Source organism: Pseudomonas sp. GW821-FHT04D07 (assembly GCF_059420225.1).
In genome coordinates, this window is the sequence record NZ_JBWKTH010000020.1 from 55480 (window position 1) to 111770 (window position 56291).

A 56291-nucleotide genomic window follows, 5' to 3' on the forward strand; every position below is an offset into this window, starting at 1 on the left:
CGGCCGTGCGCTTTGTCGCCCCCAGTGCCACCTGCGATCTCGCCGCCGGCGATGTCAACCGCGCCATTACCTTGAATAACGTGCGCGTCAGTGATTTCACCAACGCAAACTCGGCGGGCGCCCGCGACTTCGAGTTGACGGCCAATTGCAGCGATGCCTCCAGCGTCACCTTCGCCTTTTCCGGTACGCCCGCTCCCGGGAGCAGCTATCGCTTCGCCAACACCGGCACGGCCAGCGGTATCGGCCTGCAGCTCTATTCACGCATCGGCGGAGTCGCCCAGACCATCCGTGCCGACGGTACCGACAGCCGGCGCACCGTGGCGGTGTCCGGCAACCGCGCGGTGCTACCGCTGGGAGCCTCGTACTGGAAGATCGGCACGGTCGGCAAGGGTACGCTCGCCAGTACCGCCACCGTCTCTATTACCTATAACTGAAACCGCATGAGGACTACCCGATGAACCTTCGAGCCTTGCCTTTGCTGTTGGCGATCAGCGTCAGTATTACCGCCAGCGTGGCCCACGCCGCCACTACCGGCATCCTGCGTTTCAGCGGTCGGATCGACGGTGGTACCTGTAACCTGGCGCTCAGTGATGTGAACCGCCCGATCACGCTGCCCACCGTCAAGGTTCCGGATTTTGAGGGCGTCGCGCATGCTGGAAGCTACAACTTCCAGATCAGCGCCAACTGCGATACGGACATCCGCAATGTGACCTTCCTGTTTGCTGGCACGCCTGCCGCCGGGGATGGCGCGCGCTTTGCCAATACCGGGACCGCGAGCGGTATCGGCCTGTGGCTGGCGCAGCGGCCGGCAGGTGGCGGGACCTCGACCATTCCCGCCAATGGCACGGTTGCCCAGCGCAGTCGCACTGTGGCGACGACCGGTAGCCTGGCGGTCCTGCCGTTGCTCGGGGCCTACCACAAGACCGCTGGCGCGCTCGGCCAGGGGACCCTGGCCACCAACGTGACCATCTCGATCACTTACGATTGATTCCCGGGGCGTCACGGCTGCCGATGGTGTATCAGAGGAAATCCGCCGGTGTTTCATGCCGGGTCGGCGCCTGTTCTTCGTGATAGTGGGGCCTGCCCGTTTCGGAGTTCATCAGGTCATGATTGGCCAGGATGGTTTCCGTCAACAGGCTGTCCTCACCCTCCTTGAACCAGCAGGCGAGGGCTGAGTTTCGATTGCCGTGCATATCGACGATCTTCAGGCGCTTTTGCTCCGGGGACGCGCCGGACAGCGGGGCATCGGGAAAGGTCTTGGGGGGCAGTACCAGCGCGTCCCCGGGGCGCAGCCACAGGTCGGCGAGAAAGATCTCGTCCACGAAGGGCCGCCAGCGCGCCACGCTGATGACCAGTGGCAGCCGGCCATAGCGGGAAAAAAACGCGTGGGGAAAGGCGTGGTATTCCAGGTCGGTCGGATTGTAGGTCAGCAACTCGCGCTGGCGCGCCACAGCGAGGTAGGGCGATTGGTGCCCGGCCCATTTGCCGTAGGTGTACTGGCCCAGGATCAGTTGCTCATAGTCGAAGCGGATGCATTCACCGCTGCGCAGCAAGGTCATGCCAAAGGCCTGCGCCGTTTCTTCCGTGGCCCACATCGGTTCATAGCGCACTTCGCGGGCATGAAAGTCGAACGACTTGATCGTGTAGGAACCGCTGCTGGTGGGGATTTCCTTGGGCTTCCAGGTGATGCCTTCATAGCGGGCCCCCCGTTCAAGCTCGGGGTTGTCCGGCGCCAAGTGGATCAACCGACCCTCTTCATGAGCCTTGAGGCGTGCCAGGCCATGGTCGTTGTATAGATAAGGGAACTGGCGGGTGTCGAGATCGACCTCATCGCCATCGCCGATAAAAGGTACGCAGTTGAAGACTTGCATCGTGGTCGGACCGCCAAGGTAAGAGTGAGGCTGCAAAGGCCGCAGTGTTCCGCTGCCTGTTCAAGACTGGTCGCCCCGGCGTACGGGCCGGGACGACGAGCGTTATCCGCCAGGCGTCATGCCGTCAATTGAACGGCACATGCGCCTCGCGAAACCAGTCCATGCCATGGGGCTCGCGCCAGGGGCGTACCGCCGCGCGCTTTTCGACCTGAGTCAGATTCAGATGGTGGTGATGGTAGTACACCATCAGCAGGTGAAAGACATGGTCGCCACGCCGGTCCCAGATCACGTCGTCCTGCTGCCGGCCAGGGCCCATGGGGGTCAGACGGCAGTCGCCCTGGTCGAGCATGCCTTGCAGGCAAGTCCCCGTCTGGTAGTTGATCAGCAGAATCGGGTGGTTGATTTCAGGGTAGGGCTTTTCCAGTTCGGGCATGTACCAGAATTGCCCAGGGTTTTGCGTATCGGGTGTCTGCATCGCCACCCGGTCCTGGTGTTGCGGATCCATGGCCAGCGCCGGGTTGGCGCCGGTGTTGTTGCGCACGATATACAGCACGGTTTTCGGGTCTTCGAGGGTCTTGCCCGTCTGGACCACTTTCACCCGGCCGAACGAGTCATGGGCAAGGCGTGCCACAACCTTCACCGTCGGGTTGAGGTCTTTTCCTGGCTGACCGAAACCGGCGATCAGGCCATCGACCCCTGGAAATTCGAAGTCATTGCCGGCCAGCACATAGGTCAGGCCGGCGATCGGGTTGGCTTGGCTTTTCTGGGTCAGGCTTTCCCAGCGTTGCAGCGATCGCTCGCTGGCGCCGTTCTGGCGCAGCGCCTCACGCATGGACGGGCTCGGGTAGTGTTTTTTATCCCGTGGCCAGCGTTCGGTCGCCATCAGCAACTTATAGCCGGTCTTTTGCTTGAGCAGCAGGGCCAGGGCGTCCCAAAACTGATCGAAAGCTTCCTGGGAGGCATCCGCCTGTGGGGGATAGTGAAAGCTTTCGCTGGTGCCTTTGCTGTTGCTGTCGACGAACACCATGCGCAAGGCCGGGCCTTTTGCCGCGGCGTTGACGGTGGTCGGCAGGCTGGAGCGGCCGACGATAATCACCGACTCCTTCCAGTTCGCTTCGATTTCCGTCTTGTAGCTGGTGTACCACTGGTAGGCCGCTTCCAGCGCGGTGCGGGTGTCGCCCTCTTTGACGAAGAGGTAGATCGGCACCAGTTTCAGCTCCACGACCTTGGGGTCATCGGGCAGGGATTCGCGCCAGGCCATGAAGTCCGCGTTGCAGTTGGTGGGGGCGCCGGCATTGAAGTTGATGGAGTGCGTGCCGCCCTGGGTGGTCAGGCTGACGCTGCGGTGGGCCAGGTGTTTCTTGATCTCCTCCGAGATTTCGGTGCTGGCTTTCGCGCTGATGAACGTGCCGTACTCGGCCTTGACCATGGCATCGAGGGTATTTTTCTCGCTGAGATAGGTCTTGAGAGCCGTCATCGCATAGTTCAGTGCGCCGCCGACGACTACCTCGTTGACGATATCGGCACCGAAGTCGACAAAGAAGTTGAAGAAGGCTTTGGGATGCGCCGGATCAAAGCTCGTCGGCAGTCCCTTGACCCTATCCTTGAATGCTTCGGTACTGTTCGCCGGGTTAACCTCGAACGTCAGTTTCCACAGCCGCACGGTGTGGTTGTAGATCGCCGCTTCACGTTCTTCGAGCTTTTTGATATCGGTGCCGAAGGTGGCTTTGAAACCGCCGGAAAACGCACCGTAGCTGCCCGAGACTTCGACGCTGGACTGGGTGTGCTTCTCGTATTCGTCCCGTGAGAGAAACGTCTCGGTGAAATAGTTTTCCTTGGTCACCGTGGTCACGGTGACGTGTTTGCCCACGTTGTACACGGTGTCCTTGTAGGGCACGGGCCGCTTGGCGGCCTCGGTGTCGCCTACTTTCTGGCATTCCTTGCTCTCTTCGGCCCAGTCCAGTCGGTTCAAGCCTCGTCCCAACAACTGCGAACCGCCGATATCCCGTGGCGTCTTGTCCGAGCTGCCCACGCTGTCCTTCATCTCGTCGCTCATTGCTTTCTCCCATCATCCTGGTGTGATCAATTGGGCTCAATTGATGGGGCCCAGTATCGGAAGCACGGTGTCGACGAGACAGTCCAGAGCAGTGTCAGTGCAGTATCAGTTCGGTATCAGATGTGGAGTACACTCGTGCGGCTGCCAGGCGTCGCCCCGGGACTTAACGACATGGACTCCAAACAGAGCGCATTTTCTGCTGTGCCCAAGCGGGCCCCTGCGGTTTCCGATGGGCGCGTGCTACTGGATGCCGGCTTGTTGAAGGGGCTGCGCAAACAGCACGGCCTGAGCCAGGAAACCCTGGCCGAGGCGTGCCTGAACCGCCACCTGTGTGTGTCGATTGCCTCCATCAAGCGTGCCGAGACCGGCAAGCCGGTGCTTTATCGGACGGCTCGTCACCTGGCGACGGCTTTCGAGGTCGACGTCGGGGCACTGCTGGGGCATTCGGTCACCAGCGCTCTGGTAGAAATCGAGCAGTCGATTGCCGATCTGCACCAGACGGTCCTGGCGACACAGATGTCTCGGCCGATCGACGATGATGTGATCCGCTATGTGCTGGAACTGAGCTTTGAAACCGATGTGCTGGGGGCCGCCATCAGCCCTGAGCGACGTGCGCCGTTGCTGGCGGAGATCGAGCGCCTGATCCGTCAGTTCGGCGGGGTGCGGGTAGAGCGCCGCGGCGATGTCATCGTGGCACAGTTCGGTGCCCCGCAGGCCTATCGCAGCGACAGCGAACGCGGCCTGTTATGCGCCCTGGCGTTGAGCCGTGAACCGTTCGCCAGGCCCGGCCACGGGATCGTGCTGCGGCTGGTTCGTCAGGGCGCGGATGCTTCGGCGGACGACGAGGAACTGTTCCGGCTACTCGGCCACAATCGCCGTGACCCGCATGGCCATGCCCCGGTTCATGTCGCCCGGGGGTTGCTGGAGCAGCTTCGCGCCCGCTTCGAGTTTTCTACGCTCGAGGATGGTTTTCCTGCTTATCGCCAATGCCTGCGTCTGCGTCACCTGGACGAAAGCGCCTCGCGCCCGCTGGTGGGCCGGGCCATCGAAGTGCTGCAGTTCAAAGGCGTGATCGAGGCCACCCAGGCGTATCAGGACGGGCATGTGGTTTACGTGCGCGGCATGGCGGGCATCGGCAAGACCCGCTTGGTCACCGAGTTCTGCGAGATGGCGCGGCAAGGTGGTTTCTCCTGGCATCGCAGCGACGTGCTGGATTTCGGCATGGACAACGCCTTATGGCCCTTGGGGCAGTTGGTGCGAAGCCTGCTCGGCTTGGGCACGCGGCCCCGGGTCGGAGCGGCGGAGTTGGAAGGCGCGTTGCTGCGCTTGAAACTGGCGGACGAGCACTCGATGTTCCTGCGGGTGCTGATGGGGGAGCATCGGGCCGACGAGCCCCTCAAGCATTATGCGGCGATGAGCAACGAGGTACGGACCCAGGGCTTGTTCATGGCTCTCTTGCAGTTGTTGCTGCGGGTGGCGGTGCTACAACCGTTGTTGATCTGTATCGAGGATTTGCACTGGGCGGATGTCGTGCTGTGCACCTTGCTGGGCAAGCTGCTCGATGCCACCGACGAGGCGCCGGTGGTTTGGCTGTTGACCTCGCGGCATGAGGGCGATCCGCTGGAAAGCGCGCTGCGCCCGTATTGCACCAATCCCATGAGCCTGCTCGATATCGCCCCGATACGGGCGCGCGACGCCAGCCTGTTGGCGGATCAGTTCAGCGAGGTCGATCCGGACTATCGGGCCGACTGCGTCAAGCGTGCTCAGGGTAATCCGCTGTACCTGACGCAACTGCTGTCGAGTCGTGAGGGTGTTTTCCCCGACAGCCTGCGTCATCTGATCCAGACGCGTTTCGACCGGCTGCTGCCCGAGCAGCGCCGTGCCCTGCGTTACGCCGCGATCTTCGGCAACCGCTGTGAGTTGGCGCTCTGGCGCGAGGCCCTGGGGCAGCCCGACTATCTTCCGAGCGCGGACATGCGCCAGGGCCTGCTGCGGGAAACCGAGCCAGGCCGCTACCTGTTCGTCCATGACCTGGTCATGCACTGCCTTTACGACACGATGCCGGATGCCGTGCGCGAGCAGTTGCACCGTGAGGTCGCGGGTCTGTACCGCGAGCGTGATCGAGCCCTGTATGCCCAACATCTGTTACGGGCCAGGGATCCGGCGGCCTTCGATGCGCTGCTGGTCGCCATGGAGGAAAAACTGCAGGCCTGCCAGTACGACAGCGTGCTCGCGCTGGCGCAGCAGGGAGAGGGTTTTGTCGAGCGCGCCGCTGGCAGTTTTACCTTGGCTCTGCGCTGTGGTCAGGCCCATGCGGGCTTGGGGCAAACGGCCCAGGCGCGGGATTGTTTCCAACGCGCACTGGTGTTGGCCGGGCCTGCACAGGAGCGGATCGAGGCGGCCCTGGGGCTGGCTCCGGTCCTCAATACGCTCGATTGCCTGGAGGATGAGGAGCAACTGATCGAGGAGATACTGCCCATCGCCCGTGCCCTGCAGGCGAACACAGCGCTGGCTTGCCTGTATCAGCTACACGGCAATATCTATTTTCCACGGGGTGACTACGCCGAATGCCGACGCCTGCATGAGGCATCGTTGTCCTTTTCGCGTCTCGCGGCGAACCTCGAAACCGAAGCCAAGGCCCTGAGTGGCATTGGTGATTCCTACTATGCCCAGGGGCGGATGCAGACCGCCTATGAGGTCTTCGACCAGTGTGTGCGCTTGTGCGAGCGGCACGGGTTGGCGCATGTCGAGGCGGGCAGCCGTAGTGCCCGTGGCTCGACGCATTTTTACCTGGGCCAGCCGGCGCTGGCATTGCGTGACGCCATGGACGCGGTTGTTTGCAGTCGCCAGATCGGTAACCGGCGCGCGGAGGTCTTTTCCCGCCTGACCGCTGCCTGGGTGCTGGTGGCGACGGGGCAGGACGAGCAGGCCGGGCAGGAACTGGCGGATGCCCTGGCATTGGCCCGTGGCATAGGCGCCAGTCGTTTCGAGGCGATCCTGCTGGAGGGCTTGGCCCGTGTCGCCTTGCGCCGGAATGAACGCGACCTGGCGCAGGCACTGATCCAGGAGTCCGTCGGGTTGGTGGAGCGTTTCGCGTTGCAGCGTTACATCGGCCCCTGGGTCTACGGCAGCCTGGCCTTGATCGTCGACGACGCGCAACTGAGCCGCCAGGCGTTGCTGCGTGGCGAAGCCTTGCTCACTCAAGACGGCCTGGCGCACAACGCCCTGCGCTTCAGGGTGGCGGCGGCTGAAACCTGCCTGCTCCAGGATGACTTCGCGCAAGCGAGCCGACAGGCTCAGGCCCTGGCGGCTATCGCCCAGGCGGCGCCTTGCGCCTGGGTCAACCATCACGTGCGTTTGATCGAGGTGGCCGGGCAATGGTTGCCGCGTTGCGATGGCTCAAATATGGAGGCCTTGAAGGTATTGCTGCGCGAATCGGAGCGGTTGGGATTTGTGGCGACGATGCCGCGTTTGATGCAAAGGCTGAATCTTCCAAGCTAGGGGTTGCCTGTTGATCCTGGGGATTTTCAGGCGCTCCAGCGCTGGCGATATTCCAGCAAAAAATCGACAAACGCCTTCAACCGCAACGGTACATGTCGCCCATGCGGATAGAGCAGGGTGAAGGGCCGCGAGCGGCCGGCGAAGGGTTTGAGCACTTCCACCAGCGAACCGTCGGCCAGTTCGTTCTCGACAATAAAGCGATAAGTCTGGAACAACCCGGCACCGTTCTTCGCCAGTGTCACTCCGCCCAGTACATCGTCGGAGCAGCAGTAGCTGCTCTCGGTCTGCAACTCCCGCTCCTTACCCTCGGCATCCTTGAACAACCAGGCAATCCGGCGCCCGCTGCTGGGCAGTTCGAACTGGATGCACTCGTGCTGTTGCAGGTCTTCCAGCGCCAGCGGTGTACCGGCCTGTAGCAGGTATTCAGGGGTGGCGATCAGCACCAGCGCGGCGTCTTCCAGGTGCCGGGCAATCAGCCCCGAATCGGGCAGCACCCGCACCCGGATCGCCAGGTCGTAGCCTTCTTCGACGAAGTCGATATTGCGGTTGCTGATATGCACTTCGACCTTCACCGCCGGATAGCGTGCGCGAAAGGCCGGCAGCAGCGGCAGGATGCGGTGGTGGGCGTAGGTGGTGGGGATGCTGATGCGCAAGGTGCCGGCCGGTTCCTGCTGTTTGCCCATGACTTCCCGCTGCGCTTCGGTCAGCTGGGTCAGGGCCTGGCGGCATTGCTCGAAGTAGCTGCGCCCGCCCTCGGTCAGACGCACGCTGCGGGTGGTGCGGGTGAACAGGCGTACGCCGAGGCGCTCTTCCATGCGGGAGATCGAGCGACTCACCGCGGCCGGCGTAACCCCGGCCACCTGCGCGGCGGCGGTGAAACTGCCGGCCTCGGCGGCCAGGCAAAACAGCTCGATGCTGCCGAGCATGAGGTCGTCGAACTGTCGTCGCATGATTGATTACACTGGGGGATCAAATGAGGTACGAGTACTCGTATTTATCAAATGAGTGTGGGGCAATAGAGTCAGTTCCACCAGCGTATCGGTAAACCTTCTTTCAACCACTGGAGCACAGCATGCCTTTTGTCAGCGTTCGTATTACTCGTGAGGGCGTGACCCGCGAGCAGAAAGCCCAGGTCATTGCCGAAATCACCGAGACCCTGCAACGGGTCCTCGGCAAACCGCCGGAGTTGACCCATATCGTGATCGAGGAAGTGGATACCGATAACTGGGGGCATACCGGCCTGACCGTTACGGAGCACCGCAAGCCCAAGGCATGAACACGGTCCCCTTGCAGGAGCCAGCTTGCTGGCGATTCGATCTGATGGCCGACATCGCCGTCGCCTGAGAAAACGCTATCGCCAGCAAGCTGGCTCCTACAGGGATCGTGTTTCACGGTGGGTCTTGTGGTGTCAGGGCTGGCCTCAGTGGCCTGCCACCACCCGTGCCGAACCTTCGGCAGGCTCCGCATATCCCGACCCTAGTCGATCCAAGCGACCGCTCCAGGCGGTCAGCGCCAGGGCCACCAGCACCACCAACCCGCCAATCCAGGTGGTGTGGATCAGCCCCAGGTTGGCGACGATCAAGCCGCCGATCCAGGCCCCGCCGGCAATGCCGAGGTTGAAGGCGGCGATGTTCAGGCCCGAAGCCACATCCACCGCATGGGGGGTGTGATGCTCGGCCTGGCGCACCACATAGATCTGCAGGCCCGGCACGTTGCCGAAGGCTACAGCGCCCCAGGCCAATACGGTCAACAGGACCAACCATGGATTGCCGGCGGTGAAGCTCAGCACGAACAGCACGACCGCCAGCAGCAGGAAGATCAGCTTCAGCGCACCGATGGGGCCGCGCTTGTCCGCCAGTTTCCCGCCCCAGATATTACCCACCGCCACCGAGACGCCGTAGACCAGCAGCACCAGGCTGACGGTGCCGGGCTGAAAGCCGGAGATGTCCTGAAGGATCGGCGCCAGGAAGGTGAACGCGATAAAGGTGCCGCCATAACCGGCCGCGGTCATTGCATACACCAGCAGCAGACGCGGTTGCTTCAGCACTTGCAGTTGCTGGATCAGCGAGGCCGGCTTGTTGTGCGCGATGTTCTTCGGCACATAGATCAGGCTGCCGATAAAGGCGATCACGCCCAGGGCGGATACGGCGAGAAAGGTTTCGCGCCAGCCGAAGTGCTGGCCGATAAAGGTCCCCAGCGGTACGCCCGTGACCAGGGCCACGGTCAGGCCGGTGAACATGATGGCAATCGCGCTGGCGGCCTTTTCCTTCGGCACCAGGCTGGTGGCGATGGTCGAGCCGATGGAGAAGAACACCCCGTGGGCCAGGCCGGTGACAATGCGCGCGAGGATCAGCGATTCGTAGCTCGGTGCTTGCCAGGCCAGCAGGTTGCCAAGGGTGAACAGCACCATCAGCGACAGCAGCAGGAGCTTGCGCGGGACCTTGCCGGTGAGGGCGGTCAGCACCGGGGCGCCGATGGCGACACCCAGGGCATAGAGGCTGACCAGCAGGCCGGCGGAAGGCAGATCGACACCCAGGTCGGCGCCGATGGTGGGTAACAGGCCAACGATGACGAACTCGGTCGTCCCGATGGCAAAGGCGCTGAGGGTCAGCGCCAATAAGGCAATAGGCATGGCTGCAACTCCGGTAGGTTTGATCAGGAGCGCAGTGTCGGGGTTTCACTTGTGCGGAAAAAGACAGGTAATGGCACAACATATTTGACTTGAAGGCAAAGATCCGTTGTTTCACGAAACCTTGAGAACGCCGCATACGCTGTTTGGGGCCCGGACACGAAACCATTTCTGTGGTCGAACACCGACCTGTGGCAGCCGGCTGGCCAGCGATGGCGGCCGGACCGTCGGTGCAAGGTTTGCGGGCCTCATCGCCGGCAAGCCGGCTCCTATAGGTTTTGTGGCGGTTTCAGAGGCGGTATTGGGTCAGTTTTTTGCGGACTTCGGCGGCGGCGGCCTGATCCAGCTCGAGCCAATACCATTGCTGGCCGGCAATCTCCGCCGCCGCCGGAACGCCATCGCGATACACCAGGCGATTCCCCGCCAACGCCGGGACCTTGTCACCGGGCAACAAGGTCCCCGCCAGGTTCAGCGGATCGGCGCCGCATACCGAGACCAGGCTGCCGTCCGTCGGACGCCGACGCACTTCGCGCAATAACGGAATCGCCTCCGGCAAGGCAAACTGCTCACCCGCCAGACCGCTGATAAAACGCCCGCCACGAATCTCGCCGCGAGCCTCCAGCCGATGAAAGGTGCGCAACAATTCCCGCCAGCTCGGCAACCAGTCCGCCTCGCGCTCCAGCAAGCGCCAGAACACCACGCCGTAACGCCGCAATAAGGTCATGGCGATATGTTCCAGGGTTTCGGCCGGCACCTGGCCCGCCGCCGGTGCGACCAGCGCCGAGCGCCGCAGCAAGGCCCAGCGCCCGGCATCGTCCATCCCGCCGACAAAGGCCCCGCGCCCACGTCGGGCACTGCGCGCCTGGCGTTTGCTGGCCGGGGTGATCAGCGCCCGCAGGCCGGCAAAGCTGTCGGCATTCACCCAGCCGGCACCGACCAACTCCTGCAAGGCGCTTTCCAGTTCCGTCGGCAACAGGTGGGCTTCGTGCAGCAGTTCGTCGAAAAACAGTGCGCCCTGTTGCGTCAGCGCGGCATAAACCTTTTGCGTGCGCGGCGACAACTCTTGCACCGCTGTCTGTTCGGCCAGACTGCTCCATAGCGCGACCTGGCCCCGGGGCAGCAACACCACCGGCGTACCGCGCGAGGCCGCGCTGGCGCTTTTGCCACGGGCACTGAGGCGCGCCCAGACCAGCCTGCCCGAGCGACACAATTCATCAAGCCAGGTCGGCGAATACTCTTTGAGCCGCGCGGCCAGTACATCGCTGTCCCAGGCCCCGGCGGCGACCGGATAGCCTTCGAACTGGCTGACGATCATCGCCAGGGCGGCGCTGCCCTGACCCTGGCAAGCGGGGGACAGGTGTTGCCAGTCGAACAGGAAGCGCATGAAGTCCTGCACCGCCACCGGCTCGATTTCCCGACGCAGGCGTTTGACCGTGTAGCGGTGGATACGCGCCAGCAGGTGACGCTCGCACCACTGTTCTTGAGGTGCCCCAGGACTGAACTGACCGCGCAGCACATAACCTTCGCTTTCCAGCTTGGCCAGGGCCCGGGCCAGTGTGGCGCAGGAGAGTGCCAGCGGTTCGGCGATCTCGGACAGCGTCAGCGGGGCAAAACCACTGAGGCGGGCGCGGACTACTTCGACGGCGGCTTCGTCGGCTTCCCAGGGTTGATCGAAACCCGCTGGCACTTGCAAGGAGGAGGGCAGCGCGGCCTGTGGATAAAGGGCTTGCAGGCAGGTCAGACGTTCCAGGGCCGTCCATAACGCGTGCGTCGTGTTGATTTGCAAACGCAGGGCACGCCCCTGTGTCGCGAGCGCCAGAAGCCAGGCTGCCCACGAAGGATTGGCCTCGGCTTCAGCGTCGGTGATCACCGCCAGGCTCATCAACGCCTCATGCATTTCATCCTCGCCATTGGGTGCGGGCCAGGCTTCCTCGGCCACGGCCTGGATGGCCTCGGCATCCAGCGCGCCGAGGTCGTCGGTGCTGCTCGGATCGGTCCAGCGCCGGTTCAGCACCGCCTGGGTACGACGCTCTTCCAGCGGAGCATCGTCGAGAAAGGTGTATGGCCGGGCGCTGAGAATTTCCGCCGCCAGGGGCGAGGGCGCCGGCAGGTCGCGGGCGATCAGTCGGATTTCGCCGGCCTCCATGCGCCGCAACAAGGCCAGCCAGCCTTCGCAGTCCATGGCCTCGTGCAGGCAGTCGTCGAGGGTCTGTTCCACCAGCGGGTGGTCGGGAATCTCGCGCTCGCCGGCGAGGTTTTCCAGGCAGGCGATCTGGTCCGGGAATACGCAGGCGGTCAGGTCTTCGCTTTTCATCCGCTGGATCTGCGGCGCCACCTTGCGCCCACCGACAAAGCGCGGCAGCGCCAGCGCGACCCCGGCATTCCAGCGCCAGCGCACGCCGAAGAGCGGGGCGTCGAGCACGGCCTGGATCAGGATGTGTTCGGCCGTGCGGCTGTTGAGGTAACGCCAGACCTCGTCCAGGGCAAAGCTGTGACTGCTGGACAGCGATAGCACGATGGCGTCTTCGCTGGCGGCGGCCTGCAATTCGAAGTTGAAGGTGCGGCAGAAGCGCTTGCGCAAGGCCAGGCCCCAGGCGCGGTTGATCCGGCTGCCGAACGGCGTGTGGATCACCAGTTGGGTCCCGCCGGACTCGTCGAAGAAGCGCTCCATGATCAGGCTGTCCTGCGAGGGCAGGGCGCCGAGGCTCTGGCGGGCGCGGGCCAGGTACTCGACGATCTGTTCGGCGCTGGCCGGGTCCAGGCCAAGGGTCTGGCGCAGCCAGTCGAGGCTCGCTTGCAAGTCTCCCGGCGTGGCACCCAGCAATGCATCCAGGTGGGCATGCAAGCGCGCCACGGCAAAGGACAGCTCGGCACTGCGCCCCGGTGCCTCGCCGAGCCAGAACGGAATGCTCGGCGGCTGGCCGTGGGCATCCTCGACCCGTACCTTGCCGGTCTCGACCCGCAGGATACGATAGGAACTGTTGCCCAGTTGGAACACATCGCCGGCGATGCTTTCCACCGCGAAGTCTTCATGCACCGTGCCGATGTTCAGCGCCTGGGGTTCGAGCAGCACGCTGTAGTCGGCGTTGTCCGGGATGGTCCCGCCGCTGGTGAGGGCGGTCAGTTGGCTGCCACGGCGTCCGCGCAGGCTCCGGCTCAGGGCGTCACGGTGAATATAGGCGCTGCGCAGGCCCTGACGACTGTTGAAACCTTCGGCGAGCATCCGCAGCAACGCCTGGTAGTGGGGCTCGTCCAGCCCGGCATAGGGCGCGGCGCCGCGGATCAGTTCCAGCAGCGGCTGCTCCCGCCATTCCTGGCAACTGACCTCGGCGACGATCTGCTGGGCCAGCACATCCAGCGGCGCGCGGGGAATCAGCAAGGTATCCAGTTCGCCCCGGCGCACGCAGTCGAGCAGGGCGGCGCATTCGATCAACTCGTCCCGCGAAGTGGCGAACAGCCGACCCTTTGGCGTGCCGCCGACCTGGTGACCGGAGCGTCCGACCCGTTGCAGGAACGCGGCGATGGAGCGCGGCGAGCCGATCTGGCAGACCAGTTCCACCTCGCCGATATCGATGCCCAGTTCCAGCGAAGCGGTGGCGATCAGCACCTGCAACTCGCCGCGCTTGAGCCGTTGTTCGGCATCCAGGCGCTGTTCCTTGGCGAGGCTGCCATGGTGGGCGGCCACCGCCTCTTTACCGAGGCGCTCGCTCAAGTGCCGGGCCAGGCGTTCGGCCAGGCGTCGGGTGTTGACGAAAATCAGCGTGGTGCGGTGCTGCCGGGCCAGTTCGGCAAGGCGTTCGTAGACCAGCTCCCAGACATCGTTGGCCATTACCGCCGTCAGCGGCACGGGCGGTACCTCGATGCCCAGGTCGCGGGGGCGGGCGTGGCCGATATCGATGATTTCGCAGGCGCGCCCGGTACCCACCAGAAAACGCGACACCGCCTCAATGGGCTTTTGCGTGGCCGACAGGCCGATGCGTAGCAACGACTCGCCACACAATGCCTGCAAACGCTCCAGGCTCAGGGCCAGGTGGCTGCCGCGCTTGCTGGCGGCGATGGCGTGGATCTCGTCGACGATGACCGTACGAACAGTGCCCAGCATGCGTCGGCCGGAGTCGGAGCCGAGCAGCACATAGAGCGATTCGGGCGTGGTCACCAGAATATGCGGCGCGGTCTTGCGCAGGCGCGTGCGTTCGTTCTGCGGGGTGTCACCAGTGCGCACCGCGGTGCTGATCGACAGCGGCGGCAGGCCCAGGCGCTCGAGCTGTGCGGTGATGCCCGCGAGTGGGTCCTGCAGGTTGATGCGAATATCGTTGGACAGCGCCTTGAGCGGCGAGACATAGACGATCAGGGTTTCATCTGGCAGTTCGCCACCCTGGGCCAGGCCCTGCTGAACCAGGTCGTCGATCACCGCGAGGAAGGCCGTCAGGGTCTTGCCGGAGCCGGTCGGCGCGGCGATCAGCGTCGACCGGCGCTGGCGGATCAACGGCCAGGCACGGGCCTGGGCGCCGGTCACGTCGGGGAAGGTATTGCGAAACCAGGCGCTGACGGCCGGGTGGAACCCTGCCAGGGCGTCGTGGACCGATTCGGGAAGATTCATGGGTTTATTTATGCGGTCGTACGGCCCAAGTTGCAAGTAGTGAGGGGGCTTGAGTCCAGCTCCGTCGGTGGCGAGCGGGCTTGCCCGCGCTCGACTGCGAAGCAGTCGCAAACCGCTCAACCTGTTCCATCTGGTACGCCGCGATCTCAGGTTTCAGGGGCGCTTCGCACCCCAACGGCGGCAAGCCCCCTCGCCACAACGGTACCTTCAGGCAGTTTATCCGTGACGGTTGCGCGCAAAACCCGCAAAATGCAAGGATTCTGGCTATTGCCAGCGGTCGGCCACAAGCTGGCCGCCAATCACCATCGTTCTGAACAGACTTGGGCCTGCTGACTCTATGCGAATGCGCCTTATGTTACTGGGCGGCGGAAATGCCCTTGGGCAGGCGCTGATTCGCCTCGGTGCGGAGGAAGATATCGGTTTCCTCGCCCCCCGTCCGCCACAAGAAGGCTGGGATGCCGCGAGCCTCACGCAACTGCTCGACGACACCCGTCCGGATGCGTTGATCAACCTTGCCTTCTACTTCGACTGGTTCCAGGCGGAGACGGTCGGCGAGGCGCGCCTGGCCGACCAGGAGCGCGCGGTCGAGCGGCTGGCCGAACTCTGCCAGCATCACAACATCATCCTCCTGCAACCTTCCAGCTATCGGGTGTTCGACGGCTCGCGGGCCACCGCCTACAGCGAAAAAGACGAACCCGTGCCCCTGGGCCTGCGTGGCCAGGCGTTGTGGCGGATCGAGCAGAGCGTGCGCGCGACTTGCCCGCAACATGTGCTGCTGCGCTTTGGCTGGTTGCTCGACGACAGTTCCGAGGGCACCCTTGGGCGCTTCCTGGCCCGGGCCGAGCAGCCCGACGAACTGCTGATGGCCGATGACCGGCGCGGTAACCCGACCCCCGTGGACGACGCGGCCCGGGTGATCATCTCGGTGCTCAAGCAACTGGATTGCGCCGCGCCGCTGTGGGGCACCTACCACTACGCCGGCCACGAGGCGACCACGCCGCTGGCCCTCGGCCAGGCGATTCTGACCGAGGCCCGGCAACTGCACCCGCTGGCCATCGAGGCGCCGACCGCCCAGGCCCACGCCGCGCGTCCGGATGCGGCGGAAGAGCCGCAGCACGCGGTGCTGGCCTGCAAGAAAATTCTCCATACCTTTGGCATCAAGCCCCGTGCCTGGCGTGCGGCATTGCCGGCGCTACTCGACAGGTTCTATCGTCATGGCTGAGGCCCCCATTCTTATCACCGGCGGCGCCGGCTTCATCGGCTCGAACCTGGCCGAAGCGCTGCTGGCAAAAGGTTACTCGCTGCGTATCCTCGATGACTTGTCGACCGGCAAGCGCAGCAACCTGGCCCTGGACAATCCGCGGGTCGAACTGATCGAAGGCGATGTCGCCGATGCCGCCGTCGTGGCGCGGGCGCTGCTTGGCTGTCAGGCCGTGGTGCACCTGGCGGCGGTCGCGTCGGTGCAGGCGTCGGTCGAGGACCCGGTGCGGACCCACCAGAGCAACTTCATCGGTACGCTGAATGTCTGTGAGGCCATGCGCCAGACGGGCGTCAAGCGGGTGTTGTTCGCTTCCAGCGCGGCGGTCTACGGCAATAATGGCGAAGGTGAGTCCATCGTTGAGGACATCGCCAAGGCCCCGCTGACGCCCTATGCCTCGGACAAGCTGGCCAGCGAGCAGTACCTGGACTTCTACCGCCGCCAGCATGGCCTGGAGCCGGTGATCTTCCGTTTCTTCAACGTCTTCGGCCCGCGCCAGGACCCGTCCTCGCCGTATTCCGGGGTGATCAGTATTTTCTGCGAGCGGGCCTTGAAGGGACTGCCGATCACCATCTTCGGCGATGGCGAGCAGACCCGGGACTTCATTTACGTCGGCGATCTGGTGAAGATCCTGGTGCAGGCGCTCGAGGCGCCGCAGGTGCAGGAGGGCGCGATCAACGTTGGCCTGAACCGGGCGACGACGCTCAAGCAGATGCTGGTGGCGCTGGGCGAGGTGGTCGGTGCGCTGCCGCCGGTGACCTATGCGCCGGCGCGCTCGGGTGATATTCGCCATTCGCGGGCGAACAACCAGCGGCTGCTGGAGCGTTTCGAACTGGCCGAGCCGACGCCGATGAGTGTCGGATTGGCGCGTTTGCTGGGGCGCTGAAGTCGATTGTTGCAAATGAAAAAGGCGCCTGATGAGGCGCCTTTTTCATGGGGTGATGGAACGCTGATAGGTGGCGAGCGGGCAAGCCCGCTCGCCACAAAGTGAGTACTGGAACTCAAGGTAGAGCTTAGAATTTGTAGCCGATACCGACCATGTAGACCCATGGATCGACCTTCACATCCACCTTGGTCTGGCCTACGCCCAGGGCGGTCGGCCCGTCGACGGTGGCCTTGGTGTCGATGTCCACATACCAGACCGAGGCGTTGAGCAGCATGCGGTCGGTGAGCATGTAGTCGAAGCCCAGTTGTCCGGCCAGGCCCACCGAGTTCTGCAGCTTCATGTTGCTGAAGCCTTCATCCTTGCGCTTGCTGGTCAGGTCTTCGCCGAAGAACATGGTGTAGTTGATACCGACACCGGCATAGGGCTGGAACTTGGAGCTGGCATCCAGCGGGTAGTACTGCAGCGACAGGGTCGGTGGCAGTTGCTTGATATCCCCCAGCTTGCCATCCAGCGCCGGGCCGAGGCCCTTGACCGATACTTCGTGATGGAACGGCGTCGCGGCCAGCAGTTCCAGACCGATATGGTCGGTGAACATGTAGGCGAAGGCCAGGCCCAGCTGGGTGTCGCTGTCCACTGTGGCCTTGGTGCCGGAGATTCGCGCGCCGTCGAGTTTCAGGTCGCCGCTGCTGTCATTGGGCGAGACGGTGGCGGCACCGGCGCGGACGATGAAATCACCCGCCTCGTGGGCGTGGGCAAGGGGCGCGGCGAGGGCGAGCGCAACGAGAGAGGCGCTGAGCAGGGATTTTTGCATTGGGGGGGGCTCCAAAGGACGGTTCAAATTCACTGGGTCCAATGGTAAGGAGCGAGCTGGGTCGGTCGTTGACTCAGCTCAACGGAAGGCAGGGCTGGTTGTTGACCCAGCTCAATGAAAAGCCAATGGTCGAGTTGGGGCAGGAACTTTTGGGTTGTTTCTGCTGACGCTATCGCGAGCAAGCTTGCTCCTACAGGATTTGTGTCGTACGCAAAATCTGTGCACGACGCTCAATTTGTAGGAGCAAGCTTGCTCGCGATGACGCCCTTGAAAACACCGGTGAACGAGCGGTCTTACTCCGGCAATTCGTACACGTAGATCTTCTGTGCCGCCATGCTGTACCCCGCATCCGCCAGGTCGCTGGTGCTCTGCTTGACCTGCATGTCACCCTCGATCCAGTACGGCTGATACAGCTCGTCAACCTTGACCCCCAGCTCACTGGTCACATGCACGATCTGGTTCGACGGCGGTGGTGGCACATGGATGCAGGCGCCGAAATACGGCACCAGCAGGAATTCCGTGGTCCGGCCTTCCTCACTGACTTCCAGCGGCACGATATACCCCGGCAGGCGCACATGCTGGCCATCCAGGGCCTTGACCACCGGCGCATCGGGTAACGACTGCTTGGCCGCTGGCGCGGCTTCGACGTTCATGCTGCCGATTTTCGACAGGTCATGCAGCGGTGCCATCTGCGGGACTTCCGGCGGCGCATCGGGCGGAATCATGTCCTGCCAGGCCAGCTCCTTGGGTTTGTCATCGGCCCACAGCGGCGTTGCCGTTACCACGGACAGCGCCAGCAACACGCCGACCAGGACTTTATTCTTCATCGCAGCACTCATAAACGGATGGACAGGCCATCGGCCAGGGATTGTCGATAGGCGCGCCACGCCGGCACGCTGCCCATCAACAGGGCGGCAACGAGGATACCGCCGAGCAGCGTCCATTCATATTCGCTCGGCCAGGACAGCGGCAGGTACAGCCCGTAGTTCGATTGCACATAACCCTGGGCGAGGGCGATGCACAGGTAGAGCAAACCGACCCCGGCCACTACCCCGGACAACGCCAGGGCAAAGGCTTCCAGTATCAGCAGACTGGCGATATGCCAAGGCCGCGCGCCCACCGAGCGCAGGATCGCCATCTCCCGGCGGCGTTCGTTGAGGCTGGTGAGGATCGCCGTGAGCATGCCGATCAAGCCGGTCAGGACCACGAACAGCGAGACCACGAACAAGGCTTTTTCCGCCGTGCCCATCAGGCTCCACAGCTCCTGCAAGGCCACGCCTGGCAGGATCGCCAGCATCGGCTCGCCACGGAACTCATTGATCTCGCGTTGCAGGGCGAAGGTCGAGACTTTGTTGTTCAGGCCGAGCATGAAGGCGGTGATGGCTTGCGGCGTCAGGTCCATATTGCGTGCCTGGTCGGCGCTGATGCGTCCGGCGCCGTGGGCGGGTACACCGTCGTGCCAATCGATATGGATCGCCTCCATGCCGCCGAGGCTGATATGCAGCGTGCGGTCCACCGGTGTGCCGGTGCGCTTGAGGATACCGACCACGCTGAAGGGTTTGTCGTCATGCTTGACCAGGCTGATGGCCGCCACGCCATGGGCCAGCACCAGCTTGTCGCCAAGCTTGTAGTGCAGCGCGTCGGCCACCTCGGCACCGAGCACCACCTCGAACGGGTCGGTGGCGAACGGGCGGCCTTCGGCCAGTTGCAGGTTCTGCTGGTGGCCGTACTGGTAATGCTCGAAATAGGCCTCGCTGGTGCCCAGTACCCGGTAGCCGCGATGGGAGTCGCCGAGGGACATTGGGATCGCCCACTTCACTTTCGGGTTGTTGGCGAAGTGCTCGAAGCTGTCCCAGCGGATGTTGTTGGTGGCATTGCCGATGCGAAACACCGAGTACAGCAGCAGGTTCACCGAGCCCGAGCGGGCGCCGACGATCAGGTCGGTGCCGCTGATGGTGCTGGCGAAGCTGGCGCGGGCTTCGGTGCGCACGCGCTCCACGGCCAGCAGCAGGCAGACCGACAGGGCGATGGCGAAGGCCGTGAGCAGAGCGGTGAAGCGGCGGTTGGCCAGGCTGGCCAGGGCCAGACGAAACAGATACATCTCAGACCTCCGCGGGCGTGGCCGCGCGATTCAATTCGGACAGCGACAGGTGACGGTCGAACAGCGGGGCCAGACTCTGGTCATGGCTGACGAACAGCAGGCTGGAGCCGGCTTCGCGGCATTCGGCGAACAGCAGTCGGATAAAGGCTTCGCGGGCATCGTAGTCCAGCGCCGAAGTCGGCTCGTCGGCGATCACCAACTCCGGCTGGCCGATCAGCGCGCGGGCGGCGGCGACCCGTTGCTGCTGGCCGATGGACAGCGAGTCGGCGCGACGTTCGAGCAGGGCCGGATCGCTCAGACCGAGGTGGGCGAGCAGGGTCGCGGCGGCCTGGTCGGCACTGCCGTGGCGCTGGATCGCGCGGCTGGCGCGCAGTTTGGAAAAGTGGCAAGGCAGCTCGACGTTCTCGCGTACCGAGAGAAACGGCAGCAGGTTGAACTGCTGGAAAATATAGCCGGTGTGGTCGACGCGAAAACGGTCGCGGGCGCCGGCCCCCAGTTCGGTGAGTTCCTGGCCGAGCAGGCGGATGCTGCCCCGGCTGGGTTTCTGCACGCCGCCCAACAGGCCAAGCAAGGTGGTCTTGCCGCTGCCGCTGGGACCTTTGAGGAACAACGTTTCGCCCGGTTCCAGACGGAACGCCGGGATATCCAGCAACTGCGGATGGCCGGGCCAGTTGAAGCCGAGGTCGGACAGTTCGATAAGTGCTTGGGTCATAAAGGCCGATTCACAGGTGGGTACTCATGTAGGAGCCAGCTTGCTGGCGATTCAGACGCCGCGGTGTTTCAGGCAGACCGCGTTATCGTTCATCGCCAGCAAGCTGGCTCCTACAGGGATGGAGGCGGATCAGAACTTCAGGGTGGCAGCCTCTGGCGTGGCGTCAACCCCTTGTTGGCCGCTGCCGGAAATCAATTGCACCTGGATCTTGTGAGTGGCCGGGAAAGTCTTGAACACCTGGCCCAGGTCCAGGGTCTTCAACGCGGCCGGAGTGGCGCAGGTGAATTGGTAATGGGCGTGGATCTCGCTGTGGTCGTGATGGTGCTCGGCACCGGCGACTGGGGTGGGGCCGGCGGCTTCAGGGGCGTGATCGTCGTCATCATCGTCATCGGCTTCTTCAGGCGCCGGATCGCCGAACAGCGGGCTTTCCAGCGTTTGGCTGGCGACGACGCAAGCGGCGGCTTTCGGCAGGTTGAACAGCTCCAGCGGCTTCTCCAGCAACAGGTGTACGGCCGCGACCTTGGCCTTGTCGGCATCGCTGGTGGCCGGGTGTTCGAAGCCCACCAGGTTCATCGCCGGGCTTTGCAGTTCCAGTTCCAGGGTCTGGCCGTCGAGTGCCGCGTTCAGCCGGCCCACGCCGTGCTCGTGAGCGCCGAGGCTGCCGTGTTCGTGGGCGTCATGGGCCTGGGCGGCAACCAGCGGGAGCAGGGCAAAAGGCAGGGCGAGCAGCAGGTGGCGCATGGCGTTTCTCCAGGAACGGCAACAAGGGTGTTTTGTTATGTGATCTTATAACAATTTATGGCTTGTTCGGCCACTGGCTTGGCGTGTCGGGTGACGCATGGGAGCATGGGCGCCTGCAATCGCGAGGTGAGCATCATGCTGCGAATTCGAGGCACCATCGGCCAATGGCCGGTGGATTTGACGCTAGAGCTGGATGAAGGCGACTGGGCGCGGTTGGGCGCGCAGTTGCAAGTGAGCGTGCCGCCAGACGCGGGCGCTGCGGTGGTGGCCCGGCCGGTGAGCCAGGACGAGGCCTTGTGGCAGACGGCCAGGGATCTGGTGCGCCAGGCCGGGCAGATCGACGGGCCGCAGTTGCTCGGACAATTGGAGGGGCTGGCGGGGAGTACGGCGGCGGCCAAGCGCCTGTTGGTGCGCTTGCGCCACTGTAGCGAGGTCAAGGTGCTGAGCGGGACGGATTCGCCGCTTTACAGTTGGGTCCAGGCTTGAGGGCGGGGCCCCAACCTCAAACACAACACACATCCTGTAGGAGCCGGCTTGCCGGCGATTCAGACGCTGCGGTGTTTCAGGCAGACCGCGTTATCGTTCATCGCTGGCAAGCCAGCTCCCACAAGGGCAATGCAGCGGTGTTTAGTACAGCGCGGCGAACAGTCGGCGACGGTAGGTGGTCACCAACGGGTGGTCGTTGCCCAGCAGATCGAACACCTGCAGCAAAGTCTTGTGCGGCAGGCCTTCGCTGTAGCCGCGATTGCGGGTAAACAGCTTGAGCAAACCGTCCAGCGCCGCTTCGTATTGCTGGCGCGACAGTTGCTGCACCGCCAACTGGTAGGCCGCTTCATCGTCCTGCGGGTTCTGCGCCAGGCGCGCTTTCAAGTCAGCGGCCTCCGGCAGGTCAGCCGCCTGACGCAAAAAGGTCAGTTGCGCCTTGGCCCCGGCCAGCGCGGCCTTGTGCTCGTCGCTCTTCACCGCGTCGAGCACCGCCTGGGCTTCGCCCAACTCGCCGCGCTCGGCCAGGCAACGGCCATAGAGGATCAGCGCCTTGGCGTTGCTGTTGTCTTCGCCCAGCAGTTCCTTGAGGGCCGCTTCGGCATCACCGATCCGACCTTCGGCGAACAGCGCCTCGGCTTGCTCAAGAGGATCGGCCGCCGTCGGCGGCGGCATCTGCACATGCGGCTCGAGCATTTTGCGCACCGCCGATTCCGGCTGGGCACCGGCGAAACCATCCACCGGCTGGCCATCCTTGAACAGCACCACGGTGGGCAGGCTGCGAATGCCGAAACGGGCGGCGATGTCCTGCTCGGCATCACAGTCGACCTTGGCCAGCAGCAGCTCACCCTGATAGCTCTCGGCGATCTGTTGCAGCATCGGCATCAGCGCCTTGCAGGGCGCGCACCACTCGGCCCAGAAGTCCACCAGCACCGGCTTGTGGAACGAGTTCTCGATCACCGACTGGTCGAAATCAGCGGTGGTGGCGTCGAAGATGTAGGGGGTGGGCTGAGTCATCGGAATCTCGGAAAGCGGGGAATGGGACAACTATAAAGCCTGGGCTCGATGGCCGAAAGCCGGCTGACGCCGGGCATGGTAGAGACTGACCTGGCGAAACTCCTCCGGCTCGGCCAAGTCCGGCAGCGTGAAGGCTTCGAGCATTTCCACGCGGCGATACAACGGATGACGGAAATCCCGCACCCGCGAATCGGCCACCAGGGCCTCCTGGCCCCGGCTGAGAAACTGATCGAGCAACGGCAGGTTTTCCCGGTCATACAGCACATCCGCCACCAGGATCAGATCGAAACGATCGCTCTGGGCAAAGAAGTCCGCGCTGTAGCGCAGTTCCACCCCATTGAGTGCCGCATTCGCCCGGCAAGCCGCCAACGCCAGTGGATCGAGGTCGCAGGCCACCACTTCCCGCGCCCCGGCCCGGGCCGCGGCGATCGCCGCCACACCGGAACCAGCGCCGAAATCCAGCACTCGCTTGCCCGCCACCCAGTGCGGGTTTTCCGCCAGGTAGCGGGCCATGGCCAGGCCGCTGGCCCAGCAGAAACTCCAATAAGGCGGTTCATGCAGGATTCGCCGGGTTTCTTCGGAGGTAAAGGCGCGATCCATGTTGTGTGCATCGATCAGCCACAACTGCAACGCGGTCCCGGGTAATTCACAGGCCACCAGTTGCGCATCGCCCAGCAACTCGCTCAAGGAACGTTGCAGGTCCGCCGGTGCACTCATGGCGCGGTAAAAAATTGCAACTGGCCCAGGGCCTGGGTGGTCGGCTCGGTGATGATTCGCGACGGCAGATGCAAGATCAATTGCCCGGACTGGCTGACCCGTCCGCGCAATTCCACCCGGCTGCCCACCGGGAACACCTCCGGGTTGAAGCGCAGGCGGAATGGCAGGACCTGGCCGGTGCCGTTGATCTTGCTGCTGGCCAGCAATTGCTGTGGACGACCGCGCTCGTCGATCACCAACAGCGCCAGTTCTACTTCCGCGCCTGCCGGCACGCCTTGCAAGGTACCGCTCAATTCACGCTGAAAGCTGGGCAATGGACCGAGTTCTTCATAGGGATTGACCGGTTTGTTTGCCTGTTGCTGGGCTGGCGCCACCGGGACGGGCTTGGGTGGTGGGCTGCCACAAGCGGCCAGGAGGCCGGCGAGACTGAGCAAAACAAGCGGTCGTACTGACATGAACGGCTCCAACCCAAGGCGAAATACGCTGCATCTATCTGTATAAAAGGTAGTCGGGCGACTGTATACCGCAAACCCTATGGCTTGTCTTGCCACGGGGATGCGCTACCATGGCCCTCCCATTTTTTGTTGCCTGCCACCATGCACTGTCCCTTCTGCGGTGCCAACGACACCAAAGTCATCGACTCGCGTCTGGTCGCCGAGGGCGAACAGGTGCGCCGCCGGCGTGAATGCCTGGCCTGCGGTGAACGTTTTACCACCTTCGAGACCGCCGAACTGGTCCTGCCACGCCTGATCAAACAGGACGGCAGCCGCCAACCCTTCGACGAAGACAAACTTCGCGCCGGCATGCAGCGCGCGCTGGAAAAGCGCCCGGTCAGTGTCGAGCGCCTGGAAGCCGCGCTGGTGCATATCAAGCACAAGCTGCGGGCCACCGGCGAGCGCGAGGTCAAGTCGCTGGTCGTCGGTGAACTGGTGATGGCCGAGTTGCAGAAACTCGATGAAGTCGCCTATATCCGTTTTGCTTCGGTCTATCGCCGCTTCCAGGACCTCAACGAGTTCCGCGAAGAGATCGACCGCCTCGCCCGCGAGCCCGCCAAAGAATGAGCCGTCCAACCGAGCAGGCCGTCCTCGACGCCCACTATATGGCCCGTGCCCTGGAGCTGGCCCGCAAGGGCCGCTACTCGACCCATCCGAATCCACGGGTTGGCTGTGTGATCGTGCAGGCGGGCGTGGTGGTCGGCGAAGGCTGGCACGTGCGCGCCGGCGAACCGCATGCCGAGGTGCATGCCCTGCGCGAGGCGGGTGAAAACGCCCGTGGGGCCACGGCCTACGTCACCCTTGAGCCGTGCAGCCACTTTGGTCGTACGCCACCGTGTGCCGACGCCCTGGTCAAGGCCGGCGTGGCGCGGGTGGTCGCGGCCATGCAGGACCCCAACCCGGAAGTCGCCGGCCGTGGCCTCAAGCGTCTGGCCGACGCCGGCATCGCCGTGCACAGCGGTGTGCTGGAAGGCGAGGCGCGGGCACTGAACCAGGGCTTCCTCAAACGCATGGAACACGGCGTGCCGTTCGTGCGGGTCAAGTTGGCGATGAGCCTGGACGGGCGCACCGCCATGGCCAGCGGCGAAAGCCAGTGGATCACCGGGCCGCAGGCGCGTTCCGCCGTGCAGCGCCTGCGGGCCCAGGCCAGCGTGGTGCTGACCGGCGCCGACAGCGTGCTGGCGGACAATGCGCGGATGACCGTGCGCCCGGCCGAGCTGGGCCTCGATCCGGAACTGAGCGCCCTGGCCGAGCGCCGTCCCCCCCTGCGGGTGTTGATCGACGGGCGCCTGCGGGTACCATTGGATGCTCCATTCTTCACGGCGGGCCCGGCGCTGGTGGTGACCTGCATTCCGGGCGCCGCCGAACGTTATCAGGCCCTGGGCCATGAGCTGCTGGAAGTCCCTGGCGCCGAAGGTCACGTCGACCTGCGCCGCTTGCTGACCGAACTGGCCGCCCGTGGCGTCAACGAAGTGCTGGTGGAAGCCGGCCCACGCCTGGCGGGTGCCTTTGCCCGGCAGGGTCTGGTGGACGAATACCAATTGTTTGTCGCCGGTCAGTTTCTCGGCTCCACGGCGCGTCCATTGTTGGACTGGCCGCTGGAGCGGATGGACCAGGCGCCTCGGCTGAAGATCATCGAAATGCGCGCAGTCGGCAGTGACTGGCGAGTCACCGCAATACCTGACCCGGCACCCGGCGTATAATTTTTGGCTTGCGCCACGCGCGGGCCTGTTCTCGAGGAGGACTTCATGTTTACCGGCATTATCGAATCCATCGGCAGTATCCGAGCCCTGAACCCCAAGGGCGGCGACGTCCGCGTCTACGTGGAAACCGGCAAGCTGGACCTGGCCGACGTCAAGCTCGGCGACAGCATCGCGGTGAACGGCGTCTGCCTGACCGCGGTCGAACTGCCGGGCGACGGCTTCTGGGCCGACGTCAGCCGCGAAACCCTGGACTGCACCGCCTTCAACCAGTTGAAAGCCGGCAGCCGGGTCAACCTGGAAAAAGCCTTGACCCCGACCACCCGCCTCGGTGGGCACCTGGTCAGCGGCCATGTCGACGGTGTCGGTGAAGTGGTTGCCCGTGAAGAAAACGCCCGGGCCATCCAGTTCCGCATCCGCGCGCCGAAAGAACTGGCCAAATACATCGCCCATAAGGGCTCGATCACCGTCGACGGCACCAGCCTGACGGTCAACGCGGTGAACGGCGCCGAGTTCGAACTGACCATCGTCCCACACACCCTGGCCGAAACCATCATGGCCGACTACCGTCCTGGTCGCCAAGTCAACCTCGAAGTCGACCTGCTGGCTCGTTACCTGGAGCGCCTGCTGCTGGGCGACAAGGCTGCGGAGCCGTCGAGCGGTGGCATCAGCGAAAGTTTCCTGGCCGCCAACGGCTACCTCAAATCCTGACACTCAAATTTTGAAAGAAGGGGGGTGCCGCGTGGCGCTCAATACGATTGAAGAGCTGGTCGAAGACATTCGCCAGGGCAAGATGGTCATCCTCATGGATGACGAAGACCGCGAGAACGAAGGCGACCTGATCATGGCCGCCGAATGCTGCAAGGCCGAGCACATCAACTTCATGGCCAAGCACGCCCGTGGCCTGATCTGCATGCCGATGAGCCGTGAGCGCTGCGAACTGCTCAAGCTGCCGCTGATGGCGCCGCGCAACGGTTCCGGCTTCGGCACCAAGTTCACCGTATCCATCGAGGCCAGCGAAGGCGTGACCACCGGCATCTCCGCCGCCGACCGCGCCCGCACCGTGCAAGCGGCAGCGGCCAAGGATGCCAAGGCCGAGGACATCGTCAGCCCTGGCCACATCTTCCCGCTGATGGCCCAGCCCGGCGGAACCCTGGCCCGCGCCGGCCACACTGAAGCGGCCTGCGACCTGGCGCGCATGGCCGGTTTCGAGCCAAGTGGCGTGATCTGCGAAGTGATGAACGACGACGGCACCATGTCCCGTCGCGCCGAACTGGAAACCTTCGCCGCCGAACACAACATCAAGATCGGCACCATCGCCGACCTGATCCACTACCGGATGATCCACGAACGTACCGTTCAGCGGATTGCCGAGCAGCCGCTGGACAGCGAACTGGGGCATTTCAACCTGGTGACCTATCGTGATTCGGTGGAAGGCGACGTGCACATGGCGCTGACTTTGGGCAGCTTCTGCGCCGAAGAACCGACCCTGGTGCGGGTGCATAACATGGACCCGCTGCGCGACCTGTTGATGGTCAAGCAACCCGGGCGCTGGAGCCTGCGCGCGGCCATGGCCGCGGTGGCCGAGGCCGGTAGCGGCGTGGTGCTGCTGCTCGGTCACCCGCTGGATGGCGACGTGTTGCTGGCGCATATCCGCGAGACCGCCGAGCAGGTGCCGGCGAAAAAGCCGACCACCTACAGCATCGTCGGTGCCGGTTCGCAGATCCTGCGCGACCTGGGCGTACGCAAAATGCGCCTGATGAGTGCGCCGATGAAGTTCAATGCGATATCCGGTTTCGACCTGGAAGTAGTAGAATACGTGCCCTCCGAATAAAGACTGGCTGCTCGCGGCCCTTGATTCGCGGTTCAAATATCCCTGAGGGGCGCGTACTAGGCGCGCCCCGGCTCTTTAAGAGAATTGTCGAATGACCCTGAAGACCATCGAAGGTACCTTCATCGCCCCCAAAGGCCGCTACGCCCTGGTGGTCGGCCGCTTCAACAGCTTCGTTGTCGAAAGCCTGGTGAGCGGCGCTGTTGACACCCTGGTTCGCCACGGTGTCAGCGAAAGCGACATCACCATCATCCGCGCACCTGGCGCCTTCGAAATCCCGCTGGTGGCACAAAAAGTCGCGCAGAAAGGCGACTTCTCGGCGATCATCGCCCTCGGCGCGGTTATTCGTGGCGGTACTCCGCACTTCGAATACGTGGCGGGTGAATGCACCAAGGGCTTGGCCCAGGTCTCCATGGAGTTTGGCGTGCCGGTCGCGTTTGGCGTACTGACGGTCGACTCCATCGAACAAGCCATCGAACGTTCCGGCACCAAAGCCGGCAACAAAGGCGCCGAAGCCGCCCTTTCCGCCCTGGAAATGGTCAGCTTGCTGGCGCAATTGGAGGCTGTGTGATTAGCGACGAAAGCGATCGTTTCAACCCGCGCGATCCGAAGCCTGAAGGCGCCGGCAAGCCCTCCAAGAGCGTCAAGCGTCGCGAAGCCCGTCAGCTCGCGACCCAGGCCCTGTACCAGTGGCACATGGCCAAGCAGTCGCTGAACGAGATCGAGGCGCAGTTCCGGGTCGACAACGATTTCAGCGATGTCGACGGCGCTTACTTCCGTGAAATCCTGCATGGCGTTCCGCAGTTCAAGAGCGAAATCGACACCGTTCTCAAACCTTGCCTGGACATCGAGATCGAAGAGCTGGACCCGGTTGAGCTGGCGGTATTGCGCCTGTCCACCTGGGAACTGCTCAAGCGCGTCGACGTACCGTACCGCGTGGTGATCAACGAAGGGATCGAACTGGCCAAGGTCTACGGTTCCACCGACGGTCACAAGTTCGTCAACGGCGTGCTCGACAAACTGGCGCCGCGCCTGCGTGAAGCTGAAGTGAAGGCGTTCAAGCGCTGATCCGCGCTTGACCTTTGCATGGGCGAGTTCGAGCTGATCCGCAATTTCTTCGCCGCCGCGCCCTGTGCGCAGGCCGGCGAGGGTGTTGCCCTGGGCATCGGCGACGATTGCGCCCTGCTGAGCGTCCCCGCCGGGGAACAACTGGCGATTTCCACCGACACCCTGGTGGCGGGTGTGCACTTCGCCGATCCCTGCGACCCTTTCCTGCTCGGCCAGCGTGCGCTGGCTGTTGCCGCCAGTGATCTGGCCGCCATGGGCGCCACGCCCCTGGCCTTTACCCTTGCCCTGACCTTGCCGCACAACGCCGCCGACTGGCTGCAGGGCTTTGCCCGCGGCTTGAACCTGATGGCGCAACACTGTGGCTTGCGCCTGGTAGGTGGTGACACCACCCGTGGGCCGTTGTGCCTGACGCTGACCGTGTTCGGTCGGGTACCGACGGGCCAGGCGCTGACCCGCAGTGGCGCGCAAGTCGGCGACCTGCTGTGTGCCGGCGGCGACCTGGGCAATGCGGCGGGTGCCTTGCCGCTGGTGCTGGGGCAGCGTACGGCGGCGCCGGCGATTGCCGAGCCGCTGTTGGACCACTACTGGTCGCCCAAGCCGCAACTGGCATTGGGTCAGTTCTTGCGCAACAAGGCGACCTCGGCACTGGATATCTCCGACGGGTTATTGGCCGATTGCGGGCATATCGCGACGGCATCTTCCGTCAGGTTGCAGGTGGAACGTGATGCGCTGCCCTTGTCTTCGGCGCTGCAGGCCTTTCTCGGTCAGGAAGGGGCCCGCGAGGCGGCCCTCAGCGGTGGTGATGACTATGTGTTGGCCTTTACCCTGCCAGCCGCCGAGTTGCCCGGGTTGCTGGCCGCGCACCCAGCGGTACGGGTGATCGGCCAGGTACTGGGCGGGCAGGGCGTGATCCTGGTGGACAGCGCCGGCCGCGACATCACGCCGGCACGCCGGGGCTACCAACATTTTCCGGAGACACCGTGACAGATCATCCCAAGCAGGTCCCGGCCGAGTTCGTGCCGCCGTCGGTCTGGCGCAATCCCTGGCATTTCCTGGCCTTCGGCTTCGGTTCCGGCACCTTGCCCAAGGCTCCGGGCACCTGGGGTTCGCTGGTTGCGCTACCCTTTATACCGTTATGGCGGATGTTGCCCGACTGGGGCTACTGGCTGATGCTGGGCGTTACCCTGCTGTTCGGCTTCTGGCTGTGCGGCAAGGTCGCCAACGATCTGCGGGTGCACGACCACGAAGGCATTGTCTGGGACGAGATGGTCGGGATGTGGATCACCCTCTGGCTGGTGCCGGACGGTTGGTACTGGTTGCTGGCGGGTTTTGCGCTGTTCCGTTTTTTCGACATCCTCAAGCCCTGGCCGATCCGCTGGATCGACCGGCATGTTCATGGCGGCGTCGGCATCATGCTCGACGACGTACTGGCCGGGGTTTTCGCCTGGCTGGTCATGCAAGGGCTGGTGCACCTCTTTACCTGAGGATTCGGGCATGTTTGGCTGTCGGTTGTGGGTGCTGCTGTTCTGTCTGTTGACGGGTGGCGTTGTAGGTAATGTTGTTCAGGCGCGTGAAGAAACTTCCTTGCCTGGGGTGGTCCACCTCTCCAGTGAGGAATGGGTCGACTACACCGGTGCCGACGGTCGCGGCATGGCCTGGGATGTCATGCGCGAGATTTTCGAGCCCAAAGGCGTCAAGGTCTTGATCAGTATCGAGCCCTATACCCGGACGATCGGACTGGTGCAGCGGGGTGACGCGGACGCCTGGGTGGCGGCTTATCGCGACGAGGTGGTGGGTGCCCTGTATCCGCGCTGGCATTTCGATGTCGATCATCTCTATGCCCTGGGGCTGGCGAGCAATCCGCAGCCGACTCTGGAGACGCTGGGCATCTACCGCCTGGCCTGGATGCGTGGCTACAAATACCAGCACTACTTGCCCAATATCCGGCATTACAACGAAATCGTGCGCCGGGATGGGATCTTGCCGATGCTTTCCCACAGCCGCGCCGACTACTACATTGATGCGTTGTCTGAGGTGAACGAGGTGCTGGGCCAGGCCGCGCACCCGGAAATGTACCAGCGCACCCACTTGTTGGACCTGCCGCTGTACCTCGGATTTGCCAACACGGCGCGGGGACGGGCGTTAATGGCTTTGTACGATCAACGTATGGACGAACTGGTCAAAAGTGGTGAGTTGCGGGCTATTTTCGAGCACTGGAAGCAGCCTTATCCGTTCGACTCCATGCCGCTGCCGGTGCCAACGAATCAAACCTATTGATAGTTATCATGGATAATTCAGCCTAAGCGTCTGTAGGAACCTACTGTTACAATGCGACTTCTGCGAATTTCCAGTCCTCATACTGATCAGGAGCACACGGTGCCCGTCGTTTTCGTCGCCGCTTCCAAACTGCCAACCCCCTTTGCGACCTTCACCATGAATGGCTTTCTCGAAGAAACCACCGGTCGTGAACACGTCGTGCTGACTCTGGGGGATGTGGCGGATGGCGCACCGGTTCTTGGCCGTGTGCATTCCGAATGCCTGACCGGCGATGCCTTGTTCAGCCAGCGCTGCGATTGCGGCTCTCAGCTGGAGGCGGCCCTGCGGGCGATCGCCCTCGAAGGTCGCGGCGTGTTGCTGTACTTGCGCCAGGAAGGTCGCGGCATCGGTCTGATGAACAAGATCCGTGCTTATGAATTGCAGGACGGCGGTGCCGACACCGTCGAGGCCAACGAGCGCCTGGGCTTTGCCGCTGACCTGCGCGACTACGCCATTTGCCGGCCGATGCTCGAATACCTGGGCATCCAGTCGCTACGCCTGATGACCAACAACCCGCGCAAGGTCAAGGCCTTGACCGAGATGGGCATCACCGTGGCCGAGCGCGTGCCGCTGCAAACCGGACAGAACCCGCACAACAAACTCTACCTGGCGACCAAGGCCGGCAAGCTCGGCCATATGATGGGCAACGAGCACCAGAGCGAGGCGGATCCGGCGTGACCCGCGGCCAGGTGAAGCGTCGGTTGTCGGTGGGCTGGTGGAAACAGCTGGTGCTGAGTGTGCTGCCGCTGTTTGTCGCGAACTGGCTTTTTGCTCAGACGGATCCGTTGCTGCCGGTGCTGGCGATGCCGTTTTTCATTGCCGGGGTGGCTTCGATGTTTGTCAGCCTGCGCTTTTTCGGGGCTTACAAGCGGTCGCTGATCGCGACGCAGACGGCATTGGATACGCCGGAAGAGCCGGCGGCCTGGATTGAGCTGGCGAATGTGCGGCGCAAGGCCCTGGTGGTAGCGGCGTTGCCGACCTGGATCGGCACCCTGGCGGTGTTTGTCGGGCTGGAGGCGGTGCCGTTGATGCTGCTGGTGCTGTCCACCGTGGTGCTGTTCTACCTGTACCGCATTCCGCGGCAGCTGGGCTGATAAGCCCGGCGCTGCTTTCCCCCTGTAGGAGCGAGCTTGCTCGCGATGGGCGCCAACGATAACGCGGGGTGCCTGACGCCCCGCGGTGTCCCTACCTCCATCGCGAGCAAGGGGGGGCGTAGCAAGGGCCTACAGCCCCAGCAGCTTCATCCGCTCAGTCACCGACGCTTCGATCCCCGCCACATCCAACCCGCACTCCGCCAGCATCTGCGCCGGTTTCGCGTGTTCGACGTACACATCCGGTAACCCCAGGTGCAGCACCGGCTTGAGCAGGTTGTCCCGCGCCAGGAACTCGCTGACCGCCGCTCCGGCGCCGCCCATGATGGCGTTTTCTTCGATCGTCACCAGCAACTCATGGCTGCCGGCCATCTCACGCACCAACGCTTCATCCAGCGGTTTGACGAAACGCATGTCGACCACGGTCGCATCAAGCTTCTCGGCGACGATCAAGGCCTCGGTCAACTGCACGCCAAACACCAGCAGGGCCACTTTGCTACCCCGACGGCGAACCACGCCCTTGCCGATCTCGATCGGTTCCAGGTCTTTCTCGATGGTCGCGTTCGGCCCGGTACCGCGCGGATAACGCACTGCCGCCGGGCCGTTGTACAAATGACCGGTGCTGAGCATCTTGCGCAGTTCGTTCTCGTCACTCGGGGTCATCACCAGCATGCCGGGGATGCAGCGCAGGTACGACAGGTCGAAACTGCCAGCGTGGGTCGGGCCGTCTTCGCCCACCAGGCCGGCGCGGTCGATGGCGAACAGCACGTCGAGGTTCTGCACCGCCACATCGTGGACAAGCTGGTCATAACCGCGTTGCAGAAAGGTCGAGTAGATCGCCACCACCGGCTTGGCGCCTTCGCAGGCCATGCCGGCGGCGAAGGTCACCGCGTGTTGCTCGGCAATCGCCACGTCGAAGTAGCGCAGCGGGAAACGCTCGCTGAAGGCCACCAGATCGGAGCCTTCCTTCATCGCCGGGGTAATGCCCACCAGGCGCGAGTCGGCGGCGGCCATGTCGCACAGCCATTCGCCGAAGACGCCGGAGTATTTCGGTCCGCTGGCTTTCTTCGGCGCGGCGGCCGGGGCGTCCAGGGGTTCGAGCTTGGTGATCGCGTGGTAACCGATCGGGTCGAGTTCCGCCGGGGCGAAGCCCTTGCCCTTCTTGGTCACCACATGCAGGAACTGCGGGCCCTTGAGGTCGCGCATATTGCGCAGGGTGGCGATCAGGGTCGGCAGGTCATGGCCGTCGATCGGGCCGATATAGTTCCAGCCCAGCTCTTCGAACAAGGTGCCGGGGACCAGCATGCCCTTGGCGTATTCTTCGGTACGCCGGGCGATTTCCCAGGCCCCGGGCAGGCGCGACAGCACTTTCTTGCTGCCTTCGCGCATGCTCGCATAGGTGCGGCTGGAGAGGATCTTCGCCAGGTAGTTGGACAGGCCGCCGACATTGCGCGAAATCGACATGTCATTGTCGTTGAGGATCACCAGCATGTTGGCGTCGACTTCCGGCGCGTGGTTCAGCGCCTCGAAGGCCATGCCGGCGGTCAACGCGCCGTCGCCAATCACGGCGATGGCCTTGCGCTCGCTGTTCTGCAGGCGAGCGGCGATGGCCATGCCCAGGGCGGCACTGATGGAGGTGCTGGAGTGACCGACGCCAAAGGTGTCGTACTCGCTCTCCGAACGGCGCGGAAAGGCGGCCAGGCCGTCTTTCTGACGCAGGGTGTGCATGCGCTCGCGACGACCGGTGAGGATCTTGTGCGGATACGCCTGATGGCCCACGTCCCACACCAGCCGGTCGTCCGGGGTGTCGAAGACGTAGTGCAACGCGATGGTCAGTTCGATCACGCCCAGGCCGGCACCGAAGTGCCCGCCGGTCTGACCGACCGAATAGAGCAACTCCTGGCGCAATTCATCGGCCAGGGTTTCCAGCTCGGCTTCACCTAACCGGCGCAGGCCGGCCGGCGTGTCGGCACGGTCCAGCAGGGGCGTGGTCGGGCGCTTGCGGGGAATCTCATGGAACGTCGTGGGCATCAGGCGAATCGTTATAGGTATAGAAGAGGCGGCAGTTTACCTGATGCATCGCACGCTGCCCACGCGGAGCGTCGAAGTTGGCCGATATGCGGCCTTGAGCGCGGCGTTTGACTCAGCTGCGACGTTCGACGATATAACGGGCCAGCTCGCGCAACGGTTCAGCGCACGCGTCAAACGGTCGCAGGGCGTGCAGCGCCTGGTCACGCAGTTCCAGGGCATAGGCCTTGGCCGCGTCCAGACCGAGCAGGGCCGGGTAGGTCGGCTTGTCGCGGGCGATATCGGCACCCTGACGCTTGCCGAGGGTAGCGGTGTCGCTTTCCACGTCGAGAATATCGTCCTGCACCTGGAAAGCCAGGCCAATGGCCTGGGCATAGGCCTGCAGCGAGCGCAATTCGTCCTTTTGCGCCTGGCCGCTGGCCAGGGCGCCGAGCTTGACGCTGGCTTCGATCAGCGCGCCGGTCTTGTGCCGGTGCATGTATTCCAGGGCCTTCTGGTCGAGCTTGAGGCCCACCGCGCCGAGGTCGATGGCCTGGCCGCCGACCATGCCGGCAGGGCCAGCGGCCTGGGCCAGGGTGGTGACCATGTTCAGGCGGATGTCGGCGTTCAGCTCGCTCAGCCCCGGGTCGAGCAGGGCGCTGAAGGCCAGGCTTTGCAGGCCGTCGCCGGCGAGGATCGCGCAGGCTTCGTCGAAGGCTTTGTGGGTGGTTGGCTGGCCGCGACGCAGGTCGTCGTCGTCCATGGCCGGCAGATCGTCGTGGACCAGCGAGTAGGCGTGGATCAGTTCCACCGCGCAGGCCGCGCCGTTGGCCTGTTCAGGGTTGCCGCCGAGGGCTTCGCAGGCGGCGTAGGCCAGCAGCGGACGCACGCGCTTGCCGCCGTTCATCACGCTGTAGCGCATGGCTTCATAGAGGCGTGCGAGTTCGGCGCTGGGGGCGTTGAACAGCGTCTCGAGTGCGGCGTTGACCCGGGCCTGGCTGCTGGCCTGATAGGCTTTGATCATTCTGCTTGTTCCGCGTCGAAGGGCGCTTCGGCCAGTTCGCCGTCGCGCTCGAGGAGGATCTGCACCTTCTGCTCGGCCTGGGCCAGGGCACCCTGGCAATCGCGGGTCAGGCGGATGCCTTGCTCGAAGGCGGTCAGTGAGTCTTCCAACGACAATTCGCCGTTCTCCAGGCGTTCGACCAGGGTTTGCAGGTCGGCAAGGGATTGCTCGAAGTCCAGGGAAGCTTTTTTGCGGGCCATGGCGGCGATCTCGGTAGGCGTTGAACGGGCGCGACACTAGCAGACAGCGGGTTTAGGGGCAAATGCGAGGGGTTGGCAGTCAGGGGCCTGGTGTAGGCCGTTGTCGACAAATCATCCTGATACCGGGCGCACAACCCAGGGACAACACGTCCACTGTAGGAGCCGGCTTGCCGGCGATGAGGCCCTAGAGTCATGCGGCGCTCGTGTGGACGCTATCGCCGGCAAGCCGGTTCCTACAGGTTTTGCAGCATGATCTGAACCGTTATCGCGGGGGGGGATTATCCCGGTTTTCGGCGCGGCGTATCCCGGTTTGTCCTGCTAGTCGGCACAAAGTTGTCTCTTTTATAGTAGTCCATCGATCAAGGATGAATGATCGACATGGACCTCCCTCTCGTCGCCTCCGATTTTCTCCTGTGCTTCTACACCCATAAGGCTGTCATCCATGGCGTCTTCTTCCGCTCGTATTCCCGGTTCCGGCGTACTGCTGTGCCGGTGGGTATTGCGCTGCTGGCCCTGGCCTGGCGCTATCTGAAGGAAACCGAACGGCATACCGGTCACTTCGATCTGGCGGGGGCCTTGACCGTCACCTTCGGCATGAGCGCGCTGGTCTACTGCTTTGTCCGGGCCGGTGCCCAGGGTTGGAATGACGCGCTGACCCTCGGCACGCTGACCCTGACCCAGTTCGCCATGTCGGTGTATGGCGTGAAATGGCTGGCGCGGTACATGAGTTCGGCGCTGATGTTCTGCAGGGCGTCGCGCACCGCGCCGCTGATCTCGAAGGCGTAGTGGGTCGGCGTCATGCCCTTGCCGGTGCGCACGAAAATCTCCTTTCCGACGCTGTCGCGCAGACGCGAAAGCGCATGGCTGACCGCCGACTGACTCAGGTGCAGACGCTGGCTGGCGCGCAGGACGCTGCGCTCCTCCATCACGGCGTCGAAGACCCGTAGCAGGTTGAGGTCGAGGCGATCGAAAGCAATCATTCAGGCAGCTCTGGTGGCGATAGGGAATTCTGTGCTGAGCGGGGACGCTGAGCAATCGGTGATGCCTCCGTTTCACAGGCGCGGACGACAATCACGCTTGAACACATGCACCGAACATCACGCCCGAACGCGTACTTTGTAGGAGCAGAGCTTGCTCGCGAAGGGGCCAGTGAGACCGTCAAAAGCTTCGCGGGCAAGCACCGCTCCCACAGTCCCCGCTATTGCTTTCAGATTGCACGCTGACATCAGGGCCCAGCGCCATCAACAAGGTTGTGCTCAGACTTGGCGGCCATTGAGACGTGAATCCTCTGCACTTCGACAGTGCAGGAATGTCCCTTCGGCCCTACGGGGCCACGTGTGACCCTATGGCCCACGCCGCACGGTCGGTTTCAACAGGTGGAAAAACGCGATGTTCGACAATGTGAGAAATCATCGAACTCTCTGTGCCGACCCTAAGGTGCAGTGGCGGTCGGTCGAGCAACTGGGCGCTCGACTTGAGGAGCCTATGGCCGGTTATCTGCTGGCCCCGGGATCATTGACCCAGCGTCTGGTCGAGGTTTCCGACGGTCGTTTCGGTGTCACGCCTTTATATGAGCGCGAGGCCGTTTTGCTGCGCAGTGAATGTACGGCGTTGCGCTTGCCCCTCGGCAGCCGTGGCTGGGTGCGGGAGGTCTATCTGAATGGGCAGGGCGTTCCGTGGGTATTTGCCCGGACCGTGATCCCGGAGGCGGTGCAGCGCAGCACGGGCCTGGATTTTCGCGCCTTGGGCGATCAGTCGATTGGTCCGTGGTTGTTCGGTGAGCTCGATTTTCGGCGTGGCGCGATAGAGCTGTGCCGCTATGAGGACTCGGTCGATGACGGTCAGTTGGCCGCGTCCCCGCTCTGGGCCCGGCGCTCACACTTCGAGCGGGGCGACCTGGGGATTCTGGTCTCGGAGGTGTTTTTGCCGACGTTCTGGGCGAGGGTGGATCGGTCGGTCAGCGCGACTGTGGAAGAGCGCAGGGCTTGAGTGATAAGCGACGGGGATGCCGTCGCGATTGTAATAACACGACACAGGTGTATGATTGCTTGAAGGTACGGCATTGCCGTATTTTTCGCCCATGCATACGATCATTGAAACTGAAGTATTCAAACGTTGCGCTGAGGCCATCTGGAATGACGGCGAACGCCATGAGTTCATTACCTGGATCGCGGGCAACCCGCTGGCAGGTGATGTTGTTCCCGGCAGCGGCGGATTGCGCAAGATTCGCTGGTCTCGTACGGGTATGGGCAAGCAAGGCGGTACGCGGGTGATTTACTACAACAGGCTTGCCGACGGTTGTATTTGGTTGTTGATTGCCTATACGAAGGCCAAATTTGACAACTTGCCTGCCGCGTTTCTGAAGCAATTGAAGGAGGAACTCAGCGATGAGTGATGAACTGGAACAATTCCAGAAGGACTTGCTGGCCTCAGTCCGGCAAATGAAGGCGGGTAAAGCGGCGCGGGTCACCAAGGTGACATTGACCGCAGCTGCCGAGGCTCGGACAAAGGTCGGTTTGTCCCAGAGTGATTTCGCCAAGCTTCTGGGCGTCAGCCTGCGGACTTTGCAGGACTGGGAGCAGGGGCGTCGACAGCCCACGGGTGCGGCGCAAACGCTGCTGCGTGTTGCGAGCCAACACCCGGAAGCGTTGCGTGATCTTCAAACGGTGTGACCCTGAACGTGCCACTGGTAATCAAGTATCGAACGTTCGCTCCGCAGGTTTATTGGACAGCATCGCCTACCTGTTTCCTGCTGATGCAGAAGCCGTATGCTGATCAGGAAATCTTGCCTGAATAGTGGCACTCTGCCTTGTTTTTCAGTGCTTTTCGGTTCAAAAGCGACGATCCCAGCTCATTTGATGAGCCACCTCACAAATACCGCCTTACCTCCATTGTCTAACAACCGCCGAATCGCTAACCTCTGCGGCTTCCCCTACCTGTCATCGACAGGTCTTCTCTGACCGATACCGTGTCGGGAGTGCGCTGTGGATTCTGCGCAGGGTTTTATAAAGCATGGCAAGGAGGCTGTTGATGCGCCGGTTTTTCCCCATCCTGATCGCCCTCTGGGCCACGACCGCCTGGGCCGAGCCCTCGGCCGAGCTCCAGGAGCCGACCGGCGGCTGGCGTTACGCAGGTCTCCTCGACCACAAGGATGCGCCGCAGGTGGCCTACCCCACGCCGCCCATCGACCGTGGCATCCAGCGCAGCCGCACCCCCATCGAAGGCCGGATCAATCCGCCCTCCGGCCCGCGTGAACCCCATATCCTGTCGGTCAACGGCAACCCGCTGAATCTCTACACCGACGACGCCGGTCGTTTCGTCCGTCCCTATGCCTTCGGTGCCGGCTCCAACAGCGTCGAAGTGCGCAGCTCCACGGGCAAGTCCCTCAAACGTGTGCAGTTCTACGAGGCCAACAAGCAGATCACTCCGGCGCGCATCCGCGTGGTCCTCGGTTGGGACGACCCCAAGGCCGAACTCGACCTGCACATCATCACCCCCGACGGCCAGCACGCCTTCTACGCGCATCCGGCGTTGACCAATGGTGGTGGCCTCGACCCGGATGGCGTCGACGGCCCCGGCCCGGAAATGTTCACCATGACCGCGCCGCTGCACGGCACCTACCTGATTTATGTGAACTACTGGGGCAACTACAGCGCCAGCGACGGCTATAACTTTACCGAGCACGCCAACCAGAACGAGGTCATCACCTCGCAGATCAATCTGGTGCTCAACGAAAACACCGTCGATGAAAAGCGCGAGAGCTTCACCGTGCCCCTGCGAGCCATCGGCGACCTGCTGCTGGTCAAGACCTTCAACTATTGAACATCCCGCTCCACGGATGAATGGGCTTTGCGAACATGAGCGATAACACAGCTTCCCCGGACGCCGTTGTAGCGGCTACCCCTCAACCTGCCGGCTCGCGCCGTTGGCTGGGTCTTGTGCTCGGGCTTTGCGTGGCCGGTACGGTGGCGGGCGGCCTGGGCTGGTTTTTCCACCACAAGCCGGCCGCCCCGGCGCCGGAACTGGCCCTGGAGAAACTCGGCGTGAGCCGCCCGGACGCGCTGCTGGAAACCGCGTCGCTGAGCCAGTTGCCCAAGGACCTGCTCAGCGTGCCGTTCCTGCGCGACACCCTGACCGAGGATTTCGTCTTCTATTACGAAACCCACGGCGACCGTCTCGGCCTGATCGGCAGCCTGCGGCGGATCATCTACGAGCATGACCTCAAGCTGCAGGACAACCTGATCGAGCAACTCTTCGACCAGCCGGCGGATATCGCCCTGTGGCGCGGTGCCGACGGTCGTCTCAAGGACTTCCTGCTGGTGATGGACCGTGGTGGCCTGGCCAAACTGCTTGAGCCCCTGGCCCATGTCGCGCTGGACGACACCCAACTGACCAAGGTCGGCGAAGTGAAAGTCGCCGGTGACAGCGTGCCGCTCTATCGCCTGGCCTACAACGCCAGTAAAGCCCTGTTGTTCGCTTCCCGTGGCGACAAGCTGGTGGTGCTGTCCAATCCGGATCGACTCTACGAGCAAACCAGCGACGACAGCGAATTGGCCCCGGGCGAGGTCTCGACCCAGGCCCTGGCGGCGTTGCTCAATGGCGACAAATTGTTTCCCGAAGCCTTCGGTCTCAAGCCTCGTGAAACCGTCGTGAAGCAGCGCATCTCGATTGCTTCCAGTGTCCTGGCCATGGGTTACCAGCGCTTTATCCCCAACTTCGCCGGCCTGCGCCTGGACATGGACGACAAGGGCTGGCACAGCTTCCTCGCCCTGGATGAGCAGGACAAAGCCGCCGACTTCGACTTCAAGCCGATCTGGCAAGCCATGCCGGTGGGCGCCAGTGCCTGCGTCGCCTTGCCGTTGGCTGCCGAGCAGCAACAACCGCTGCTGGTCAAATTGGGTGCCGACGAAGCCACCGCGAAGAAACTCACCGAACACATGAGCGGTGCCGCCGGCCTCTGCTGGTACGCCGACTCGCGCCTCTACACGCCGTTGCTGGTGGCCAACCTGACCAAGGACAACGACAGCCTCGACGCCGACCTGGGCAAGCTGTTCGGCTCCATGGTCGGGAGCAAGGAAAGCGCCGTCGACGGCGGTCTGTTCCCTATCGCTGAGCAACAGAAAGACGGCGTCCATGAGTGGACGCGTCAGGTCAGCTCGACCTTCGGCCAGTACGCCGCCAAGGAAGCCGAGAACCCCGACGCCATCACCGGCAAGGGCTTCTTCCGCGTAAGCCTGGCGCGGCACGGTTCGACCCTGCTGTTCTCCCTGGATGACAAGCTGGTGGACAAGGCCCTCGGCACCCTCGACAAGCACTTTCCGCCGCTGGCCGACGTGCTGCCCAAGGACGTGCTGATGCCGGTCTACCTCGGCCCGGACTCCCTGGCGCAACTGATGCAACAGGAAACCCTCGACAGCTTGCCCCAGGACATGGAGCCGGTGTTCCGCAACGCCGCGCAGACCCACCTGATTCCCAAGCTGCAAAAGCTCGCCGGTTTCGGCAAGTACGCCCTGACCCTGCCGGAAGGCAGCGAGCCGGATGGCCACTGGCAGTGGTTGCCTTTGCAATGGCGTGCAATGTGATTCCTCTGTTCAAGAGGTTGGGCCTGCTGGCGCTATTACTGAACACCGTGTTCAGTGCGCCCGCGTTCGCCGTTGAAGCACCGCCGCTGGACGTCGAGCAGTCCCAGGTGTTCCGTGCCTGGTTCGTGCGCATCGCCCAGGAGCAACTGACCCAAGGCCCGAGCCCGCGCTGGTACCAGCAGGACTGCGCCGGGCTGGTGCGCTTCGCCGCCAACGAAGCGCTGAAAACCCATGACGACAAATGGTTGCGGGCCAATGGCCTGTCCAACCGCTACCTGCCGCCCGAACTGGTCCTGAGCGAGGGCCAGCGCAACCTGGCCCAGCAATGGCAGCAGGGCGGCGGCAAGGTCGGGCCCTACGTCAATGCGATCAAGCTGATCCAGTTCAACAGCCAACTGGTCAGCCGCGACCTCAACCAGGCGCGGCCCGGCGACCTGTTGTTCTTCGACCAGGGCGACGACCAGCACCTGATGATCTGGATGGGCCGCAACATCGCCTATCACACCGGCACCACCACCCCCACCGATAACGGCATGCGCTCCGCCAGCGTGCAGCAACTCATGACATGGAAGGACACCCGATGGATACCCGATGCAACGAACCCCAACTTCATCGGCGTTTACCGGCTGAACTTCCTCTCTCGATGAACGGGTCTCCCATGAAGCGTCTGTTTTCCCGAATGGTTTTCGCCCTGGCCGTGCTGCTGCCGGTTATCGCCGGCGCCGCCGATGACTCGGTGCCGCCGAGCAACTACACGCCGGTGGCCGGCGAGAGTTTCTTCCTGCTGGCCGACAGCAGCTTTGCCAGCGACGAGCAGGCCCTGGTCCGCCTCGAAGCGCCGGGCCGCGACTACCGGCGTTTCCGCATGGAACCCTACGGTGGCGCGGATATCCGCGTGTACCGCATCGACCAACCGCTGGAATTCCTCAAGCGGCAGAAGAACCTGCACCGGGTGGTCAGCGATGGCCAGTTCAAGGGCGAAGGGCTGTCCAACACCCTGGCCTACCTGTGGGACAACTGGTACCGCAAATCCCGCCGCGTGATGCAGCGGGCGTTCTCCTACGAGTCGCGCAAGCAAGTGACCGAGGAAGTGCCGGAACTGAAAATGGGCCAGGCCATCGCCGCGCCGACGCCGTACGACAATCATCCGCAATACGCGCCACTGCCCGGCCTGCCAATGGTCAGCCAGTTCCGTTACCCGCTGTGGGACGCCAAGCCGATCCAGCCGCCGAAGGGCGTCGACCTGGCCGGCTCTTCCAGCCAGTTCATCAGCGTCGCACCCGGCAACGTCTATATCCCGCTGGGTAAACTCAAGCCAGGCCTGTACCTGGTGGAAGCGCTGATCGGCAAATACCGTGCGACCACCGTGGTGTTCGTCTCCAACACCGTGGCCGTGAGCAAGATCGCCGGCGACGAATTGCTGGTCTGGGCGGCACGCAAACATGAAGGCAGCTCGGTGCCCAAGGTCAAAGTGCTGTGGACCGACGGCTTGGGCGTGATGAGCAGCGGCGAGACCGATGCCGATGGCCTGCTGCGCCTCAAGCACGTCAGCCCGGAGCGCTCATTCATGATCGGCGAGGACGACGAAGGCGGTGTGTTCGTCTCCGAGAACTTCTATTACGACAGCGAGATCTACGACACCAAGCTCTACGCCTTCACCGACCGACCGCTGTACCGGCCGGGGGATTGGGTGTCGATGAAAATCGTTGGTCGTGAGTTCAAGAACGCCCGCGACTCGGTCAACCCGACCACCGCCCCGGTGCGCGTCAGCGTACTGGATGCCACCGGCACCACCTTGCAGACCCTGGACCTGAACCTGGACGCCAAGTCCGGTACCCAGGGCCGTTTCCAACTGCCGGACAACGCCGTGGCCGGTGGTTATGAGTTGCGTTTCAACTACCGCGACCAGACCTACAGCAGCGCCTTCCGCGTCGCCGAGTACATCAAGCCGCACTTTGAAATCTCCATGGACCTGGCCAAGCAGGACTTCCGCACTGGCGAGCCGATCAAGGGCAAATTGCTGCTGCTCTACCCGGATGGCAAGCCAGTGGCCGATGCCCGCGTGCAACTGAGCCTGCGCGCTCAGCAACTGTCGATGGTCGACAACGAGCTGCAATACCTCGGGCAATTCCCGGTGGAACTGACCAGCGCCGAACTGACCACCGACGACAAGGGCCAGGCCGTGCTTGACCTGCCGGCGGCGGAAAAGCCCAGCCGCTACATGCTCACCGTGTTCGCCAGCGATGGCGCGGCGTATCGGGTCAAGACCACCAAGGAAATCCTGATCGAGCGTGGCGCGGCGCGCTATCGCCTGTCGGCGCCGCAGCGTTTCAGTGCCACCGGCGAGAAGGTTGCGTTCGGCTACGTCAGCGAGTCCACCGTCGCCCAGCCGAATGCTGGCACGCCAAGCACCTATAGCTGGGTCCGACTGGAAGACCAATCCACCGGTGGCGGCAAACTTGGCGCCGCAGACAAAGGCTTCAGCATCACCTTCGACCGTCCCGGCACCTACAACCTGTCGCTCAAGGATGACCACGAACGCATCCTTGGCGCCGCCGGCCATTCGGTGACCGGTGATGGCGTGAAAGCCGTACCCGGCACCGTGGAAATCCTCCTCGACAAACCCGAGTACCAGGCCGGTGATGAAGCCCTGGCGTTGATCACCTTCCCGGAGCCGGTCACCGACGCGCTGCTCTCGCTGGAGCGTGACAAGGTCGAGGCCACCGCGCTGCTGTCCAAGGGCGGCGACTGGTTGCGCCTGGAAAAAATCAGCGACACCCAATACCGTGCGCGGATTCCGGTGAAGGACAACTATGCCCCCAACCTGACCTTCTCGGTGCTCTACACCAAGGGCGGTGAATACAGCTTCCAGAACGCCGGCCTCAAAGTCACCACGCCGCAGATCGAGGTGGCCATCGCCACCGACAAGGAAAGCTACCAGCCGGGCGACACCGTCTCGGTGGACCTGACCACCCAGTTCGCCGGCAAGCCGATTCCGGCGCACCTGACCGTCAGCGTGGTGGATGAAATGATCTACGCGCTGCAACCGGAAGTGGCGCCGAGCATCGACCAGTTCTTCTACCACCCGCGGCGCAACAACGTGCGCACCAGCGCCAGCCTGTCGTTTATCAGCTACGACGTGGCATTGCCGGGCAGCCCTGGCGCGCCGGGCAAGGCCAACCGTAGCGAACGTGGGGTGAAAGTGCTGGAGCGGCCGCGTCGCGAAGACGTCGACACCGCCGCCTGGCAGCCGGAGCTGGTCACCGACGCCAACGGCAAGGTGCGTTTCACCTTCCGCATGCCGGACTCCCTGACCCGTTGGCGCATCACTGCCCGGGCCATCGCCGATGCCGGGCAAGTGGGGCAGAAGAACCAGTTCATCCGTTCCGACAAACCGCTGTACCTGAAATGGAGCGGCCCGACCCACTTCCGCAGCGGCGACCAGCCGAAGCTTGGCCTGTTCGCTTTCAGCCAGGCCGACAAGCCGGTCAAGACTGAGCTGGTGATTCGCTACGCCGGCCAGGAACAGCGCCTGCCGCTGTCCCTGAACAAAGGCATCAACTACATCCCGCTGCCGGCGACCTCGCTGAGCAGCGGCGACTGGAGCGCCGAGCTGCAACAGGACGGCAAACCCCAGGATGCCCTGGCGGTGCGTTTGAGTGCAGTGGGTGACGGCTGGCAAGTGACACAAAGCCAGAGCCTGAGCGTGGCGAGCGGCGACACACCGTTGAGCCTGCCGGCAGACGCCAGCGATATTCGTCTGCGCCTCGACGACAGCCCGCAAGCGCTGTTCCGCGCCAACCTCGATGATCTGCTCAGCTACCCCTATGGCGGCGTCGAACAGACCGCCAGCCAGTTGCTGCCGTTGAGCATCGCCTACCCGGCGCTGTCGGCCAACGCCCAGGTCCGCGACCGTCTGCGCCTGATCATGCAGAACAGCCGCCTGCGCCTGGTCTCGATGGCCGGGCCGGATGCCTGGTTTACCTGGTGGGGTGAAGATGTCACTCCAGATGCTTTCCTCACCGGTTACGCCTATTACGCCGACTGGCACGCCAGCAAGGCGCTGGGTATCAGCCTGCCGCCGGATCACTGGCAGCGGGTGCTGGATGTCTACGGTAAACAGGCCACCGTCACGCCATTGCTGCAACGGGCGCTGGTGCTGTCGTTCGCCAAGGACATGCAACTGCCGGTGAACACCCTGTTGACTGGCCTGATGGACGAACTGGCGAAAGCCGGTGACGGTGCCGACGCCAACCTGATGGACGATGGCCAGGACAGCGTGATCATGAGCGCACCGGATTCGGCCCTGGGCCTGGCCAGTGCGCGGGTACTGACCGCTGCCCTGGCCCGCCAGAGCAAAGTCGCCTTGCCGGATGCGTTCAGCAAGCAACTGCCCGCGGCTGAACAGCGCCTCGGTGCCAGCTCGCAACCGTTCGCCAGTGCCTTGAACCTGTCGATCAAACCGTTTAACGCCGACTTGGCCCAGGACCTGTTGCAGCGCCTGTTGCCGCAGCAATCCACCCTGGAACGTGCGCTGGCCCTGACCTGGCTGCAACGCAGTGTCGAGCAGACCCCGAAAACGGTCACTCTGACCCCGGGCGAAGGCTGGCAAGCGCGCCAGGGCGGGACCGGTGAAAACTACTGGCAATGGCAGGGCGCGGGGCTACCAAGCGTGTTGACCGTGAGCGGTGCACAGGAGCGTCCATTGCGGGCCAAGCTGAGCTACCTCAGCCAGCAGAAAGTGCCGGATGACCTGCCGGTGCAGATCAAACGCCGCCTGCTGGAACTGGTGCCGGGCGACGACGCCTACACCTTCAGCCTCAAGGCCGTGGGCGATAAGCCGTTGTCCAGCGACAGCCTCTACCTGGACGAAGTGATCCTCACCACCAAGAGCCCCAAGCCGTTGCGCTACGGCATGCTCGAAGTGCCGTTGCCGCCGGGGGCGGACGTTGAGCGCACCACCTGGGGCGTCAACCTCGCCGGGTTGGCCGGTGCCGAAGCCACGCCGCTGGAGAAGGCGCACTTCGAACCGGGGCAGATGGCGTATGGCGTACCGGTCAACAGCCTGAATGGCGAAGTGCGTCTGCGCCATCTGATCCGCTTCTCGCAGAAGGGCCAGTTCAAGTTGCCGCCGGCGCGTTTCAGCCAGATCTATGCGCCAGAGCATCAGGCTCAGGAGCAGAAACCGGCCCTTGGGCAGATCACGGTCGAATGACATGACCCGCCGACTGGCCTGGCTGCTGTTGTGCATCGTTCCTCTGCTGGCGACGGCAGAGGAAGCGCCATTGCGCCTGGCCTGGAAAACCGCCGACGGCTATGAGTTAGTGCAACTGAATACCACCCAGGTGCTCAATCGCGAACCATTGCCGGCGGATCTGCAAACACCGCTGGGCAGCCTGTGGAAACTCTTCGTCTATGCCTGGCTGGTGGACACCAACCAGCAGGAGCCGGCCTACGATTGTCATGGGCAGGACCACGAGGAAGTCTATTGCTGCACCCCGGGCGGCAGTATTGCCCGGGATGCTGCGTTGGTTCGTTCCTGTGGTTTGTACTTTGACCCCAAGCGCTTGAAGATCGATGACGGCCAATGGCGTGAGTACTGGCAGGCACGGCAGGCGCCCACCTGGTTGCTGAGTTTCAACCAACTGCAACCGCAAACCCGTGTGCCGGTGACGCAATTGTTGGAAGCGCTGCGCACGCTGCCGGCTCAGGAAACGGCGCGCAAACTGCTGCTGGACGTGGTGCTCAACGCTGCCGATGGTCAGGCGGTGGGGCTGCTCGGCGGGCGCGTGCGGGTCAAGACCTGGAGCTGGCTCGGCGACCAGGATTCGCAGTCACGCCAGGGCGGTTTTGCCGGTTGGCTGGAAGACGGCACGCCGCTTTGGGTGGGTGGTCGTGGTACCAGCCAGATGGTGCTGCGGCATTACTCGGATGTGCTGGGTAGCTTCTTGCCGTCGCCTTCGTCCGAAGATGCCGGGCGTTGCGTGCAGGTCGATCTGTTCTCCCGTTACCCACTGAAAGGCGTCACCCGCGCCGACGGCCAAGCCGCTCCCAACGGTGCCTTGCAAGGTCACTACCGAGTCGATTTCGCCAATGGCAACCAGTTGGAGATCGAGAGCGCGGGTGAACTCTTCCTGTTGCAGAACACCGGCCAGCCGCAACTGGTCGCCCGGCTGGACCGTGAGGAATATGTCGCCCGTGTGCTGCAACGCGAAGCCAAGACTGAACCGGTTGAAGCCGCCAAGGCCCTGGCCGTGGCGATCCGCACCTACCTGTTGCAGAACGCTGGCCGTAGTGGCGACTGCCTGAGCATTGACGACAGCAGCGGCCGTCAGCGTGTTGCACCACGTCCTGCCACTGCCGAAGCTCGGGGTATCGCGGCCTGGACCAGTGACCTGGTGTTGGCGGGCAGTCCTGTGACCTACCACTCGGATCAAGCCGGCCCGGACAAGCTGTCCTGGCAACAGGCGGTGGAACAGGCCAACGGCGGCGAGCGCTATGACCAGATTCTCCAGCACGCTTACCCACGTGCGAGTTTGAGCCGCTGGGACAACCCGGTGGCTTCGTGCGAGCCCTTGCCGGCAGCGCAGGAATGGTTGCTAAAACAGCGTCGCGTGTGGCGTCAGCGTCTGGATCAGGAAGTCGGCTATAACGAATTGAGCCAGTTTGCCGTTTGCCGGGTGTCCTATGGCCGGCCCTATGTCGACCGCGAACGCCAGCGCATTTATGTGCGCGGTGTGCTGACACAACAGGACCGCCTCGACCTGACCCATGAATACCTGCACCTGGCGTTCGAGGCCCATCCGAATGGCCAGGACGAAGATTATGTCGAAGGGCTTGCCCGTCACCTGTTACTGGAATAGGCCATGAAATTGCGCATCTCCACCGTTGTCCTGTTCCTCAGCGCCCTGGTTGTGCTGAATGCGGCCCATGCCGACAGCGGCATCCAGCTCGATACCCCCAAGGGCGGCTGGCACGCCGGCTCGCCGGATGGCGAACACTTCCGCCAGACCGTCAACTACCCGGCCTCGTCGGTCAACACCCCACTGGGGCAGGCGGATACAGCGCGGATCATGGGCCAGATCAAGGGCGCACCGAAGAGCGCCAGGGTGCCAGGGAACCTGATCGTCAATGGTGTGAGCATGCCGTTGAAGATCGATGAGTCGGGGAATTTTGATCGACCGTTTTCGTTTCCCACTGGCAGTAATAGCGTTGAAGTGCGCAGCCCGGATGGGCAGCAGCGCAAGCGCGTGCAGTTTCTGAATGTGGGTGGTGGGGCGACACCGGCCAAGTTGCGGATCTTGCTGTCGTGGGATACGGATGGTACTGATCTGGATCTGCATGTGGTGACGCCGGATGGCGCGCATATCTGGTACGGCGACCGGGTCGCGCCCAATGGCGCGGCGCTGGATGTGGACGTGACCACCGGCTACGGCCCGGAGATTTTCTCCATGCCTGCGCCGATCAAGGGCCAGTACCTGATCTATGTGAACTACTTCGGTGGCGGTTATCGCAGTGACGATGATGAGAGCGGCGGGCAGGAGAATGCCGTGCAGCCTCTGACCACGGCGAAGGTCACGGTGATTACGGAAGAGGGGACGGTGAACGAGAAGATGGAATCGTTCATCGTGCCGATGCGGGCACCGGGGGAGCTGACGTTGGCGAGGCGGTTTAGTTATCCCTGAGAATGCTCAGGTTCTGGCCTAACGTGTCGCTGTTTTGCGGTTTTGACGACACGTGGTGGGGATATGTCGCTGACGGCGACATGAGGGAAGAACGTGTCGCTGAAATCTCGTTTCAGCGACACGTCGGAAACTTCGCTCTTGTCTGGTCCCAAATGCTGATGCTAAGCGAGGATGTTGGGCGACAGACAGTCTCTGTGTGATGGTTAACGATGCGTGCCCAAGTCTGGGCATGTCTGTCGATCTCGCTGGATCAGCCCTCCCTGTAACAGATAACATTTCGGCCAATGCCGCCATCCTGCGCCCTCAAGGCAAAACACCATCCTGCCTGTGAAACTCGGATCTGTAGGTAGAGCTGGCTTTACGGTGAGCTTAAAGAGTATGAGCGGAGCAACGATCATGGAATACGACGATAAACTGATTGAAGAAGCCGTACTTGCGCTGTTGGCAACCTTCAGTTTTGATAACGGCAATGCTTGGAAAGGGTTCGACTTCGAGACCATGAACCGATTACATGAACGCGGTTTCATCAGCAATCCGGTGAGCAAGAACAAATCGATTTGGTTGACGGCTGAAGGGCTTGAGCGAGGCAGGCAGATAGCCGACCGGTTGTTTGGGGTAAGAACTCAAGTGAGGCAATCCGACTCGGATACCTGACTTCATACCACGGCTATACGGTGGGTGGGGTTTATGGATCGCATACAAAGTCTTGGCCGATTTGGCCCGTGAGTCTGGACTGCTTCGTGAGCAGCGATGACTTGAACTTTTTCCGTAGGTCGCTCATAGGCCTCGAGTAGTCGTCGCCTGATGGGCGACTGCGGAAGTCGAGAGAAATGCTTCGCGGTTTGTGTTGCTTGCTCGGGGACAGGGGATAGGCTTTGTCACCATGGAAGTCACCATGGAAGTCACCATGGAAGTCACCATGGAAGTCACCATGGAAGTCACCATGGAAGTCACTGCCAGTGCCGCTTGAAAACTGACTCAGTGCGATTGGTCGGCTGGAAATTCAGCTGATGTAGTTTCGAAAGCTCGCTCTGAAATCCAAAGGCTTCAGGTACAACTGATCCGACAGATTCCCGCGCAGAATGAAGAGCTTTGGTGCGTTGCGCAGCTCAAACACTCGGTAGAGAAAGAACTGTTGATCCATCTCCTTTGAGAACTGCAGTTCGTTGTGACTGATGATGAAGGGCGCCGCTATTCCATTGTTGGTGGTCTTGACTTCGATGTACCGGTGGTCCACAGGTGTATCGAACGACAAAATATCGAACCCGGCACCGTCGCCTCGGGTGTCCGATATCCATTCCAGTTGTTGAATCAGATCCGGGTAGCCAGCCTCCTGCAACCGTTGGTGCTCGTAGCCGATGACCCATTCCTCTCCGCTGCGGCCCAGTTGCCGATTGGCTTCGTCACGTGCAGCGAAATTGAGCTTACGGGGTATGCGGATGCGCGATGCGGCTTCGGATGCCTGAAGTAAAGCCTCCTTCTTGGGTGCATCCACCAGCACGGTGCCGGTGTAGGTTTTCTCCCCGGGCGCTTTCACTTCCTCCAGCGCATCAACAACTTTGTGCATCACGCTGCGGTTGTCCGTGACATAGGCCTGAACCGCTTGGCGTAGCAAAAGCTGGCTGTTACCTCGGGGCTTGTAGCCCTGAATAAATGGCAACTCCAGGCCGGCCAAAATGGCGCTGATGTTCGAATGCTTGAGCTCCACCGAACCTTTGCTTCGTCCGTTGAGGCGGGGGCGCAATGCGTTGTTGTGTTCGGTTTTGTTGTAGGGGCGCTGTTCAGCTTCAAGCCGAAGCATCTCAAAGTAGTCGGCGACGGTCGCGTCGACTTCGTCCTGCGACCAGTCCTCTCCGATTCGGATCACCTCGAACCCAAGCGACTGCAATTTGGCCGCGACGGTCGCTTCGTTCTCCACAAGCGCTGTCGCGCTCAGTGGGCCGTCAGATGGGAATTGCACGCCGTAAGCAACCGCCACAACGGCTTTGATATCGCACTGTTCGCCATTTCGTGGGTTGCGTACCAGGAAGTACCTCGATTTTCCGAAGCTATACCGCTTCAGGAAGGCAGAGCGTCCCAGGGTTGAAAGCTCGTCAAGGGCGGCCTGGACGGCGGCGGGGCTTTGCAGTCGGGAGAGCTCGTTCATTTCGCGTCATGCGCCACTATGTAAGTCAAATCTTGTGAGTTTGCAGGAGAGTCTCACATAAAAAGCGAAGTCTTAGAAATGGCCTGCTAGATTGGGAAAAATATCTTCTGCACTTGGCGAAATATCTTACGAATGTTGAGTTAAAGAACTGGTGGGAGAGTTTTCACGGTAAGTAAAAAGGGGAGCTCTGCTCCCCTTTCAGTCACGCTGACCTCGTACTGCTTTCGGTACCGAGGGTTCCCGGCGGGTTGGGTGTGACCTTGTACATGGCAAATCTCCAATCTCACGGATGGAGCCGTCACCAGTATCGCTACCAAACGATTTGAGGGTGGCGGCTGTACACAGGTTGGTAGACCGGAAGATTGGAGAAACCGGCGCGCCCGAAGGTGCCCTGCGCACAGCCACCATAAAATGCAGGCAATAAAAAACGCCTGATTCCAAGGGGGCGCTGTGCGCCAATCTATACCGGGCTACCAAACCCGATCACTGATATGCAGTGACGGACTGAAGACTAGCCAGCGAAATTGGCAGGCACAAGCGGTCAGGATTTTCTAGGAAACTTCAGTCAAAGGAAAGCGAGTTGTCTTGCTGGCCTTGCAAGATCACCGGGGAAACGGCTCCTGAATCGCCTCTTGCCACCGGGGGCCACATGCAATCGTGTCACCACCTCCAGTCTTCAGAAAATGATGCTCATTGGCAGTCATTTCGCCGATGACCGGTGTGGCTAAAAAATGGCAAATGCACATCATCTGGCCTATCGTTCATCGCACCTAGCCCAGACTGCTTTCAAGACGACCTGCTTAACGGTTTCCGAATACCGGATGGCGCTCATGGCGTTTCATCCCCACAGTCTCCTCGCCAGTCTCGGCACGGCCGAATATTGCAATGACATTTCGTGTGGTAAGCCAGCCTTTGCCCATAGTGGTCACGGGTCGAGGTCGGGTGGCTGTCAGGTGACCACTCACCAGGAAGGTAAATTGAAATGGCTATCGATCCCAAGCAAGTGCATGCACGTGTGATGATTCAAAATATAAAAAGCGGTCGTTATTTAAGTATTGAAGGGAATACTGCCAACTGGAGTAAAGATGATGCCAGTTTGACGATTCGTGACTCCTTGAATCTCCCGGTTTTGGAAAGTCCACAGGTCTGGAGTATTATTCAGATTCGAAAAAGCTCTTGGATATTACTGAATCAGTACAGCATGAATGTTGCCTGTATCCGGGGACGTAGTACCGATAATGGTGCCACGGTCATCCAGTACCATACTCAGGGTGTGGCTTTTCAGGAGTGGGACTTCAAACAGCTCCAGAACGGCAACTGGCTGATTCGTAATCAGAACTCTGAAAAATATATCGGCCCTCAAGATCGCAGTACGGGCAATGACCATTACTGTATCCAATGGGACGATCAAACGGGCGAGGACAGCTACCAAGAGTGGCAGTTTAACCCGGTCTAGTGACATTTGAGTCAGTCCACCCGTTCCAACAACCCGTCTTGTAGGGGCGTTCATGACCTGCGTGTGATGTCGTGGCACGCAGGTCTGTTTTCATGAGCACCGGGGTTGGATCATCGGATAACGCATCCTGTCCCTGTAAAGTCCTTATGTTGCGAGATTCAGGCCCTCTCCAGGCGAGTGTCAAACGCCGGGGCCCGTCACGCGGGCTGGCAATCTGGCCAAGCGATCCCACCCCTCTGCGCTGATCCCTGAGCAGTTCGGCAACCACAATTTTTGTAGCGGCAACTGCTCCAACACGGACACTACGGCTGAAGTGATCTGCGATTCCCCCGGGCCTGCCGCAAGCGTCAGATCTCGCAGCGGCAGACGCGCCAGGTGGGCGACTCCGGCGTCAGTGAGCCAAGGACTTTCATATAAACCGAGGCGTTGCAGCGGTAGATCGCGCAAACAGGCCAAGTCGGCATCGCGTAGATCCAGACCGCTTATCTCCAGTTGCTCCAACGGCAATCCCAATTCGACGAGCATTCGCAAAGCCTTGCCGTCGATGCCGTGACAAAAACTGAGATTGAGCCGCTTCAGCGGCAGACCCGCCAATTGTTTCAGTTCCTTCCCTGTGATGTCGTTCAATGAAAGGTCCAGCGATTCCAGCTCCAAACCGCGCAGGTCGGACAATGTATGCGCGTCGATGCCTTGCACATCGGAGAGCCCCAGGCGCTTCAGTGGAAACGCGTGCAGTACATCGAGCCGCTCGATCATTTGCTGTGAAGACTTGAGATCCAGATCGGCGAGTGGCATGCCTTCCAGTTCGGCAATGTCGTCCTCACAGATATACGAAGATTGCAGCGAAAGCCGTTCGATCGGCAGGCTCTGGATAGCGTGGAGCATGGCGTCGGTTGCGTAACAGTAATCGAGGCTCAGCGAGCGCAATGCGGTCAGGCCGCGGAGCCAGGAAGGGTTCTTCAGGATTGCGCCATTCCAGCCCAGAGATAACTGTTCGAGTGGATGATGACCCAAGTGCCGCATTCCACGTGAAGTGAGTTCCCCTGCGCGATTCAAGGTGAGTGAGCGCAACTTGAGTCGTGACAGTCCGAGCAGGCCGTCGTCGGTGACCTCATCACAACGGTTCAACGACAACTCCTGCAGCGAGCCACTGCCGAGTTGCTGGAGGAAACGGTCGTCGAAGTCCTCGCCGTAGGTTTCCAACTTCAGCCGGCGCAACCGTTCGAGTGACGGGAGGCTGGTGGCGTTGTCATCGCGCGAAAAACCGTTGATTTCCAATGTTTCGAGGGCTGCGGCTGGCAAACGTTGCCATACAGTCTGATCGCAGCTGAATTTCGGGCTGTTGAGTACCAGCGTACGCAGTGGCAGCCCAGCCAGGGCATCAAGCCAATCAGGCTCGGCATTCTCCAGTTCGACATGGTCTACGGGCAGTCCGCGAAGCTGCGACAACAATGTCTTAGGGCGATTGGTATGCGCGGTGGCGTTCAACTGCGCGACAACAGCGATAGCAGCCGGATCGCACAGACCGGCAGCGACTCGTAATCCATCCAGTGAGACCTCCCCGCTGTCGAGCAGAGCACGATAAAGCGAAGCACGCGCGGCAATGTCATCGGGTGTGGCAGAGAGTTGGGCCATCAGAGCGTTGCGGTTCAGCACTATTGACGAGTCCGAAGTGAGCGAGCCGAAAGGATCGATGGAAGTATTAGCCAGTGACGTCAGTCATGTGTCCAGAGGCGGGTGTGAAAAAGGGGAGCAAACTCCCCTTTATGCCGCGCTGCTTTCCGTCAGTTTGTTACCCCAGCAGGCTGTTCTTCAATCACTGAATCAACTTGTCGTTGAGCCAACTCGATCAGATGCACGACACCCATTGCCACTTTTCGACTCGCACCTGTGAGGTTGTCCGCATTTTCATAGGCCGTGGCGGCAGCGGAATCCAGGATTGAACTGGCGTTGATGAGAGCCTCTTCTCGGCTTTGCGGGGCAGGGGCCTTATTTTGCGTTCCTGTGATACCAGGGCGTTTTGGACCGCCACCCTGAGGCAGTATGTAGTACGCCAGCGCACGGTCAGCGGCTTGCGGGTCGATGCTTTCGATACCGGATGAAACCGGTGGATTGGGCGTTACCTTGAACATGGTTGCGCATCTCCAATGTTGGATGGCGCTGCCATCACTCGCGACTAAACGAGCGGGTGGCAGCTGTACGCAGGTTAGTCGACCGGAACATTGGGAACCCGGCGCACCACGAGGGTGCCCTGCGCACAGCCACCATAAAGCGGTAGGCGAAAAAATAGCGCCCGACCGGGAGGTGGCGCTTATGCGCCCAATGTAGAACTTCCGGGCGACTAAACCCGGTCACTGAATTGGCAGTGACAGGACCAAGACTAGCCAGCGAAATTGGCGGGCACAAGCGGTCAGGATTTTCTAGGAAATTTCACGCGAGGGAAAGCGAGTTGTCTTGCTGGCCCTGCCAAATCACTGGAAAAACGACCTCTTGTTTCATTCAATCTTGTAACCACCTCCGACCGTGCCCTCATGCAACGCCGACTGTATAACCTCATACAGCCTATTGGCCTCCACCGTGGTTATCGACCGTGAGCTGTCGCGCAAAACTACCCGCAGCAGTACATTTTCCTGCCCTGGTAGTAACCCAAGTCGTTCAATCGCCTGTGCGGGCAATTGATCCTCGCACCAGCGTCCCTTGACCTGCATTTCTTCAATCCACCCCGCACGGTCTCCCGCCGCCGCCAGCATCTTTTCAGTCAATGCCTCTTCACTTTGCCCAGGGGTAACCGCCAAGGAGATATCCCGGCTGATCGACGGCAGGCGGGATACGGCTTTCCACGGCAACAAGTCATGCATCTGTGCTTGAACCCGGATGTTCGGGTCGCGCAACAAGCGGATATCCGGAATACCCTTGCGCAACATCGTCAGCCGATCCAGGCCCATTCCCAGCGCCAACCCGCCATGCCGAAGCGGGTCAATCTCCAGTCTTTCCAGCAATGAGCGGGCGATGCAGCCACATTCAAGCACTTCCACTGGTCGCTCCGGTGTGACGACATTCACTTCGATACCGCCCTCGGTGTAGTGGTGAGGGCTGTCCGCCGTCACCCAGGTATGGCCGGGCACCGCGAGTTGAAGGATGTCGCCCACCAGGCGCAGCAAGTGTTTCCGTGCTGAAAGATCCGGTTCCCCCAGAACCCAGATATCCATCTGGTGCGGTTCGGCGCAATGCCAACGATCACGGGTATCCCGTCGATAGGTAATACCCGGAGCGGCCAGGAGAATCATTTCGCCGGGTTGTCGTCTTTCAGCCGCCTGTTGCAGTGCGAAAGGGATCTGGCTGGTGGTTTGCGTGCGCAACAGCGCGTGTTCGTTGACCCAGCGGGTGTGCTCGCTACCCAGTGTGATTTCGCTGGGGGCGTAGCCGAGCAATCCATAGTTCTCTTCGGCAGAAACAACCCGGGGACCTGTCCGGACTTGAGCGTTCGGCCAACCCCGAAGAGCAAGCCCGCCAAGGATTTCGTGGACTAACAGGTTGATCGCATGGGGGGGAGATGACGCTTCGGTCAGGTCAGGAATATCAAGTGATTGTTGAAGGGCAGTATCTGACAGATGTCTTTTTTTATCGCGCATGACTTATCCGCTCCGCCATATTGATGGGTATTTGCGTGAAGGGTCACATTACTTTTTGTGGTGGGAGTAATTCATTGATGTGGTGCTTAAAAATATGTAGGCATGTTCTTGTTGGTTTGTGGTTTTTAGCTTGCAGTAAAATCTTGCATATATGCGTTTTTGTGATGTGTTTTATCTTTGTTATTTTTATTTAATAAGAAAGCTATCCGTTTGGCTAGTTTTTTGTGTGTGAGGGAAGGTGTTCAATATTTGTGCCCTTTCCGTAAAGGTTTGGGTGTCATCCAATTGCACTTATCTATGTGAGGTGTCAGCGGTATGAAAAAGTTAAAAGCTCCAATCGTTCTGTTAACCCGAATGGCTTCAGATTCCGAAGCTTTCTCTTGGCCGCCACTTTCGTGGCCCTCGTTATGAGGATCCTTTAATTTAAATCTGTTACGTTGGCGTCAGGGTAGCCGCTTGACGCCTTCCTCATAATGAGGGAGTTACGATGTTAAAGTCCAAACTGGTCGAAACTTTATTTGGTGGCCGGATGCCAAGCATTTTGTCTGACTCGGAAGAGTTTACATCCAGGTGTGCGGGCCTTGGCGTACCGGCACTAAACCTGAGTGATTTGGCGGTTTTACCGGAATACTGTGTG

52 protein-coding genes (2 of these 52 only partly in view) are annotated in these 56291 nt (G+C 62.2%); 31 read left to right on the top strand and 21 right to left on the bottom strand.

Translation table 11 applies throughout. The features are described 5' to 3' along the window. Window positions 1-434, top strand: the end of a protein-coding gene (locus AC07T0_RS21600) for a fimbrial protein (protein WP_495003097.1). It extends 556 nt beyond the left edge of the window; only the last 434 of its 990 coding nucleotides appear in the window; the start codon falls outside the window, past its left edge; its stop codon occupies window positions 432-434. A gap of 20 nt (window positions 435-454) precedes the next feature. Beyond that, complete coding sequence (locus AC07T0_RS21605; RefSeq protein ID WP_248800128.1) at window positions 455-988, top strand: fimbrial protein; 534 nt, start codon at window positions 455-457, stop codon at window positions 986-988. A gap of 31 nt (window positions 989-1019) precedes the next feature. Here AC07T0_RS21605 and AC07T0_RS21610 read toward each other — a convergent pair whose 3' ends face one another. Both AC07T0_RS21610 and AC07T0_RS21615 read right to left on the bottom strand, forming a co-directional pair. Further along, the gene (locus tag AC07T0_RS21610; protein WP_495003098.1) at window positions 1020-1871 is read right to left on the bottom strand and encodes a hypothetical protein; all 852 of its coding nucleotides are present in this window, start codon (window positions 1869-1871) and stop codon (window positions 1020-1022) included. Between the two features lie 124 nt (window positions 1872-1995). Continuing rightward, window positions 1996-3927 carry an MAC/perforin domain-containing protein gene (locus AC07T0_RS21615; RefSeq protein ID WP_495003099.1) on the bottom strand — a complete coding sequence of 644 codons (1932 nt, stop codon included), beginning with the start codon at window positions 3925-3927 and terminating at the stop codon, window positions 1996-1998. A 171-nt stretch (window positions 3928-4098) separates the two neighbouring features. On the opposite strand from AC07T0_RS21615, the gene AC07T0_RS21620 reads away from it, so the two are divergent. Next, window positions 4099-7428: an ATP-binding protein gene (locus tag AC07T0_RS21620; RefSeq protein WP_495003100.1), complete on the top strand. Its 3330-nt coding sequence runs from the start codon at window positions 4099-4101 to the stop codon at window positions 7426-7428. A 26-nt stretch (window positions 7429-7454) separates the two neighbouring features. Here the strand turns inward: AC07T0_RS21620 and AC07T0_RS21625 are convergent, their stop codons facing one another. Next, window positions 7455-8378 (bottom strand): LysR family transcriptional regulator, encoded by a 924-nt coding sequence (locus AC07T0_RS21625; RefSeq protein ID WP_495003101.1) that lies wholly within the window; start codon window positions 8376-8378, stop codon window positions 7455-7457. A gap of 122 nt (window positions 8379-8500) precedes the next feature. Between AC07T0_RS21625 and AC07T0_RS21630 the strand changes: the two genes are divergently transcribed. Then, window positions 8501-8704 (top strand): tautomerase family protein, encoded by a 204-nt coding sequence (locus AC07T0_RS21630; protein ID WP_495003102.1) that lies wholly within the window; start codon window positions 8501-8503, stop codon window positions 8702-8704. Between the two features lie 144 nt (window positions 8705-8848). Here the strand turns inward: AC07T0_RS21630 and AC07T0_RS21635 are convergent, their stop codons facing one another. Both AC07T0_RS21635 and AC07T0_RS21640 read right to left on the bottom strand, forming a co-directional pair. After that, window positions 8849-10060 carry an MFS transporter gene (locus AC07T0_RS21635; protein WP_495003103.1) on the bottom strand — a complete coding sequence of 404 codons (1212 nt, stop codon included), beginning with the start codon at window positions 10058-10060 and terminating at the stop codon, window positions 8849-8851. 286 nt (window positions 10061-10346) lie between these two features. After that, window positions 10347-14657 carry an Lhr family helicase gene (locus tag AC07T0_RS21640; protein ID WP_495003104.1) on the bottom strand — a complete coding sequence of 1437 codons (4311 nt, stop codon included), beginning with the start codon at window positions 14655-14657 and terminating at the stop codon, window positions 10347-10349. A gap of 337 nt (window positions 14658-14994) precedes the next feature. Here AC07T0_RS21640 and AC07T0_RS21645 point away from each other — a divergent pair, with 337 nt between their 5' ends. Both AC07T0_RS21645 and AC07T0_RS21650 read left to right on the top strand, forming a co-directional pair. After that, on the top strand, window positions 14995-15879 hold the full coding sequence (locus AC07T0_RS21645; protein WP_495003105.1) for a sugar nucleotide-binding protein: 885 nt from the start codon (window positions 14995-14997) through the stop codon (window positions 15877-15879). Next, entirely contained in the window at window positions 15872-16801 is a 930-nt protein-coding gene (locus tag AC07T0_RS21650) for an NAD-dependent epimerase/dehydratase family protein (RefSeq protein WP_495003106.1), read from the top strand. Before AC07T0_RS21645 ends, AC07T0_RS21650 begins: the two co-directional genes overlap by 8 nt. 127 nt (window positions 16802-16928) lie before the next feature. Here AC07T0_RS21650 and AC07T0_RS21655 read toward each other — a convergent pair whose 3' ends face one another. The 5 genes from AC07T0_RS21655 to AC07T0_RS21675 all read right to left on the bottom strand — a co-directional run bounded on the left by AC07T0_RS21655 (window position 16929) and on the right by AC07T0_RS21675 (window position 21166). Then, window positions 16929-17612 (bottom strand): OmpW/AlkL family protein, encoded by a 684-nt coding sequence (locus AC07T0_RS21655; protein WP_495003107.1) that lies wholly within the window; start codon window positions 17610-17612, stop codon window positions 16929-16931. Between the two features lie 293 nt (window positions 17613-17905). Continuing rightward, on the bottom strand, window positions 17906-18439 hold the full coding sequence (locus AC07T0_RS21660) for a DUF3299 domain-containing protein (protein ID WP_495003108.1): 534 nt from the start codon (window positions 18437-18439) through the stop codon (window positions 17906-17908). A gap of 8 nt (window positions 18440-18447) precedes the next feature. Beyond that, complete coding sequence (locus AC07T0_RS21665) at window positions 18448-19713, bottom strand: ABC transporter permease (RefSeq protein WP_495003109.1); 1266 nt, start codon at window positions 19711-19713, stop codon at window positions 18448-18450. Window position 19714: 1 nt separating this feature from the next. Continuing rightward, the gene (locus AC07T0_RS21670; protein ID WP_100944382.1) at window positions 19715-20425 is read right to left on the bottom strand and encodes an ABC transporter ATP-binding protein; all 711 of its coding nucleotides are present in this window, start codon (window positions 20423-20425) and stop codon (window positions 19715-19717) included. A 129-nt stretch (window positions 20426-20554) separates the two neighbouring features. Continuing rightward, window positions 20555-21166 (bottom strand): DUF2796 domain-containing protein, encoded by a 612-nt coding sequence (locus AC07T0_RS21675; protein WP_495003110.1) that lies wholly within the window; start codon window positions 21164-21166, stop codon window positions 20555-20557. 135 nt (window positions 21167-21301) lie between these two features. Here AC07T0_RS21675 and AC07T0_RS21680 point away from each other — a divergent pair, with 135 nt between their 5' ends. Next, a complete protein-coding gene (locus AC07T0_RS21680; protein ID WP_495003111.1) occupies window positions 21302-21652 on the top strand; it encodes a hypothetical protein in 351 nt (116 codons plus the stop codon). Between the two features lie 141 nt (window positions 21653-21793). Here the strand turns inward: AC07T0_RS21680 and trxA are convergent, their stop codons facing one another. The 3 genes from trxA to AC07T0_RS21695 are packed head-to-tail and all read right to left on the bottom strand — an operon-like array spanning window position 21794 to window position 23838. After that, window positions 21794-22666 (bottom strand): thioredoxin, encoded by an 873-nt coding sequence (trxA, locus tag AC07T0_RS21685; RefSeq protein ID WP_495003112.1) that lies wholly within the window; start codon window positions 22664-22666, stop codon window positions 21794-21796. Between the two features lie 30 nt (window positions 22667-22696). Further along, a complete protein-coding gene (locus AC07T0_RS21690; protein ID WP_495003113.1) occupies window positions 22697-23383 on the bottom strand; it encodes a class I SAM-dependent methyltransferase in 687 nt (228 codons plus the stop codon). Further along, entirely contained in the window at window positions 23380-23838 is a 459-nt protein-coding gene (locus AC07T0_RS21695; protein WP_495003114.1) for a YbaY family lipoprotein, read from the bottom strand. Before AC07T0_RS21695 ends, AC07T0_RS21690 begins: the two co-directional genes overlap by 4 nt. Window positions 23839-23979: 141 nt before the next feature. On the opposite strand from AC07T0_RS21695, the gene nrdR reads away from it, so the two are divergent. The 11 genes from nrdR (at window position 23980) to AC07T0_RS21750 (ending at window position 31886) form a co-directional block, all read left to right on the top strand. Further along, window positions 23980-24444 (top strand): transcriptional regulator NrdR, encoded by a 465-nt coding sequence (nrdR, locus tag AC07T0_RS21700; RefSeq protein ID WP_164886258.1) that lies wholly within the window; start codon window positions 23980-23982, stop codon window positions 24442-24444. Further along, the gene (gene ribD, locus AC07T0_RS21705; RefSeq protein ID WP_495003115.1) at window positions 24441-25580 is read left to right on the top strand and encodes a bifunctional diaminohydroxyphosphoribosylaminopyrimidine deaminase/5-amino-6-(5-phosphoribosylamino)uracil reductase RibD; all 1140 of its coding nucleotides are present in this window, start codon (window positions 24441-24443) and stop codon (window positions 25578-25580) included. The genes nrdR and ribD overlap by 4 nt, the downstream gene beginning before the upstream one ends. A 45-nt stretch (window positions 25581-25625) precedes the next feature. Beyond that, a complete protein-coding gene (locus tag AC07T0_RS21710; protein WP_495003116.1) occupies window positions 25626-26288 on the top strand; it encodes a riboflavin synthase in 663 nt (220 codons plus the stop codon). Between the two features lie 31 nt (window positions 26289-26319). Further along, entirely contained in the window at window positions 26320-27411 is a 1092-nt protein-coding gene (gene ribBA / locus AC07T0_RS21715; RefSeq protein ID WP_100944390.1) for a bifunctional 3,4-dihydroxy-2-butanone-4-phosphate synthase/GTP cyclohydrolase II, read from the top strand. Between the two features lie 91 nt (window positions 27412-27502). Continuing rightward, window positions 27503-27979: a 6,7-dimethyl-8-ribityllumazine synthase gene (gene ribH, locus AC07T0_RS21720; protein WP_495003117.1), complete on the top strand. Its 477-nt coding sequence runs from the start codon at window positions 27503-27505 to the stop codon at window positions 27977-27979. After that, complete coding sequence (gene nusB, locus AC07T0_RS21725) at window positions 27976-28476, top strand: transcription antitermination factor NusB (protein WP_177101688.1); 501 nt, start codon at window positions 27976-27978, stop codon at window positions 28474-28476. Before ribH ends, nusB begins: the two co-directional genes overlap by 4 nt. A gap of 18 nt (window positions 28477-28494) precedes the next feature. After that, the gene (gene thiL, locus AC07T0_RS21730; protein ID WP_495003118.1) at window positions 28495-29460 is read left to right on the top strand and encodes a thiamine-phosphate kinase; all 966 of its coding nucleotides are present in this window, start codon (window positions 28495-28497) and stop codon (window positions 29458-29460) included. After that, on the top strand, window positions 29457-29960 hold the full coding sequence (locus AC07T0_RS21735) for a phosphatidylglycerophosphatase A family protein (protein WP_495003119.1): 504 nt from the start codon (window positions 29457-29459) through the stop codon (window positions 29958-29960). Before thiL ends, AC07T0_RS21735 begins: the two co-directional genes overlap by 4 nt. 10 nt (window positions 29961-29970) lie before the next feature. Beyond that, window positions 29971-30753, top strand: coding sequence for an ABC transporter substrate-binding protein (locus AC07T0_RS21740; RefSeq protein ID WP_495003120.1), 783 nt, complete (start codon window positions 29971-29973; stop codon window positions 30751-30753). Window positions 30754-30852: 99 nt separating this feature from the next. Next, window positions 30853-31470 carry a GTP cyclohydrolase II gene (gene ribA / locus AC07T0_RS21745; protein ID WP_495003121.1) on the top strand — a complete coding sequence of 206 codons (618 nt, stop codon included), beginning with the start codon at window positions 30853-30855 and terminating at the stop codon, window positions 31468-31470. Beyond that, entirely contained in the window at window positions 31467-31886 is a 420-nt protein-coding gene (locus AC07T0_RS21750) for an MFS transporter (RefSeq protein WP_495003122.1), read from the top strand. The genes ribA and AC07T0_RS21750 overlap by 4 nt, the downstream gene beginning before the upstream one ends. Before the next feature lie 129 nt (window positions 31887-32015). Here the strand turns inward: AC07T0_RS21750 and dxs are convergent, their stop codons facing one another. From dxs to AC07T0_RS21770, 4 genes are all read right to left on the bottom strand, one after another. Beyond that, the gene (gene dxs / locus AC07T0_RS21755; protein ID WP_495003123.1) at window positions 32016-33914 is read right to left on the bottom strand and encodes a 1-deoxy-D-xylulose-5-phosphate synthase; all 1899 of its coding nucleotides are present in this window, start codon (window positions 33912-33914) and stop codon (window positions 32016-32018) included. A 112-nt stretch (window positions 33915-34026) separates the two neighbouring features. Beyond that, the gene (ispA, locus tag AC07T0_RS21760) at window positions 34027-34914 is read right to left on the bottom strand and encodes a (2E,6E)-farnesyl diphosphate synthase (protein ID WP_495003124.1); all 888 of its coding nucleotides are present in this window, start codon (window positions 34912-34914) and stop codon (window positions 34027-34029) included. Continuing rightward, entirely contained in the window at window positions 34911-35153 is a 243-nt protein-coding gene (locus tag AC07T0_RS21765; RefSeq protein WP_495003125.1) for an exodeoxyribonuclease VII small subunit, read from the bottom strand. Before AC07T0_RS21765 ends, ispA begins: the two co-directional genes overlap by 4 nt. A gap of 608 nt (window positions 35154-35761) precedes the next feature. After that, window positions 35762-36133, bottom strand: a complete 372-nt coding sequence (locus tag AC07T0_RS21770) for a LysR family transcriptional regulator (RefSeq protein WP_495003126.1) — start codon at window positions 36131-36133, stop codon at window positions 35762-35764. Window positions 36134-36542: 409 nt separating this feature from the next. On the opposite strand from AC07T0_RS21770, the gene AC07T0_RS21775 reads away from it, so the two are divergent. From AC07T0_RS21775 to AC07T0_RS21825, 11 genes are all read left to right on the top strand, one after another. Then, complete coding sequence (locus AC07T0_RS21775) at window positions 36543-37142, top strand: chorismate--pyruvate lyase family protein (protein WP_495003127.1); 600 nt, start codon at window positions 36543-36545, stop codon at window positions 37140-37142. Between the two features lie 91 nt (window positions 37143-37233). Further along, on the top strand, window positions 37234-37548 hold the full coding sequence (locus tag AC07T0_RS21780) for a transcriptional regulator (protein WP_152742125.1): 315 nt from the start codon (window positions 37234-37236) through the stop codon (window positions 37546-37548). Further along, complete coding sequence (locus tag AC07T0_RS21785; RefSeq protein ID WP_495003128.1) at window positions 37541-37825, top strand: helix-turn-helix domain-containing protein; 285 nt, start codon at window positions 37541-37543, stop codon at window positions 37823-37825. Before AC07T0_RS21780 ends, AC07T0_RS21785 begins: the two co-directional genes overlap by 8 nt. A gap of 358 nt (window positions 37826-38183) precedes the next feature. Beyond that, complete coding sequence (locus AC07T0_RS21790) at window positions 38184-38975, top strand: YfaP family protein (protein WP_495003129.1); 792 nt, start codon at window positions 38184-38186, stop codon at window positions 38973-38975. A 35-nt stretch (window positions 38976-39010) separates the two neighbouring features. Then, on the top strand, window positions 39011-40735 hold the full coding sequence (locus AC07T0_RS21795; RefSeq protein WP_495003130.1) for a DUF2138 domain-containing protein: 1725 nt from the start codon (window positions 39011-39013) through the stop codon (window positions 40733-40735). Continuing rightward, entirely contained in the window at window positions 40720-41382 is a 663-nt protein-coding gene (locus tag AC07T0_RS21800) for a DUF1175 domain-containing protein (protein WP_495003131.1), read from the top strand. The genes AC07T0_RS21795 and AC07T0_RS21800 overlap by 16 nt, the downstream gene beginning before the upstream one ends. Then, window positions 41379-45950: an alpha-2-macroglobulin family protein gene (locus AC07T0_RS21805; protein WP_495003132.1), complete on the top strand. Its 4572-nt coding sequence runs from the start codon at window positions 41379-41381 to the stop codon at window positions 45948-45950. The genes AC07T0_RS21800 and AC07T0_RS21805 overlap by 4 nt, the downstream gene beginning before the upstream one ends. A 1-nt stretch (window position 45951) precedes the next feature. Next, entirely contained in the window at window positions 45952-47598 is a 1647-nt protein-coding gene (locus AC07T0_RS21810; protein WP_495003133.1) for a DUF2300 domain-containing protein, read from the top strand. A gap of 3 nt (window positions 47599-47601) precedes the next feature. Further along, entirely contained in the window at window positions 47602-48420 is an 819-nt protein-coding gene (locus AC07T0_RS21815) for a YfaP family protein (protein ID WP_495003134.1), read from the top strand. Between the two features lie 396 nt (window positions 48421-48816). Further along, the gene (locus AC07T0_RS21820; RefSeq protein WP_495003135.1) at window positions 48817-49074 is read left to right on the top strand and encodes a DUF6429 family protein; all 258 of its coding nucleotides are present in this window, start codon (window positions 48817-48819) and stop codon (window positions 49072-49074) included. A 190-nt stretch (window positions 49075-49264) separates the two neighbouring features. Further along, window positions 49265-49390 (top strand): hypothetical protein, encoded by a 126-nt coding sequence (locus AC07T0_RS21825; RefSeq protein WP_495003136.1) that lies wholly within the window; start codon window positions 49265-49267, stop codon window positions 49388-49390. A gap of 33 nt (window positions 49391-49423) precedes the next feature. Here the strand turns inward: AC07T0_RS21825 and AC07T0_RS21830 are convergent, their stop codons facing one another. Then, entirely contained in the window at window positions 49424-50566 is a 1143-nt protein-coding gene (locus AC07T0_RS21830) for a protein NO VEIN domain-containing protein (protein WP_495003137.1), read from the bottom strand. Between the two features lie 982 nt (window positions 50567-51548). Here AC07T0_RS21830 and AC07T0_RS21835 point away from each other — a divergent pair. Continuing rightward, complete coding sequence (locus tag AC07T0_RS21835) at window positions 51549-52022, top strand: RICIN domain-containing protein (protein ID WP_495003138.1); 474 nt, start codon at window positions 51549-51551, stop codon at window positions 52020-52022. Between the two features lie 180 nt (window positions 52023-52202). On the opposite strand, the gene AC07T0_RS21840 is transcribed toward AC07T0_RS21835, so the two are convergent. From AC07T0_RS21840 to srmL, 3 genes are all read right to left on the bottom strand, one after another. Next, window positions 52203-53657 (bottom strand): leucine-rich repeat domain-containing protein, encoded by a 1455-nt coding sequence (locus AC07T0_RS21840; RefSeq protein WP_495003145.1) that lies wholly within the window; start codon window positions 53655-53657, stop codon window positions 52203-52205. 149 nt (window positions 53658-53806) lie between these two features. Next, entirely contained in the window at window positions 53807-54154 is a 348-nt protein-coding gene (locus AC07T0_RS21845) for a DUF6124 family protein (protein WP_495003139.1), read from the bottom strand. 363 nt (window positions 54155-54517) lie between these two features. Beyond that, window positions 54518-55654 carry a PheS-related mystery ligase SrmL gene (gene srmL, locus AC07T0_RS21850; protein ID WP_495003140.1) on the bottom strand — a complete coding sequence of 379 codons (1137 nt, stop codon included), beginning with the start codon at window positions 55652-55654 and terminating at the stop codon, window positions 54518-54520. Between the two features lie 487 nt (window positions 55655-56141). On the opposite strand from srmL, the gene AC07T0_RS21855 reads away from it, so the two are divergent. Next, window positions 56142-56291, top strand: partial view of a CgnE/CgnB domain-containing protein gene (locus AC07T0_RS21855; protein WP_495003141.1) — the 5' end (the start) only. Its footprint extends 777 nt past the window's final position; 150 of the gene's 927 nt are visible here — the first part of the coding sequence; it begins with the start codon at window positions 56142-56144; its stop codon lies off the right edge, out of view.

What these genes read in the sequence shown, in the direction of transcription:
- AC07T0_RS21840 (WP_495003145.1), bottom strand. Translation starts at nt 53,657, where the DNA reads ATGGCCCAACTCTCTGCCACACCCGATGACATTGCCGCGCGTGCTTCG.
- AC07T0_RS21810 (WP_495003133.1), top strand. Translation starts at nt 45,952, where the DNA reads ATGACCCGCCGACTGGCCTGGCTGCTGTTGTGCATCGTTCCTCTGCTG.
- thiL (WP_495003118.1), top strand. Translation starts at nt 28,495, where the DNA reads ATGGGCGAGTTCGAGCTGATCCGCAATTTCTTCGCCGCCGCGCCCTGT.
- AC07T0_RS21775 (WP_495003127.1), top strand. Translation starts at nt 36,543, where the DNA reads ATGTTCGACAATGTGAGAAATCATCGAACTCTCTGTGCCGACCCTAAG.
- AC07T0_RS21710 (WP_495003116.1), top strand. Translation starts at nt 25,626, where the DNA reads ATGTTTACCGGCATTATCGAATCCATCGGCAGTATCCGAGCCCTGAAC.
- AC07T0_RS21665 (WP_495003109.1), bottom strand. Translation starts at nt 19,713, where the DNA reads ATGTATCTGTTTCGTCTGGCCCTGGCCAGCCTGGCCAACCGCCGCTTC.
- AC07T0_RS21630 (WP_495003102.1), top strand. Translation starts at nt 8,501, where the DNA reads ATGCCTTTTGTCAGCGTTCGTATTACTCGTGAGGGCGTGACCCGCGAG.
- dxs (WP_495003123.1), bottom strand. Translation starts at nt 33,914, where the DNA reads ATGCCCACGACGTTCCATGAGATTCCCCGCAAGCGCCCGACCACGCCC.
- AC07T0_RS21640 (WP_495003104.1), bottom strand. Translation starts at nt 14,657, where the DNA reads ATGAATCTTCCCGAATCGGTCCACGACGCCCTGGCAGGGTTCCACCCG.
- AC07T0_RS21800 (WP_495003131.1), top strand. Translation starts at nt 40,720, where the DNA reads ATGGCGTGCAATGTGATTCCTCTGTTCAAGAGGTTGGGCCTGCTGGCG.
- AC07T0_RS21650 (WP_495003106.1), top strand. Translation starts at nt 15,872, where the DNA reads ATGGCTGAGGCCCCCATTCTTATCACCGGCGGCGCCGGCTTCATCGGC.
- AC07T0_RS21780 (WP_152742125.1), top strand. Translation starts at nt 37,234, where the DNA reads ATGCATACGATCATTGAAACTGAAGTATTCAAACGTTGCGCTGAGGCC.
- AC07T0_RS21620 (WP_495003100.1), top strand. Translation starts at nt 4,099, where the DNA reads ATGGACTCCAAACAGAGCGCATTTTCTGCTGTGCCCAAGCGGGCCCCT.
- AC07T0_RS21625 (WP_495003101.1), bottom strand. Translation starts at nt 8,378, where the DNA reads ATGCGACGACAGTTCGACGACCTCATGCTCGGCAGCATCGAGCTGTTT.
- AC07T0_RS21815 (WP_495003134.1), top strand. Translation starts at nt 47,602, where the DNA reads ATGAAATTGCGCATCTCCACCGTTGTCCTGTTCCTCAGCGCCCTGGTT.
- AC07T0_RS21680 (WP_495003111.1), top strand. Translation starts at nt 21,302, where the DNA reads ATGCTGCGAATTCGAGGCACCATCGGCCAATGGCCGGTGGATTTGACG.
- AC07T0_RS21615 (WP_495003099.1), bottom strand. Translation starts at nt 3,927, where the DNA reads ATGAGCGACGAGATGAAGGACAGCGTGGGCAGCTCGGACAAGACGCCA.
- nrdR (WP_164886258.1), top strand. Translation starts at nt 23,980, where the DNA reads ATGCACTGTCCCTTCTGCGGTGCCAACGACACCAAAGTCATCGACTCG.
- AC07T0_RS21660 (WP_495003108.1), bottom strand. Translation starts at nt 18,439, where the DNA reads ATGAAGAATAAAGTCCTGGTCGGCGTGTTGCTGGCGCTGTCCGTGGTA.
- AC07T0_RS21635 (WP_495003103.1), bottom strand. Translation starts at nt 10,060, where the DNA reads ATGCCTATTGCCTTATTGGCGCTGACCCTCAGCGCCTTTGCCATCGGG.
- AC07T0_RS21790 (WP_495003129.1), top strand. Translation starts at nt 38,184, where the DNA reads ATGCGCCGGTTTTTCCCCATCCTGATCGCCCTCTGGGCCACGACCGCC.
- AC07T0_RS21610 (WP_495003098.1), bottom strand. Translation starts at nt 1,871, where the DNA reads ATGCAAGTCTTCAACTGCGTACCTTTTATCGGCGATGGCGATGAGGTC.
- ribD (WP_495003115.1), top strand. Translation starts at nt 24,441, where the DNA reads ATGAGCCGTCCAACCGAGCAGGCCGTCCTCGACGCCCACTATATGGCC.
- AC07T0_RS21655 (WP_495003107.1), bottom strand. Translation starts at nt 17,612, where the DNA reads ATGCAAAAATCCCTGCTCAGCGCCTCTCTCGTTGCGCTCGCCCTCGCC.
- ispA (WP_495003124.1), bottom strand. Translation starts at nt 34,914, where the DNA reads ATGATCAAAGCCTATCAGGCCAGCAGCCAGGCCCGGGTCAACGCCGCA.
- AC07T0_RS21785 (WP_495003128.1), top strand. Translation starts at nt 37,541, where the DNA reads ATGAGTGATGAACTGGAACAATTCCAGAAGGACTTGCTGGCCTCAGTC.
- trxA (WP_495003112.1), bottom strand. Translation starts at nt 22,666, where the DNA reads ATGACTCAGCCCACCCCCTACATCTTCGACGCCACCACCGCTGATTTC.
- AC07T0_RS21670 (WP_100944382.1), bottom strand. Translation starts at nt 20,425, where the DNA reads ATGACCCAAGCACTTATCGAACTGTCCGACCTCGGCTTCAACTGGCCC.
- AC07T0_RS21795 (WP_495003130.1), top strand. Translation starts at nt 39,011, where the DNA reads ATGAGCGATAACACAGCTTCCCCGGACGCCGTTGTAGCGGCTACCCCT.
- AC07T0_RS21740 (WP_495003120.1), top strand. Translation starts at nt 29,971, where the DNA reads ATGTTTGGCTGTCGGTTGTGGGTGCTGCTGTTCTGTCTGTTGACGGGT.
- AC07T0_RS21645 (WP_495003105.1), top strand. Translation starts at nt 14,995, where the DNA reads ATGCGAATGCGCCTTATGTTACTGGGCGGCGGAAATGCCCTTGGGCAG.
- AC07T0_RS21835 (WP_495003138.1), top strand. Translation starts at nt 51,549, where the DNA reads ATGGCTATCGATCCCAAGCAAGTGCATGCACGTGTGATGATTCAAAAT.
- AC07T0_RS21805 (WP_495003132.1), top strand. Translation starts at nt 41,379, where the DNA reads ATGAACGGGTCTCCCATGAAGCGTCTGTTTTCCCGAATGGTTTTCGCC.
- AC07T0_RS21695 (WP_495003114.1), bottom strand. Translation starts at nt 23,838, where the DNA reads ATGTCAGTACGACCGCTTGTTTTGCTCAGTCTCGCCGGCCTCCTGGCC.
- AC07T0_RS21690 (WP_495003113.1), bottom strand. Translation starts at nt 23,383, where the DNA reads ATGAGTGCACCGGCGGACCTGCAACGTTCCTTGAGCGAGTTGCTGGGC.
- AC07T0_RS21820 (WP_495003135.1), top strand. Translation starts at nt 48,817, where the DNA reads ATGGAATACGACGATAAACTGATTGAAGAAGCCGTACTTGCGCTGTTG.
- srmL (WP_495003140.1), bottom strand. Translation starts at nt 55,654, where the DNA reads ATGCGCGATAAAAAAAGACATCTGTCAGATACTGCCCTTCAACAATCA.
- AC07T0_RS21770 (WP_495003126.1), bottom strand. Translation starts at nt 36,133, where the DNA reads ATGATTGCTTTCGATCGCCTCGACCTCAACCTGCTACGGGTCTTCGAC.
- AC07T0_RS21830 (WP_495003137.1), bottom strand. Translation starts at nt 50,566, where the DNA reads ATGAACGAGCTCTCCCGACTGCAAAGCCCCGCCGCCGTCCAGGCCGCC.
- AC07T0_RS21765 (WP_495003125.1), bottom strand. Translation starts at nt 35,153, where the DNA reads ATGGCCCGCAAAAAAGCTTCCCTGGACTTCGAGCAATCCCTTGCCGAC.
- AC07T0_RS21845 (WP_495003139.1), bottom strand. Translation starts at nt 54,154, where the DNA reads ATGTTCAAGGTAACGCCCAATCCACCGGTTTCATCCGGTATCGAAAGC.
- AC07T0_RS21605 (WP_248800128.1), top strand. Translation starts at nt 455, where the DNA reads ATGAACCTTCGAGCCTTGCCTTTGCTGTTGGCGATCAGCGTCAGTATT.
- AC07T0_RS21675 (WP_495003110.1), bottom strand. Translation starts at nt 21,166, where the DNA reads ATGCGCCACCTGCTGCTCGCCCTGCCTTTTGCCCTGCTCCCGCTGGTT.
- ribH (WP_495003117.1), top strand. Translation starts at nt 27,503, where the DNA reads ATGACCCTGAAGACCATCGAAGGTACCTTCATCGCCCCCAAAGGCCGC.